Here is a 57,671-nt window from a genome sequence, read left to right as displayed (position 1 = left end):
CATTCGTGCCGATGCACCCATAATGACTCAATATTTTGCACGCCGCGGACTATCGGGTACCGAAGGGCAGGGGCCGTCCAGTACTCCTGGATGCCGAAGTTGATCTCGGCGTCGTTCAGTCGGGATAACGGGCATCTTGTGCAAGACGCAGATTGTCCCAGCCCTGGCGTCGAGCCGCCGATCTGGCGGTCGAGGTTCTCGAGTGGTTTGCACCTGCGAGCGGCATGGCGCCGTCGGGTGCAGGTCGGACCCGGTTTGCATCGCATGAAGTTGGTGAGGAAGCGAACGTGGATCTAGACGAAACGATACAAAGGTCCCGACAAACGATCGAGCAAATGGACCGCCTTCTAAGGAGGGCGGATGCTCGACTTGAGTGGCTGGCTCAACTATCGGACGCCGGGGCTGCCGGCCCGGATTCCCCTTCTGCGAGTAACGGCGATCGCGACGGGGGCTCTGACGCATCTTATTCATGCGAGCAGGCGGCCCCAGGCGATGTTTTGCCTTCACCCGAAACGACTTTGAATCTTTCATGGTTCGGACAAAGGGTGTGATATGGCGAGCGGGGTCGAGCAAGGCCTATTGAGCGATCTTGAGGCGGCCGATGCGATTGACGGCGGAGCCTCGTCGCACTTAACGCTCGACCTCATGGCGGGGCGCGCGACGTTAGGCGATGTCGTTGGCATTACAGACGAAGAAATTGAGGCGCTATATACGCTGGGTTACCGCTATTACTGCTGCGGCAAATATGAGCACGCGCTGAGTTTCTTTCGCTTTCTATGCTTGCATCGACACACTGACGCGCGATCCTGGCTCAGCCTGGCCGCTGCCAGTCAGATGCTTGAGGATACAGAAGGGGCGGTGCAGGCTTACAAGTTGGCTGCGCTCCTGAACAGCGAGGACCCGCAGATACCACTTCGCGCTGCAGAATGTTTGGTCAAACTGGGGCGCCCGGCAGCAGCCATAGTCGCGCTCGGTGATGTCCTGACGCTCAGCGCCGGAAATTCCGAGCTCAACACGTTCGCCTGGCGCGCGCGACGGATGCTCGACCGTCTGAAAACGGAAAGGAACTCAAGTGGTGCATAGCTTGAACGTAACCGGTTGGAACAGTGAAGCGCAGTACGAAGCAGGGACGCCCCTTGTACCCGGTCGCTCCTTGACTGCTCGTTCAGGCGTGCTCGATACGACAGCAATTGGCAATTTGCCGCCAGCAGTCTCCCGCAAAATCGTCGCATCGGGTTCGATTCCGAATCTGGCGCTGCCGCGCGGGCCCGACCCGGTAGAACTTGCTAACAATCTGCTGGCATTGAGGATCAAAATGGCTGACCGGCTAATTGCGAGCGGGATGGCGGATGTTCGACACGAAGGCGAACTGCTAAGGCGGCAGCACGAGACGATCGGCAACAAGATCATCGAAGCCGCTAACGCCATGGCGAAAGCGAAAAAGAGCGCACACATAAGGAAGTTCCTCGGGTGGCTCGCGGTCGGGCTCTCGGTCGCGGCCGCCGTGGTCACCGGTGGCACTCTTGCGACAGTTGCCGCAGCAGTGACAGTGGGCGTTGCGGTGCTCAACGAAACGGGTGTCGTCGACAAGATGACCCAGGCGATTGCCAAACGTCTCATGAAAGACGGCAACATGGATGCTGCCCAAGCGAACAAAGTGGCTGTCGGCATCACGATGGGCATCATATTGTCGGTTACCGTGCTGACGGCAGGCGCCGGGCTTATGGGTGGGGCTGCGAATGGAGCCCGCGCGGCCGCTATGTGGAGCCGCCTTGGTGAGGCCGGCGCGTCAGCTCTCCGTGGACTTGCCTCCCTCGCAAAGCAACCGGGCTCGTTGGCAACCGTCCTCTCAAGGGCCATGAATCAAGCCGCTTCCACGATCGCAGATACAACCTCGAACGCTACCAGGATTGCTCAGATCAGCCAGAAGGTTTCGACCGCCGCCCGCGTTGGCGAGGCAACTGCTTCGTTCGGCGAGGCCGCTGCGGGCATAGCGAATGGGGTTCAGCAGAAGGAGGCCGCGGACACTCAGGCGGACGCGTTGGACATAAGGAAGCGAATTACGTGGATGAAAGAGCTTCAAAACAACGAGATGGACTTCATCAAGCAGCTCGTCCTCGACCAAAAGGCGACCACACAGAGGATTGCCGAGGCTATCGAGAGCCGCAGTGCAAGCGATGCGTCTCTCATCCGTGCCTTCGCCTAATCACTTCTAACAGCCTTCTCTTGCGAGCGTAAGGAACGCATTCATGCTAGGTGCTATCGAGCGTGTAAATGTCGTCGGCGTTGATCCATTGGACAATGCCGCGCATCGTCAGCTTTCGCCGAGTTCGCCCTCTGACTCCCTCCGCTGCGCCCGCGCACCAGAGGCGACCACGACTCAGTCGCTTGCCCATAGTGTTAACGGCGCGTCAAATTTTGCATTGCTTGGAAACTCGGGGCTTCCTGAGCTTGTTACGCAGCAGACGCTTTCAGGTATCGCACCCAAGCTCAAGGACTTTGCGACGGGAAGTAACATTTCTGCAGTTGCGGCACTCATTGTTCGTCTCAATTCTTTGCTTCGCAAAGCGGCAAGAGAGGACATGTGGGCTGCGGTTGGTGCCGATATCGCTGCGCAGGACGCGGCTGCCAAGTCGATTCGCAACTCAGGGCTCTATCAGTTGTTTGGCTCAATCGTCGCATCGAGTGGCGCTATCGCCGGCGCCGGCATGAACCTCAAGGGTGCTCGCCAGAGTCAATTGCGATTCGAAGGCAATGCACCCAAGGCCTCATCTGGCGTTGACGCCCGCACTCCTGATGGCATTGACCATTTTGACTTTACGCGCATCGCTCACGCGCAAACCGCAGCCGCACAGGAGACCATGAAATGGGGGGGCATGGCTGCCATGACAACGGAAACCTCCAAGATCGCCGGTGCCGGCATGAACATGGCGTCCACTCAATACCAGGAAGAAAAAGCGAAGCATGACGCAGATAGCACCAAGGCGAAGGCCCACGCGGAGGACGAAAGGCAATTCATCGATTACTACCAGACGCAGATTCAGGACGTGCTGAGCAAGCTTGCGGAGATGCGTAGTGCAGATAGCGAGACGAGGAGCAAACTCGTCAACATGGCATGAGTGCAACGCATCGTTACAAACGATGTTTAGACCGGAAGGAAGGTAGAAAATGATCAATGGAACTGCCAGCGTGCCGTCCTACAGTGCGGACTATGCCCTCACAGATGGGCAGTCGCTATATTCGACCATGATGCTGCTCTTGTTGGAGCGACACGGCATCTACGAGACGGAGCTCCGGGCTGATTATGCCAGCATGCAGGCGCGTAACAATCTTTTGAAAGACATGAATAGCGCATTGGCGACGCTGCGGGCCGAAAGGCCAAATGACGAGAAGACTGTCAAAGCGTATGGCACCTTTATCGATTCGCAAGGCAGGAGCCGAAGCGTTTATGAGTTCATGCAGGCGAATGGCATCGCCATCGAGACCGTCAATAACGACGTCTACGGCATACAGGCGGAGTTCGACGCCGCGATCAACAATCTTAAAGCGGCGGTTGATAACGCCAACAGCGAAGGGCAAATGGCGGTGATTTCGTTGCAAGGGCTTCTGGATAAGCTCAATCAGGTCACTGAATTGTCATCTAACGTTCTGTCGAAAGACGAAAAGGCCAAGGAGGCCGTCATTGGCAATATTCGGTGATGGGCCAATATTGACCGCTGCGGGCAGGTAATCGCTGTTGCAATACAAAAACGTCACAGGACGGGTCAGCAGGATGCGGTCGATCAATTAGCTGATAGACCCATAGCGGCCTGTTCTGGGCTTGTGGTGGATCCTTACGAAGGAGCTCGTCTTTGGTCCATCCGCGGAAGCAATGATCGGGGCCCGTTGCCCTTGGCAACAGGAAACGCTGGCCGTCTTTCGAAAGGTACCGCGATCAGCGACGCTGACCAGCAGCAAGATCAGCGTCGCTGCGGTCCATCAGTCGCCTTGTCGTTCTTCAGGACCTCAAGTTCGAAACCGCTGCGTATGGAGGCGATTTCAGAAGCGTCGGGTTCGATCCACTGGTTGAACTATGGCGGGGGACTGAGTCGTTGCGTTGCGGTGGGGCGGACTCCCTGGGAGCGGGGCCCCAGCCCACATGCTGCCGGAGCGGCAGTTGCGCATCCTGCGCAGTCGGCTGGGCCGGATCATTCGCGATCATCCGCCGCAAGATCGAGGGCCAGCCCGCATTGGAGGACGCGTTCGCCCTCCGCTTGGCCGGGCCACGCAGATCCGCTCGCAGCAGCAGCGCCAGCGCGGCTTCAAGCTTTATTCGTTCCATGCCCCGGAGGTTGAGTGCATCGGCAAGGGCAAGGCCGCCGCGCCTTACGAATTCGGGTAAAGGCCTCTATCGTCACCAACAGTCGCCGGGCTCCTGGCGGCCTGTTCGTGCTGCACGCCAAGTCGTTGCCCGACAATTCATACGACGGTCACACGTTGCGGGACGTGATTGACCGCACTGAGACACTCGCCGGCTGTGCGATCGAGCGGGCCTATGTCGACAAGGGCTACCGCGGCCATGACGCGCAAAATCCCCGCCGCGTCTTCATCTCCGGCCAGAAGCGCGGCGTCTTCGGCGTCATCAAGCGCGAGCTGCGCCGCCGCTCCGCCATTGAGCCGATCATCGGACACCTCAAAGCCGAAGGACACCTTGGCCGCTGTTACCTTAAAGGCCGCGCCGGCGATGCCGCCAACGTCGTCCTCTCAGCCGTCGGCCACAACTTTCGCGGCATCCTCGCCTGGTTCAGACAATTTTTGCGTCTGTTACTGGTCTCGCTCTGGCGCGCGCTCATCTGTCCAGCTCAGCTCAATCCGGCTTCTTAATGGTCGACGACCTATCGTGTTGCGAACCGACGGCCGAAATGGACGTCTAGATGCGGCGCTTCTATCGACACCGTTTCTTTGTTGTTTGCGGAGCTTTGGCCGGCGGCCGCGCGTTAGATTGATGACGCAGACAGGGGCGTATCATCCGCGCTTCCGACCGGACACCATCTTTCCGGATTGGGGCCGCTCACGCAGAGGTCTTCGAACTCTATTGTTAGAGAGCTAAGCCGGAGTGCTTAATCGGCCGTGATTGCTCGGTAAGATTAAGGTACGCCACGACCTGCGAAGTGATCGGGGAAGCTGACCAGCCACATTGGGAATCGCCTGGATGTTGATGAGAGCTGCCTGACTATGTTCCTCAGGGTAGGTTCTCGAGCAGGGGCTGATAATGGCAATCACCTGAGTTCGGCGATGCCAAAAAGAGGATTCGAGGCACATCCAAATCCATATGCGGACAGCGATTTCGACAGCTTCTCGAAGGCTTGGACGAATACGAACCAACGTGGATAGGCTTAGAGATGAGGTTGGCGTGGGCTCGCATGGTTTCGACGCATCTGGTGCTGCACGGTGCCGGTGCAGAACGCCGATCTGGAAGAGCAGCGAGCTCGGGCCGAACAAGAGGCCTTTGAACGCAGCTGGATGCAGCGCGGATGGCCGATACCGGCCGCCTTCACCGGCGTCCCGGCCGTAAACCGCCGGCCAATGTGTCTGGTACGGATCGCGATTACATTTGGGCCATGATTGAGGCGGTCGGCAAGCGCCGAAAGCTGTCACACGCGACGGCCGAGAAATATATCCAGATGCTTTACAAGGTGGCAGCGTACCTGGGCGAGAGAGGCCAATCGCCCGAAGAAACTGATGACAAGATGTTAAATGAGCTTTTTGAGACGGTGTTCAAGAAGACCAAGCATGTGGGTTTGCATTGCAGGCTCTCCAGGAACAGCGTGGCGGGGTTAGAGGGCGTAAACGTGGCGCGACTGCTGGGTGTATACGTGGCGCGTCTCTAGCATCCGTCGGGCGTATACCTGTCGCCCCAACCGAAGCTGATGCTCCGCTTATCGAAAGCATTATAGAAGAAGGGTTCAATAGAAAGCATTGGGCGCCGCCTGGCCGATCACTCACCCACTCCGCCAGACGGGGTCTCTTTGCCGCTTACGGATCAGTTCTGGATGTGGCAGTTGGTCCATATGAAAAGAACATGAGCGCATGTGAGCAAATGTTGGTCCTTCGCCCGATCGAAAAGTCCATCAGCGAAGCATACAGTCGGCGCGAGCAGAGTTGAAGGCATCCCGCAGGCGCGAAGGCTCCGCCTTGGCACCATGAGTGTCGTTGGCGTGTCTTAGAGCATAGAAAAGCTGATCGTCGGGTTGACAACTGAAAATTCTGCACCGCACCGTCACATGTGGTTCAACATCTTCGGTCAAAGGAGCAGCCATGGCTACCGTGAAAGTCGATATCAATAACTTCCAGTCGGAAGTTCTGGAATCCGCAGCACCCGTCGTCGTCGATTTCTGGGCCGAATGGTGCGATCCCTGCAAGATGATTGCTTTGAGCCTCGAGGAAATCTCCGTCGAGATGGAAGGCAAGATCAAGGTCGCCAAGCTCAACATCGATGAAAACCCGGAACTCGCCGCCCAATTGGGCGTGCGCTCCATTCCGACGCTCGCGATCTTCAAGGGCGGCGAAGTGGCCGATTTCTCGGTCGGCGCCAAACCGAAAACAGCTCTTTTGAACTGGATTTCGAACGCTGCCTGATCGATATCGCTCAATTTGTCTTATTGGCGCGGGCCTGGCGTAGCTGCTTGATTTCCACTCGTACGGATCAGTGGCTCTTGGTTGGTTAGGCATTTGCCTGGACGGAGAAAGAGCCCGTGCTGCTGTCCAGACGACGGTGCGGGTCGAGTCTCAGGAACTGAAACGGGAAGAAGGTGGCCCTCAGTGTCCGGCAAATGGCGCGAGGCTGATGGTAGCTTAGCCGGACGCGTTACTTTCTGCGAAGGGGCCACCCAACCGAACTGGAGAAAGGATGCTGTGGCCTTGCTGCATCTGGAAATCTCGAGCTTCCAAGCTTTCTCACACTGAAATCCATCGTTGCTATTCGGCGAGCTTGGGGGGTCTTATGACGCGACACCCTGACGCGGGTATTCTCGTCGCGATCGTCAGCATCTCGTAAGTTGGACGCCGCAATATCCCGTGATCAGAAACCGGCGGCGGCGCTTCTAAAACGGGAGACTAGGCATGGATTTTGTCGAGCGAGCCTGGGCTGATCGTGCTTTGTATACCATCATGGAAGAAGATGAGGAGATCCAGCATTCGAGCACGGAAGCGTCTAGGTCAGCAACTGACCATCTGGAGCAGCCAGGCGCTGTGAGCTCGGTGGAATCATCCGATGGGGAAGACAATTCGCTGGGCAGTATGTCGCGGGAGTTGGGCACGGTGCTGGCCGAGATTGAACGTCAGCCGAATTCTCGCTTGAATCGCCCCGATCGTGAGTCCGCATTGCTTGATAGCCCTCGCCATTTGCGAAATCCGTCACAGGGGCGGCCTACTGACGGCTTTACGGGGGTCATCGATCGCAGCGCCATCTTGGATTCCTCGGGCGGTATCGCTTCGGAGATGGGCATTCGCAGTTATCGGCAGTGGCGCCTCGAGCGGTGGGCCAGTAGCGGGCAGGAAGCCAATCCATTGACCTTGTCCGCCGCTTCGACGGAGCGCGATGATGGTCGTGAACCGACCACCCCGGCTCAGCAAACCGCCTCGTCACGTTCCGTCGAGCCCGTGCGTCATCAAGACGCCCAGGCCCTGAGATGCGTTTTGCTGGATCGGAGAGGGAATATCGGCAGCACCGGAGAGTTGGTCGGACAAGCAGGGCGTCCTGATAGCGAACGAGGCCTGCACCGCATCTCCGACGCAATGTCGGACCAGCAGAAGACGCGCGAAGCGACGCTTGCCATCGCCGGCGCGGTGGTTGCCCGCGCCGGCAAGCTCGACGGATTTTCGGATTCAGAGTTGGCCGATTTGGTGGACAGCTTCAGAAGATGGCCGGACCAGCAGAAGACGCGTGAAGCGACGCTTGCCGTCGCCGGCGCGGTGGTTGCCCGCGACGGCAATCTCGATGGATTCTCGGATGAAGAATTGGGCAATCTGGTGAGCGGTTTCGGCAAGTGGCCGGAAGAAAAAGCACGCAAGGCGATCGTTGCCATCGCCGGCGAGCTCGGTTCCAAGGGCCGTCGCTTCAGCACTTTCAGCACGCCTGCGCTAGTCAGGATCGCCAAAGGTCTGTCGCGGGGTATCGAGGGGGGAGTGACCGCCGGCGAAGTCGCCGAACCCGCCTTGCTGAAGGACCGGCTGCATCAGCTGGCTCACTACCTCCAATATGCCGAGGATCGGCTGCAGCACGCCGATGTCCGTGCCATCGCGGGTATATTCAAGGCGTTGAGCAAGGCGCAGTTGTTGGACGATCTCGGTGCGCTGGCACAGCCGGGGCTGGACAAGCTCGAGGTGTTACGTACCGCTCCGGGGTTTAAGCTCGACAACGACCTCGAGACGATGGGCAATCTTTGCGCCTCCCTGCTGCCATTTGCTCGCAGCCAGAAGCCGGTGTTGCGCTGGCACCGCAGGCCGGCGCTGAACCTGCTCAACGCCATCCAGCCGGTGGTGGAACACAAGATCGATGCCCATCTCAAGTCAGGCCAGGCCGAGCGCACCAGCGGCGCCAATGCAAGCCGCTGCCCGGGGCTTTCGATCTATCAGGTCCTCGAGACCCGGGCGGTGCTGGAGACGCTCTACCGGCGGCCCTATGTCGACGGCGACGAGCTCGCCTTGCAGGCCAGGCAGGAAGAGCTGCGCGGCAAGACCAGGCAGATCCTGGACAGTGCCCGCGCCCTCATCTACGGCGACCTTTCCTACGTGAGCTGGAGCGTGATCGCCAAGATCGACGCGAAGGAGCCGCTCGAAGCGCTCGACACCTTCGTCGCGCAGAACGCATCGATGGTCCAGGCCCAGCATGCAGCCGCCAGCTTCGATGTCCATCGGATCCTTCAGACCATGGACCACGAGCCGAGACCGCCGCAAGGCGATGCCGGACTGATGCGGCTGCCGGTGGTCGACATGCAAGGCCGGCCGCTGGCCGGCGAAGCCGAGTTGCGCTACTCCATTTTCCACCGCTTAACCTCGGGCGCGGTGAAGGTGGTGGCGGTGCAGCTAGAGAAAACTCCGACTGCCTTCGAGCTGACAAGCACGTTCGCCGTGGAGGGCGTGCCCTACCGCATGGACCTGTTCGGCGGCAGCAAACTGAAGCTGCGGCAAAAGAGCCTGAACCAGCTTGCCTCTCAGCTGCCCTTCGCGGCCGAAGAGGCCCCAAGCAGCAAGCTTTTGGCGATCCCCTATGCCGAGACGGCTCCGGGTACGGCCTTTGAGCAGCTGTCGCGGGCCTGGGCGCCGTTCAAGGAAGCCTATTACTATACCCAGCGCCGCGGATTTGCCGCGCCGCCAAGCATCCCCGACGTTGGCCCGCATGATTATGCGCTGGAAGGGTGCTTCAAGCTGTCCCTTCTGCCCGACCGCCCCGCAGGCGCAGTGCATCCCTTCCGGTTCGAGGGGCGAGACGGCGAGATCGCCTTGCGGCCGCATGACGGCTGCGGCTTCATCAGGGCCTCACTGGCCGAGCGCATGCCGGCCGTTGCCCGGGCTCGCCACGACGCTCCCGAGCGGATGCCTGCCTATGCCGATAATAGGCAATCGGCGGTACCGCCCTCGGCGCTGCAACATTATCCGCGCAGTGTCGAGGTGGCACGGGAGACCCGCGAGAAGGCTCTGGCTTGGCTCGAAACCCATCAAAGCCTCACCGCCGAGGAGCTGTTCCGCACCGTCACGGGCGGGCATATCGAGGGTTCGGGCGCTATCGCCGTGCCGTCCAGCGACGAATGCCTGCATGTGCCGACGGGAAAGAGCAAGACCTTGACCCGTGACGCTGGCGTGCTTGTCGGACGCTCCCCCTATGACAAGCCTAACCTGCGTCCGTTCGCCGCCGACCGGGTCAGGTTGGCGCGCGATGGCGATCGGACCGCGGCGTTCCTGGATCGGTGCGTGGCCTTCCAATACAGCTTCAACGTCGCGCACAGGTCGGGGGCTGGGCTTGCCGTCGACGATCCGACCTTCTTTGCCAAAGGCATCTTGATCGTTGTGCCCGACGAAATGTGGCCGGCGGACTTCGCCGACCGCGGGGTGGTGATGTCTGCCGAGGACGTAAAGTGCCATTCGCGCTGGTTGGATGAAAAGGACCGGGTCAAGACCGACACCGCGCTCGAGTGCGTCGGCATCCTGCAGGCGACGGAGGTGTTCGCGCCCGGCTCTTTGGTTGCGGTTCCGAGCGCCGAACAAAAAAAGCTCGACGGCGATTTTGACGGCGACATGGTCGTCATCATCAGCGGCCGGCCTCGCCTTTACGAGCATGTGCGCCAGTTCGACGCGCAGCTGCAGGCGCGCGGCATCGCCTCGATGAAGCCGCCGAAGTCGCACACGCCGGCCATTGAGAAAGACGGCTACCAGTTCAGCCGGTCCAAGCAGATCCTGTCGGCCACCGGGCTGGTGCTGGAGACCTACAGCTGCCTGCAGCGCAACGTGCTGGCGCAGCCGCTGGAGGCGCAACGCTGGTTTGCTGAGCGTGCCATCTTCGGCACCTACGAGGGCATTCATCCTGAGCTCAAGGCCGACATCCGCGCACTGTTGCAGGAAGATCGGCCGGATGGCCAGACTCTCCAGGAGCTCATCGCCAGGGCGGGGGAAGACAGCAAGGCCGCCAGGCATCCGGTGGCCCGCGAACTGGCCGCCTTGCTAGTGGCCGAGCTCCAGGACTGGAACCTGCAGCTCAATAGCGAGCCGGCTCATGAGCAGTCGGACGTCAAGCAGCAGTTAGCGCGATCCGTGGCCTCAATCGGCGCGAAGCCTGCCGTTAGCGCCGACGCCGGCGCGCTCTTCCCCAAACTCAGCGAATCCTATCCGGCAACCGCTGACGCCAGGAATCGCATCGACTTCCTGCTCAAGCACTACAAGCCGCGCATCGATCCGCGGCCCGACGGCTACAACCCGGATGATCTGCATGAAAGCGCCATCAATCTATTGAGCATCGGCATCAAGGTCGGCACGGATGCCTACAAGTCCGATACCGGTGCGCAGGTGTTCATGCAAAAAACCGCGGAATTGCAGCGGCTCTTGGAGCAGAGGCCGGACTTCAAGCCGGCGCCCTATGTCAAGGCGCAGGTGGCAAAGCTCCACCAGGGCCGGTTCGACGTCGATGGCAGCCTGGCGGATCTGAAAGACAACCCCACGCTGGCGGCCTCGGTCATGGAGGCCTCGATCAGACTCGCCGTCGAACAGCGCATCCTGCCTAGCGCCTTAGCAATCTCGGCCGACGACGACCCTGCCAGCAGGATAACGCTGAGCAGCGAACAGGCCCTGGAGCGCGTCAGGCTCGAAGCCGTCCCCGCCGAAGCGCAAAGCGCGATTACCGAAACTGTGCATGCGGTTGCCGAGCTTTTGCGGCAAGACGGCATCGAGGTGAAGCTGCCGCATCTTGACCAACGGTCGCGCGGGCAGGTCTGGATAGCCGACGAGTTGACCGGCCACAGCGTGAGCGCGGCGCCGGAGGCCCAACTGGTCACCAATGCCGTGCGCCATGTCTTCGAGATCCCGGAGGAGGCTTTTACGTGCGGCTTCAGGAAGGCGGCACTGGCCTTCGAGGAGCGGGACTGCAGCGAGGTCGAGACCACCAACTGGTTCATCAGGATGGACACGCCGCGGTTACACGGCGTTCACACGGCGTTCAGAACCGCGCAGAATTATCGCTTCGAGGTCGAGTTCCATACGCCGGCCAGTTACCGGGCCGAGCTCGGGCAGCGCGCGCAGAGCGAATGCGAGCTGGTCCCCATTCCCCGTGGTGCCTGGGACATATTACACTGGGGCTCGTCAGGAGACAGCAGATCGAGGGCGGCAGGGACCTCCAGGTGGCGCACCGTCGGAAGACAACAGATTGCGGTCGCTCCTCGCTCGCCGCAAGCCGGCGAGATCCTGGCGGCCCTAGGTACGCGGCCGGTCGTGCTCGTCGGCATGCCGGCGAGCGGCAAGTCGAGCATCGGCGACCAGCTTGCCAAGGAGTTGGGGGTGGAGTTTGTCGACATCGATCAGCGTATCGTCTCCGAGCACGGCAATCTGATTGAGATGTTCGCCGACCCTGGCCGCGGCGAGGCGTACTTCAGGGACCTGGAGGCCAAAGAGCTCGCCAAGCAGCTGGAGAGAGGGCCCATCGTCATCGCAACCGGCGCCGGCTGCTTTGGCAAGGAGTCCAATCAAGCCCTGATCCTTAATAAGGCGAGGTCGATCTGGCTCGACACCGAGCTGAAAGAGCTCCGCAGGCGCCTCAAGTGGGACACCACCCGGCCGCTGCTGCAAGGCGTCGACATCGAGCAGAAGGTTGACCAGCTGTACGAAGAGCGCAGTCCGTTCTACCAAAAGGCCGATATCAGGTTGCCCCTCGTCCCGCCCTTTCAAAAAGCCAAGAAGCACGCCCGCATTTGCGTGAAGGAACTCTACGCTTTCCTGTGCAGCGACAGTGAAGCCGCTCTGCCCGCCGCCGAGATATCACACGTCTCTGGTGCTTCCGGCACCGCCATCAGCATGTCCCCAACAGCGCATGCACGATGATCATCACAATGGCTACGATTGCGGGGGCGGCGTCGTGGAAACTATCTAGGCGCCGCCGGCACAATTGAGTGAAGGGGAACGGTCGCCCTCCCTCGACACCCTCACCGCCGACCCGCAGCTTTTGCTGGCCGGCATTGACGCACGAGCGAATTTAGCGTCTTCCACGAGAAGCAGAGAACGCTCGAGTCGAGGACGATAAGCTTTAGGCGGCAACAATCAAGGGTTGTTTCGCAGGTCGGGTGCAGGGTGCGGGTTCGCGCTGAATGCTATAAAAGTCGGAATCGTATGCATAAAGTCGTGAGAAGCCTGATGGCCGAGTTGATCCGGCCTGGATGACACAGGGAGGATTCGCCGCACAAAGACGAACCGCCGGTGCCGGGTCCCGAGGCAAATCCTGGTGATAGACCGGTGAGGATCAGCTCCGAGTCTAAACGGCATCGTCAAGTTAATGAAGCGTGGATACTGATGTTGACCTGCCACTGAACTTTCATCCAGCAGCGGTTAGAGTCTCAGGGTTTTTGCAGCGAGGCCGAAGGCCTCCGGAGCGCGCCCGGACCTGCAGCTTGAATTCTGCAGGAGGTCGCGGTGTGGGCCTTGCAAGCTCACGGCTTCGCGCCGTGGTCGGACGGAACGGAATGGCGCTGTCGCAGTTCCGACGGGTGTCGATATTCGTTCGTCCAGAACACCGGGCTGGAGGGACGTATCTACCTATCTAAGCCTCTGTGGCAGCTAACAGATTCCAAAATCGGGTGCTGTGGTACAACACTTGCTGTTCTTTTCGCAGCTACCGCAACCTTTGGAGCAACTCAGTGCACATTGTCGTCTGCATTAAACAGGTTCCGGACTCTGCGCAGATCCGCGTGCACCCCGTGACCAATACGATCATGCGTCAGGGTGTGCCGACGATCATTAACCCATATGACCTCTTCGCGCTCGAGGCCGCGCTCGAGCTGCGCGACCGGTTCGGCGGCGAAATAACCGTGCTGACAATGGGGCCGCAATCGGCGGAAGATTCCTTGCGGAAAGCGCTGACCTTTGGCGCCGATCGCGCCGTACTGCTCACCGATCGCAGCTTTGCGGGCTCCGACACCCTGGCCACAACGTATGCGCTGGCAACCGCCATCCGAAAAATCGGCAAGGAATATGGCTCGCCAGACCTCATGTTTACCGGCAAGCAGACCATCGACGGCGATACCGCGCAGGTTGGGCCCGGCATCGCAAAACGGCTGGGTGTGCTGCAGCTGACCTACGTCGCCAAGGTCAAAACCCTCGATCTCGCTGCCCGTACAATTGAAGCGGAGCGACGCTCCGAAGGGGGGGTCCAGGTGCTGCACACGAGGCTGCCTTGTCTCATTACCATGCTGGAGGGGACCAGCCAGATTCGGCGCGGCGCGATGGCCGATGCCTTGCGTGCTGCGCGTGCACCAATCGTGAAATGGAGCGCGCACGATGCCGGCGTCGAGGACGTCTCCAAATGCGGCCTTAAGGGCTCGCCGACCGTCGTCAAGCGAGTCTTCGCTCCTTCTGCGCGGGCTGAGAAAGCGGCGCTGGTGGAGGCCGCCGAGCAACCAGCGCAGGCGTTGATTGATGCTATTTTTAAGCATCAACCGAAGCTCGAAACCGATCTTGCGGCGCTAGCCCGCGATGCTTGACCTGGAGAGTCTTGGCGACGATAAGCGTTACGGTCCTGAACGCGTCAAGGTTTGGCTCTCATCTGGTCACACCGACATGCACGGAGGCATGTAGAGCCTGGCGCTGACCGTTCAGCGGAGCTGAAGCGCAATCCTCCCGTCGGCGATGACCTCTATCCGGGCCGCCGACGACTTGGTGAAAACTGCTGCCACGTGGGTCGGGAATGTCTGCCGTTAAGCTCTGTTGTCAATCAGCTACAATCGATGCTTACTTGTCCGTTACGGACGGCTCGTCGCGATGCTTGAGGTGTCGCTTTCGTGCATTGTAACTAACCAGCCAGATCACCCCGACTGCGACCGGCACGCACGCCGCGGTTAGATAAGAGGGTTCTACATGGAGACCAACATCGTGCGCTCCCTTGGCAAGGTAGCCAAACAAACTGACCACGTAATATCCTATCGCCGCGACCGACAATCCCTCCACCGTGCACTGCAGCCGAAGCTGTTGTCCCGTGCGTTCATTGATAGCGTGCAATAGGTCGCGGTTCTGCTGTTCGATTTCAACGTCGACACGGGTTCGCAACAGATCGGCGGCGCGCGCCAACTTGACCGACAGAGTTACCTCACGATCCTTGGTCGTCTCACAAGTTCGCATCGCAGGCGCCATCCGGCGAGCCAGGAACGACGACCATGTCGGATAGTCCGTGATCTCACTGCCTTCGATGATGGACAGTCGGGATTGGACTAGCTCGTAATAAGCTCTGCCGGCGCCGAAGCGAAACAGGCTTCCGGTCGCGCCTCGCTCAAAAGAGGTGGCCAAAGCGGTCAGTTCGGCAAGGAGATGGTTGTTGAGCTTCAATCCCTCCGCGCCTTGCATTTCTTCGAGCACCTCACCGAGACGTCTATCAATGCGATCGACAAATGGACCAAGCTCAAGCGCGGCCGACAGACCAAGCAGCGCCAACGGACGATAGGTCTCAACTTCAAGCAGCCGCTGCACCAGTGCACCTAGATTGTGCGGCGTCAGCCCGAGGTCGCAGACAAGAATTTTGGTGAAACCGCTTTCGTCGACGCGAAAATCCGAGGCCATAACACTTGCTCCGCCCTTTATGCGGGCCATGGCGAGGCTGCTCTTGTCGAAAAGTTGTTCGGCGCGCCTCAATGGGGAGGCGTGCTGCTCGACATCCAGCTTGATTGCGACCAGCAACTGCCCTTCCTGCCGCAAGTCGCGCATCAAGGAGTGAACCGCACTTTGGGAGTCGTCGCTCTGTCGAGCGAACGGGCCATTCGCTATCCAGGTAAAGGTTGCGAACTCGGCATGCTGCTCCCAGCGAAGCACAACGGGGCCGATGTCGATTTGGTGATGTTTCGCTGAGAGCTGCGGAGCTGGAAGGTCACGCTCTCGACAAAACGTGACGAAGGCGCGGCGATCGCTTGCGGCCGCATCGCCCTGCGCAAGAAATGCGAAGTGCGTCACCTTAAATGGAGGGACAAGCTGCATAAACGGGCGCGCATGCACTTCATTGAGTACGGCATCGCGCTGCGCATGTAGCTTGAAACTCCGAAGATCCAGTTTATCGGGCACGTGCGAGCACCTCGCGTCAGAATGGGCGCGCATTCATCTGTGTCAGCGCGCGAGCGGCATTGGTGTCGACTCTAGGGATCTGTTCGCGCGGGTAGGGTGGTGGCGCGGGTTGATCCGAAGCCGCTCAAAGTTGCGAAACCAGCGCCAAACGTGTTTGTTTCCACCGGACGCGCACGAACATCGCTCGACATCGATGTGTTGGCGCACATACCACGCGACCCGCAGGCCAGAACGAAATCGAGAGCGGCGTGACCAACGCACGAAGAGTTACAAGCTTTCGTCTCCACGAGGTTGCTAATCGTCGTCGCCGGCTCGACACCGGCTGCTGCATCGTCGATTGACGGCAAAAGCGCAAACGTGACTTTCATCTTGGCTGCTCTCCTGTCTCACATTTGCACGCGATGCAGGATATGGGCCAGCACGGAAGTAGCGGAAAGGTCGTGTTTTTCGCGTAATGTGATTGTCGCAACAGCCAGCGGAGGATGTCCGGCAACGAAATCACTTACATTCGGACAACCATCCTCACAGGGAATTCTGGAACTGTATCGCCATCAGATGGAATCCCAGTCTCATTGCGACCGGGTAGCTTGCGCTCTTTGAGCCCGGCCTCTGTAACAACCGCGACACCAGAAGGCCTTGCTGATTTCGGAATGCTGACATGGCTGTCGTTCTTGATTGAGCAGCGTCATCGAAGACTGCCGATTAGCGGTTGCGGATCCGCCTTCAGTGCACAGACAATCCCCTGCGGTGACGATTATCGCATAGGGCGGAGCAGAATCGGGATCCGACACAAGGCGTACCCTGCAGGCCGGTCAACTCCAACCTAGAGAATTGATGGCGGTGAACGTCGAGCGTTCCATGCGTCCGATCACAAGACGCATTGCCTTGTTCACCGGCAGCGAAGGCGGCCGAGAACTGAGCGGCCCGACGTCGCGCCTGGAAATGGCAAAATCCAAGAGTCTACCTGCAGTCCGAACTGACTGATGTCCCGGAGCGCATCGTGTCCGAGCAAACCACGAGGCTGCGGCGGCACGAGCTACCCGCCTGAAAAGTGCGAGATGGTGCACCATCGGGCCGCACAGGTCGCTGCATATGGGCACGGGCGTCATAAGGCTGCATCTCGATGACATCAGCGGCGATGCCGCTTGACCCATCAAGCGATGGCGTCAGGCTCGCGTCAATCGGCATTCCGCCGCCATAAGCGCTCCATGCTCACCAGCTATTTTGCCGCGATACCAGCCCTCGCGCTGAGCCGCAACGATAACAGTAACACCCTTGAGAGTGCGCCCGATCGGTCCGAGCCGACGCACCGGCGCGGAGTTGAGGGCGATATCGATCCGAGTACACGGTGCCAGGGTTCTATACCGCGATACGGCTCGGACTGTCGGCGTGGGCACGGAGTCCGGATCCGACAACGTCCATCACGGCCTGCTGTGACCCAACCCGCTGCACATTCGATGGAACCGTCCGTTGTTCGGAGCGCAACAAGGCGGTCTCCAGACCAGGACTTTCCAACGCTCACAGCCGACATCCAGCGGCCGCCGGCCTGGTGTCTATGTCGGGTGGCGATTTGCCGCGTACGCGGATCACCGTGGACGTGGCACTCTTACGGCGTACTTGGCGTCGTGTCTGGTTTCCGACAATTTCGGACATGCGATGCGACTCCGAGCCCCGTGTCGATGCGCTGAGCGAACTCTGGCTCCACGCATCGATTGAGGCCGTAAGACACGTCAGCGGTTAGGATCACGTGCTAGCGTGATGCTGCTTGCGCGCCCAACGCGCTCTCGGGCGATTTCCGAAGAGAAGGCTTCGCAGCTCTCGATGGCTTGGGGGTGAGTGCCGCGACGATACCGAGAGCAGCTGCAAACATCAGCCAGAATCCAGGTGAAGCCTTGTCATTAGTCCGCTCAATGAGCCAAGTAGAGACGAGTGGCGTAAACGTACCAAACAGGGCCGCCGCGAACGCGAAGGCCAGGGAGAAGCACGTTGTGCGCACATGCGCAGGCACGATCTCGACGAGAGCACCCAGCATAATCCCGCCGTAGGTGCCAAATTAGAACGAGAACATCATCGCCACCGCAAGCAGCTTGCCGAAACTGGGGGCGCTTATCAACCAACTCAAAGCCGGATAGGCGGTCATCAACGCAAGGCCAGCAATGGACAGCAGAACTGGCTTACGGCCGATACGGTCGGAAACGATGCCGCCAATTGGATTCCAGATGAAGTTGGTTACCGCGACCAGGAGAGTCACCAAGAGCGCATCCTGCGTGGACAGCTTCAACACGGTCCTGCCGAACGTCGGGGTGTAGACGGTGACGAAATAGAAAGTCGTCGTGGTCAGGATCGCCATCATCATCCCGAGAACGACCGTGCCCCAATGGACTAGCGTCGAGGCAAAGACCTCGCGCGCCGTGGGATGCTTTTCATCGCCAAAACATCAATTGCCAGAAGCCCGCCTACTCGAGGCGAAATCAAGGCTTGAGGTTCCGCTCGGTCACCTATGAGGTAGCTTTTCGAGCAATCTTTGGCATTTCAACAGCTCTGTGTCCACCGCGGATGGTGTCGGCTGATTCGATGACGCGTCTTCATTGTTCGGCTTCTAACTGCGCGTAAATTCTCGCCAGATTCAAAATACCAGCATTGAATAGCCGTTTCGTACTCAGACATTTGCCCGCCTAGTACAAGGTTGGCATAGCAATTGCTACAAGCGTGCAGGAATACAGGATATTGGACGAGTGCACGCAGAACGGGCGAATGGCAGCGGCGATCCCTTTGCCTTGAGACAATCGCGCTCGGCCGGCAGCCGCAATGTCGCGTAGATTGCGGCTGCAGGCCTCGAAGAGCCCGCTGGATGTGGTTCGTCTCGGCAATGCCGAATCAAGTCCGCAGGGGATGCGCTGAGCAGGCAGTGAACAGCAACCGAGGAGGCTTGATCCGTCCACGACAGGTCGCAGATGAAAGCATCGAGGTGGCCCGATGTGCCGCCTGCGCATGTCAGGCGAGCCTCCCTTGGCCTGGCGGACGCCGATATCAGCAAATGATGGATGGCGCGTTTGGCCATTCGCGGATTTGATTGCTCGTGGATAGAAATCCAACGCGAGAGGGGCGTCGCTTCAATCTATGGGCATGTTCCTATCGACGCGCTCGAGAACAGGACTGTTCTCCTGATGGCCCGGTCTGGTACTGCGAAGATGGTCGTGGGGCAGTTCGCCTGTATGGCGAACGCGACCGCAAACCCGTCTGACCAAGTTGGCCGCCTTCAGAAGTTTTCCTCAAACATCAATTCTCTCCTCACGTTGGGGTTCAAATGAGGCCTTCTCAAGCGTCGCAAGTTCAACTGGATCGCCCTTCGCAGATATTCTGCGAGTACCTGACTGAGCAAGCGCGAAATCTGTCTGGCCTGCATCCGTTCGCTACGGAGATGTCTAAACACCAAGTTGCGAGTTTGCTGCCGGAATACTTGGCGATGTCACAGGCGTTCCCTTACCTGCAGGCAGGCTCGCAAAAGGATCTCATATTTGATGCGATGCGTCGCAACCGAGACCTTCCCTGGGATGTTGAACTAACCAGCGTGGTCGCAAATTTCATCTGTTGGGATGAGACGGGCGGTTATGGCCGAGTTCTCCGAGGCGGCAAGGCGGCGCTACCCGATATTCTGGCGACTGAAAATTTCCACTCAAACCTGCTTAGAAAGGATGCATCGCGACTACTCGGTAGAACAATACAGCCGAATTATAGCGCCACAACAAAGCGGTACCTGCATTCACTCTATGCTGGATTGTCATCGAAAGACCCGGTCGTGCGCTGCGCCTACATGGTCGCTTTTGAGCTGCATGCTGCGGAAATGATCCAGTCACTGTGGACCACCCTGGTCAAAACCTTTGATGTGCGGTCTGACGATCTGGAGTACTTCCGCAGTCATGTCGGCGGCGAGGATCCCGCCGAGAAGTATCACGGAGAAATGACGACCCGGCTCATTCGCGAACTTGTGCCTGCTGACGGCAATCGTCGTTTTTTGGATGAATTCGATCGAGCCTATCGGCTCAGCTTACAGTGGTGCCGCGATCTGCTGCAAACTGTCTCAATTGAGGAAGATGGCCTTGCGGAGATCGAACATCACGGCAGTTGTCATTGTGGTGCCGTCAAGTTCTACGTCCGAGCGCCGCGAGAGCTCTCCGCAGTTCGATGCAACTGCTCCATCTGCCGAATGTCCGGGTTTCTGCACCTACTTGTGCCCGGCGATAAGGTCAGGATTGAGTATGGCGAAGACTTTCTCAATACATATCAATTTAATAAGAATATTGCTCGTCACACGTTTTGCCGGATTTGCGGCGTAAAGCCGTTCTATCGGCCGCGATCGGACCCCGCGGGTTTCAGCGTAAACATTGGATGCTTGGATAAGCGAACGATCGAAGACATAAGAATAGAGGATTTCGATGGCGAGCATTGGGAGGAAGCGTTCCGCCTGACGCACGAGGCGTGGGAAGCCACCCGCTAAGATCAAACTTGGAGTGAAGCCGCATGGCGCGCGCAATGAACGATAGATCCCGTCTGCTGTCAGAGGAGGCTCTCACCAAATACCGTATAGAGTTATTGGTGAAGGGTACGGTCGTGATCGCCCCTCAGACGTTGTTCACCCGAGATGATTTGGCGAGGATCGATCAGCTCCAGATGGAAATTCCCGAAGAAGAGGTGCGGGTCGGAGATGCCGGCGACTCGCACAATGTCTTCGTGAGGCGGGTGAGGGTAGATCCGCCGGGCCGTCCTCCTAGCAATGTGCAGGGCAAAGCTCCAGGGCAGATCATCGAACTGCTTGAGAGGAAAGACCGCAGCTTCGCGCTGAAAAAGATCTTGGGGGCATCGTCAGATTACGTGATTCGCCGATGCCAGATGCATCGATTGCCTCCCGGTTCGTTCGTTGGCATTCACTTAGACGCTGAGAGCGACCCGGACTTCGAGTACTCCGTGATTGTGCAACTCGCGAGGGACTTTGAGGGGGGTGAGTTCGTGGTCTATCCGAACGCATACGAACAGCAGGTATTTCGACCGCCGTTTGGGGCCGTGCTTGTCACCACATGTAGGATTCGACATGAGGTGAAGCCTGTGCACGCTGGGGAGCGCCGATCGCTGGTGTACTTCTGTTCAAAACGCAGCGGCGCAAATCGCCGGATCATCGAAAGCACTGCTGACGGCCTATGAGGACCGTTAGCGGAAACGGCTTTCGGACGGGGTGAGGACGCGGAGCCAACTTCTGGCAGACGCTGCCTACTTCGCAAGAGCGTGCCTTGAATCTTGTGGTATATCCTGGGTTCACGATTGGTCTACTTCGAGCGAAAGAAGCAGATACTGACCTGACGTTCCCAACAGCGGGTGTCAAGCACACGTTCGGATACGGGGGATGGCTTCGAATGAATGGAGGAGTTTAAAAGATCTGTGATCTCAGTTGGCCATTGCCAAGAGTCGGTGCTGCAGATCGCGGGCCGTTGGCCTATCGGGCGCGATCACCAGGCACTCCACGGTGCCTGCATCTTGATCGACGGCAAGCGGGATCACGCCCTCCTTGCGTGTGCCATCGAATAGAAATCCATACCTGACGAACCGATCAAGCGCGGCCCGGAGAGAACATGATGGAACGTTTCTCACGGAAGAAATAACGTGACGACTGGAATAATCGATGCCCAGCAGCCGGACGGCAATACTATGTAACACTGACCCTCCGCCCCACCGGCCGTTCGCTTCGTTAAAGAAAAGCCGGCCGTCGCTCGCGAAAATGCCGTCAATGTTGATCATTCCGCGATATCCCAAGGTTCGCGCCAGCTCGACAAATCGGTAGGCGTGCGCCTGGGCAGCCAGCCATTGCTCATTCGTTAGGTCGCTTGGAAGCTCGAGCCCTGTCCAGATGAGCGCCCGTTCGGATCGGTCTTCGCTGCGACGTAGACGGATGCTTCCACTGTTGATGAAAACGATCGAACCATCTTCCTCTATCTCATACTCAAGATAGAACAGAGCGCGAGCCAAGTGGTACGATTCAATGACCAATGTCTTGCAGGATGCTGTAGTCATCTCAGACCAAATGGCCTGAGGATCAAACGATGGCCAAGCAACCGTTCGGGTATCTCGCGCCCCAGGAAGTGCTCCACTTTCGTTGCCGGTCAGGATGACATTGCCGACTCCGCCCGCTCCATTATCCAACTTGACGATCACGTTGCCGGTCTCTGACCTCAAGGAGGTGACCGCTCTGAAAAGTTCGTTTGGGTTCGTAATCGCGCATCCACTGGGCAGCGGGAGCGCGACACTTGTCGCCAATTGACGGAAGTGGCTCTTGCGGTTCAAGAGATCCGGCCCACGCTGCAAAGCGAATTCGTCCCCGCTCTGCGGGATGCCAAGCAGCGCCGCCAAGCGCGCTACGCCTTCACTAGAGTAGCAGGCAGACATTCTCCAAGTTGATTTCTGGCGAATATGGCTGTTGAGTCGCTCGACGAAAGCATTGGATAGCAGGGTGCAATCATTGAGAATCGGCGATTCACGGGCGTCGTCAGGCACGAGCGTCGAGAGACGCGAGGCATCGAAATTGAGCGTCGCGCCGATGAAGGATAGCAGGTCTGCCGGGATTGCTACCGGAGAGACTATTAGATCACCCTCCTGTGCGAACCAGGCAGACCGGCATGCGGAGTTGGCGGAAAGGGACAGTTGAGTTGCTGTTAGATCGCCACCCGACATTTGATCTGTCCCGGCATTCATGATTAAGATCCGAGGCAATGACAATCTCCCAGACGCCTGGCGTGATTAAGCACAGACCGCCATGCCAGCAACGATGAGTTCGCTGCGGCGCATCGTATGGAGGTACCAACCGAAAGGCGGTATTGCGCCGCCTCGATATCTCCTGTGGTGTAGTAGGGAACTACGGCTAACCAATCCGCCGTTCTCAATTGCTGTCTCCTTACGGGCTTGACTGCGTGTCGACCTTCAGCATGAAATGCTGGACCTTGCCCAACGCCGTTTTCGGCAGTTCGTGCGTGAATATGATTTCGCGCGGTACCTTAAAACGGGCGAGCTGCGATTGGACGTGCGCCAACAGCGCTTCGGCTCCGATCCGGGCCCCCGGTCGCCTGATCACGTAGGCGATCGGGACTTCTTCCCAGCGCGGGTCCGGTCGACCGACGACGGCGCATTCGGCGACATCTGGATGGCTCATGAGCACACGTTCCACTTCCGCCGGATAGATATTCTCTCCGCCGGAGATGATCAGGTTCTTCTTGCGGTCGCGGACCCAAAAATATCCATCGGCATCGCAGCGGCCGATGTCACCAGTGCGATACCAACCATCACTAAAGGCCTCGCGCGTTGCCCGCTGATCGCCCCAGTATCCGCAGAAGACGTTGGGTCCGCGTACTGCGATCTCGCCTGGGATCCCGGGCGGCAACTTGGTGCCGACGTCATCGATGATGGCTGCTTCGCAGCAAAGGCCAGGCAGGCCGCTTGCGCCGTCAGGTGCGAGATCTGCGCCGAGCTTAGTATAGACAGCGATAGGAGAGGTCTCCGTCGAACCATAAACTTGTAAGACCGGCACTCCGCGCCTGACAAAGCGCTCGACAAGGCGCTGAGGTACCATCGTCGATCCGGTACAGATTGCTTTGAGCGCGGATAGATCTGTGCTCGCCCATCGCGGATGGTCCGTTAGCGCTTGCATCATGGCAGGCACCAAGGCTGCGAGCGTGGGCCGGTCATGCTCGAATGCATCAAACGTTGCCTCTGGCGAAAAGCGGCTTTGGATAGTTACCGTCGCGCCGTGATGCAAACCGGGGGTCGTTTGGATATTGAGGCCGCCGACGTGGAAGAGCGGCAAAACGGTCAGGGCGTGATCAGTCGAGGTTAAGTCATGCATGTGCTGACTCATAACCCCGTTCCACAGCAAAGCGTCCTGACGCAGCACAGCGCCTTTAGGTCGTCCCGTCGTGCCCGAAGTATAGACGATCAGAAGCGGGCAGGACAGGTCCGCACGTGGATCGCACTCGTCCCCACAGCCTTCGTCCAGAAGGTCGTCCAACTTGCTTCCGCCGGGCGGCGCGAAGTCCAGGCCGACAAGGCAGATATCGGGAAGTTGCCGCGTCAGAGCCGGCAAGACGGCGTTAAATGCCTGCTCAAACACGAGCACGTGTGCCCCGGAGTCGGAAAGAATGAAAACCTGTTCGGCGGCCGCAAGGCGCCAGTTCAATGGAACGAGGATTGCGCCGAGCCGCGCGCAGGCATAGAGCAAGGTCAGATAGTCAGGCCGGTTGAGGCTGAGGATCGCGATCCGGTCACCCTTCTTGACGCCGAGTCGGCGCTTGAGGGCGTAAGAGACACGCCCGATCCGTCGATTGAAGGCCGAGTAGCTCAGAGTGTGTCCCTCGAAACGGATCGCGGCTTTGTCGGGGGCATATGCAGCGTTGCGCTCGATCAATGTGCAGAGATCCAAACTCATTCTCCGTGAGCTTCGCAAGACACTTTGGTTCCGGTGTAGTTCAGCCGGAGTTTGGAATTACTTCGCCAGACCTCGATTGAGTGCTTCGGGTACCCGTTGCGCGGGCTATGATCACGCGGCCCGAGCTGGACCAAGCGGTTCTTGATGGTTGTCATGGGGAGCGAACGATCGACACTGTTCGAGGTATCTCAGGCACACTTGATCCACTTGCTCTGCTTTGCTCGGAAGCAGTCGTGTGCATCTGCCCGTAGTGATAGCTGCACCATGACGACTGTTTCTTGCCTGGTCTTTGACATACAGGCTCGCCGCACATATATGCCGATCTTGGATCTCCATCTTTGAAGCCGACAATGGCCCGGCATTGGCCTTCAATGTGGTCGATCAGCAGGACCTTCTTGATGCCGTCCGGCTCTTTCAACTTGCTGCTCCGGGATATCGAACCATCTCTTCCGATGCCGCGCCAGTCACGTCGAGCGACATTTGCAGCTCAAGTTTCTTGAAAAGCTCCGCAGTCGCATGGGCCGTCGCACACTTGCGCGACAAAAAGCCCCCATCAGCGTCGGGAAAGTGGTGTGAATCGAACCACATGCTGGCTCTCCGAGCTGAGTTCGGTACAATCGTCTCGCCGTTCGGTTGCAAATGCAGGAAGCGGCGGTGCCCTGCACCGGCTCGGGATCGAGGTGTACGTTGATCTCTTCCGGCATCATCACCGTCTCGCTGGCGCCTCGCTTTGAGACAGCCGCATAGTATCGGTTCTGGAATGCCGGGCCGTTCACACCTAGCTGCGAGCCGCGGCGCTACGATCAAGACTCGCTGCACGAGCGTCTCGACCAATTTGCTGTCGGGAATGAGGATCATGACCAACACTCAGCGTATGTTCTGACGAGGTGAGACATTCGTAATCCTTCACGATTCCGACGGTAGACGAAGACTCGCGTCGATTTTGGGGATCGTACAACTTAACGTTACGTCCGATTCAAGCCCTCTTGTGCAACCCGCGGAACATGCCAAAGCTCTCAGGTTTGCCGGTAAGGCGATGCCAAGCGGTGTCGTGTCGACAGCAATTCTGCGCCACGGTCTGCGTCAGAAAGTCGCTTGAGACGAGGTTCGCAAGCGGCGAGGCTGTTGCCGAAACACCCACGCTTTCGCGATCGGGCATCCATCGTCTTCGCAGCCATAGCGGATGTAACGTCCGCTGTGCCGTTATTGAATGCTTCAATGCGCATCTATCGGGCGCTGACGTGGCAAGCCCACGGCGAGATCCGACGATTTTGTTCGACAAGTCGGCCTGATGGTAGCTGATCACTTTGCGCCGTTCGAACGAGCCGCGCGAATGTGCGAGCGTGCCGTCATTCAGTACACGTCGCGGTCGCGGGCTTCACTGGAGCGAAGATCATTGCAGCGTCTGATAGAGGCGATAGAGGAGCCGGGCGCGCGGCTCAATCGACGAAATGTAGAGTTGCTCATAATGCGTATGGGCGCCCTTGCCGTCGACGCCGAGACCGTCGAGGGTTGCGGTATGCGGCGCGGTGAAATTGGCGTCCGAGCCGCCGCCGCTGAATACATCGAGCAACTTGAAGCCGAGTCCGGTGGCAAGGCTCCTGGCGTGATCGTAAAGTGCGGCGCCGGCGTTGCTCTTTTCATACGGTGGACGGTTCAATCCGCCGATAACCTTCACGCTGACACCATGGGTGCGTGAGGTGATGCCGAGGATCTTAGGAACCAACTCGTTGGCGTCAGCCATGGTCGGCACCCGCATATCGACTTCCGCATAGGCTTCTTCGGCGATCACATTGGACTTGGTGCCGCCTCGGACGACGCCGACATTGACGGTGACGCCACGCTTGAGATCGTTCATCGCCTCCAGTGTCTGGATCACATTGCCAAGTTCCCGGATCGCGCTGCAGCCATCTTCGGGGCGCGCACCGGCGTGGGCCGGCGTGCCCTTGACGAAGACCTCAAAGCGCGCAACGCCTTTGCGTCCGGTGACGATCTTGCCGCCCTCGCGCGCGGGTTCGGTCACCAGCACATACTTGGCCTTGCGGCCCTCGGCCTCGATCAATGCCCGCGAGGTCGGGCTACCGATCTCTTCGTCCGATACGTAAAGCTGGGTGATGCCGAGCGGAGGGCGGGCATCATCGGCGCAAACCTGCCGGAACGCGTGATACGCGAGATAGGCACCGCCCTTCATGTCATAGATGCCTGGGCCGAATGCCCTATTGCCCTCGACTTTGAACGGCAGGCGCTCGATGAACCCCATTGGATGAACTGTGTCGAGATGGCTCAGCACGAGAATGCCCGGTACGCCTTGCCCCCAGGACGAGCGTGTGACCAAATGATCGCCGCAGCCGTCACGTGCCGCAACGCGGTCGACGCTGGCCGACAAGTCACGATAGCCCGACGCGACGAGATCAGCCAGTTTGTTGACCTGATCCGGCCGTTCCGTTGGAGACTCGATCTCGACCCAGCGGCGGATGCCGTCGAGAATCACCGCGGCTTCGAATGGGTTGCTGGACATAGATCTGACGCCCTTTGAATCGACTTTCAGCGTTCGCAGAAGATCGTGATAGAGTCCATTTGATCGCACCATGATCTAACGCGAAGACCTTCAGAGTCCCCAACGTTGTGGGTCAGGTGGGCCTCTGAAGTCTAAGTCTTGCCGCAGGCAATGATGCTACGCCGATTGAAATAAACAGCTACCAAACTTGGTAGGATCCAGCATGCAAGCTCGAGAGCCGGTGGCTGTTCTCGTGAACTGTAGCTGTTCTGCTCAATTCCTCCGCTAACTGCGCAGCTTACATTCCCCGCAATTCAGCGGCCTCGTGGCCGCTTGCTGCTATCTTGTCTTCACACGTGTCTGCGAGTCTTCGGGCGACCCGGCACCGGAACAGGCAGGAAATGAAAGACACTGCGGACGCGATCAAGACCCGGCCCGGGACGGCGGCGATGCCGATACGGATGCCGGCGAGACAAACGACCCAACGCTCAAGGCCAGCTACGAAGTGCAGGAACGCAAGCGCAAAGGCGGGCAAGGTTCGTCGCAGAAGGGCTAGATCGCGTCAAGGCGCTAGACTAGGCTCCGCTGTCGTGGCCTCGGGATGCGCCACAAGCTGCCGTTCACCCAATGCTCTTCCGTGAGGATGTCTGCGGGCACTGGCCTTGAACACGTTGATGCCAAGGCCGGCGAGAAGATCAGCGGCGTCTACCGGGCGGATGCCGGCGCTAAACAGCGGTTCGACATCGAGCAATCTTCGTGCTCGAGGTGGAACCCGGCGTCGAGCGTTTCTATACTCACTTCGCGAGATGAGTGTAATTCCGGTTAACCTCGGCTCCGGGGGCGAAGCAGCGTGCCCGATTCCAACCTCTTGTGTTCCATGTCTGCCTCGGACGCGCTCTTGTTCGCATCAAGAAGTCGTCCAGCTTGAGCGGGTCGCTCACCTCTTGTGCTGGCGCGGGATCGCAGCTCACGGGAAAATACGATAGGTACGTTCGTGACGCAGATCATGAAAATGCAGGTCATCGATCTTTAACGCGTCACAGGCTCGCGTGAACGCCGCACTCACCGAACGGTGCTTGTAAAGGAAATCGCACTCAATCAAGCGGCAAGGTTCGAAGCGCGCCCCGGAAGTTGATCAATGGATTGCCGAGGCCTACCTGGGTCGCGATGATTCGTCCGATAAAGATGGTGTGTGTGCCAATCACCTTGTGGTCGTAGAGGACGCATTCGAGCGCACAAAAAGCGTTCGGCAATAGCGGTACATCGAGGACGCCCTGTTTCCAGGGCGCGGTATCGAAGCGGTGAACACCTTTCGCACCCTCCTGACCGCCAAAACGTAGCGCAAGGTCAATCTGGTCATTGCGCAGAAGGCTGACTCCGAAGCTGCGACTGGCGAGTATCCCGTCATGCGTCTCGGAGCCGACTTTTATGCCAACGAGCAGGCACGGTGGCTCCATGCAAATGGAGGTCACCGAACTGACCGTCAGTCCACGTCGTTCTGCTGCCTTTCCGGTCGCCACGATGGCGACACCGCTCGCCAGATTTCGCATGGCCTGACGGAACTCGGTCGCTTGGACAGATGGGGTATCCCGAATCCTAGGAGGGGACTGGTGGCTCATGACCTGCCTCTGGAGCTTTACTCCAATTCTGGTGTCTCCGTTGCGCGCGGATGACCTTGATCCCTTTGTGCCTGCTATTGGGCGCACGGTGTCGCGTTGCGCAACCAATGGCTGCCCCTCTCGCCGGGCAACTCAGCGCGAGGAGGTTTCCTGCTTGGGAGTACCCTGTTGATGCACGTGGCAGCGGCGAGTCGCAATTCTGCCCGCGCCGTCGATCCCGACGACGAATCCATGAACAGTCCGGCCGGATGTTTTCCGCATGGAGCAGCATAGGTACGCTAATTGACTCTCAAGAGAACACGCTTTTTCGCATCGAGAAGATGTCCATCGAGTGTCGCGTGCAGCGCACCTCGTAGCTCCGGCGGGATCGATCCGTCCGTGTCGATCAATTCCCGAAACTTTCTAATGATGTGTTCTATCGTTGCAATGGATCCGAGTGTTTCCATATCCTGTGAGGACATTGCTGATGATCTCCTTTGGAGCGCAGCGCACGAGCGTGTCGTCGCGCTCCCCGACTTCAACTGTGTGCCGCAACAGGCTCTTGCCGATAAAGAAGGGGGCTCTCGCGCCGCGTGGTTAAGGCGAATTGTTTGATCAATGCGCGGACAGACGGCAACACCATCTTCGAAAGTGCGCAGAAGCAGCCGCGCGTTCGCGGCTGCAATCCCTTCGCGCTTGTGAGCATTGGCGTTGATCAAGACGTTAGAACATCGAGCAACCCCGCTGTCACGCATTGGAAACCGTGATCAGGCGCTTCAGACGAGTGGCCGCGGCGCCGCGATCAAGCGACGCTTTCCCAAGTGCAACGCCTTCCTGCAGCGTTGAGGCCCGGCCGGCTACAATCAAAGCGGCCGCCGCATTCAAAAGCGCGGCATCTCGAAATCGACTTGGTGCGCCATCAAGCATGCTTTGCAGCGCGGCGGCATCGGCATCGTCGCCTTCCAGCGCCTCCTTGCGGCAGCGGCGGAGACCGGCTTCTTCCGGCGTCACTTCGAAGGTACGGATTGTACCCGCCTCAAGCGATGCAACAAAGGTCTGGCCGGTAAGGGTAATTTCGTCGAGTCCGTCCGAGCCATGAACCACCCATACCGATTCCGCACCAAGGTTCTTCAATACATACGCCAAAGGCTGGACCCATTCGCGAGAGAATACTCCGATCATCTGCCGCTTGACTCTGGCCGGATTGGACAGAAGTCCGATTAGATTGAAAATCGTGTGGGTCCCAAGTGCGGTCCGAATCTGGCCAACGCGCTGCATCGCCGGATAATGGGGCGCCGCAAACATGAAGCCGATGCCAGCTTCGTGCACGCAACGCGCAACCGCCTCAGGCTCAAGATCGATCTTCACGCCGAGGCGCGCCAACACGTCTGCGGCACACAAACCGGAGGACGCAGCGCGGTTGGCGTTATTGACAACAGGAACGCCGGCCCCGGCAACAATAAAGGAGGCGCATGTCGACACGTTAGCCGACCACATGGAGCCTTCGCTCGCGCCAGTGATATCGATGGGATCGCAAGCCGCCTCGACCCGCGGCATTCTATCCCGAATCGCCGAGGCTGCACCGGTAACTTCTTCGACCGTTTCGCCGCGAACCCGCATTCCCATCAACAAGCCGCCGATCTGCGAAGGGGTCGCGTGTCCCGACATCATGCTGTCGAAGGCTAACGCGGTTTCCTCACGCGTCAGAGTGGCGCCGCTGGCAACTTTGCCAATGATCGATTTGAGCGCTTCCATCGAACTTTCCAGGATCCGTGTCCAAAGCTGAGGCTCGTCCGTTCAACGGTGTTTTCGTTGAAGAGACATGACATTGGTGCATCGAAGCAGCTGCCTGCCGCCCAACCTGAGCGGCTGATACTTCATTGACCCCTGCGTATCGGTTGGTTGGGTGCGGGGCCCTCGGGGAGGCTACAACCTGACGCTACGTGAGGGTCAAGCTCTCCATTTTATGGTGCTGTCAGGACAGCTCATCGGCCGATCAGAACAGTGCAGGCGCGTGGACGCCAGCGCCAACGTAAATGTCTCGCGCCGGTGGTTGCCGCGGCTGTCTCTTGAGCGCGGTGTTCCGATCCGGTCCACGGAAGCCTTCGGCCTGCGGGCGCCGCGTCGTCGAGCGTTGAAGCGAGCTCCATTACCTATTTCGGGTCGAAGCCCGACCTCATGGCTACCAGAAAGTAACCGGCCAGATTGCAGGTGAAGGTGCACAGAACGTCACGAACACCATGCTCTGCTGCTTTCACGGATTGGCTGTCATCGAACTCTACCTGCTGACGGTTGCGGAAGGTGGTATATCTCAAGCTGCATCTCGTGTTCGGTCCTGCTTTATAGCCGGAATACGCCATACTGCGGCGCGTCGATCGGCGCATTGAGCGAAGCGCTCAATGCAATTGCGAGGGCGGTTCTGGTGTCGACAGGATCCAGGATGCCGTCGTCCCAGATTTCGGAGGTCGCATAATAGGCGCTGGATCGTTCGTGATATTCTTCAAGAATTGGCTCTCGAATGGCTGCCAGTTCCTGCTCGGAGAGACGTCCGCCCGCGCGAGCCAACTGTCGCGCCTTGACGTGGGTGAGAACGCCGGCGGCCTGCTCGGCGCCCATCGCGGATATCTGGGAATTAGGCCAGCTGAACACAAATCGAGGATCAAACGCGCGTCCCGACATAGCGTAAGTGCCCGCGCCGTGCGAGCTATTGCAAACGACCGTAAACTTTGGCGCGGACGCTCCGGATACTGCCATGATCAGCTTAGCGCCGTCCTTGGTAATCCCACGCCGCTCATATTCGCGGCCAACCATGAAGCCCGTGACATTCTGCAGGAAGAGCAGGGGCGTCCGATTCTTGTCGCATAATTGGATGAAATGAGCGCCCTTCAGCGAGCTATCGCTGAACAGCACGCCATTATTGGCAAGGATCCCGACTTGATATCCATGAAGCCGCGCAAAGCCACACACAAGTGACGTGCCAAAACGCGGCTGGTACTCATGAAATCGGCTGCCATCGACCAGACGAGCGATGATCTCTCGCATGTCGAACTGCGCTCGGGCGTCCTTTGGAATGATACCGTAGAGTTCGGAAGCACTGTAGGCGGGGGGCTCAGGAGCCACTCGATCGATCCAAGTCTTCGCCGGTTGGCGGAACCGAGCGACGACGTCGCGGGCAATCGCAATTGCATGCATCTCGGAGCTTGCGACGTAATCACTGGTGCCCGACACGTTGGTATGCATGAGAGCGCCGCCCAGATCTTCGGCCGACACGTGTTCCCCGGTGGCAGCCTTTACGACCGGGGGGCCGCCGAGAAAAATCGCTCCCGTACCTTCGACCATGATGTTGTATTCACTAAGCGCGGGGACGTAGGCCCCTGCCGCGGTGCAGTGGCCCATGACGATGGCGACCTGCGGCACCCCCATCTTCGATAGAATGGATTGATTCCGGAGTATTCGACCGGCGTGGTAGCGATCCGCAAAGAATTCCGCCTGCAAAGGCAGAAACCCGCCGGCGCAGTCGCACAGATGAATCACCGGCAGACGGTTCTCGATGGCGATATCCAGGGCCCGCACAATCTTCTTGACCGAGAGCGGATACCATGCGCCGCTTTTCACGCTGGCATCGTCGGCATGAACAATCACCTCCCGACCCGCCACAATGCCGATGCCTACGACCTGCGCGGCGCTGGGCACCTCGCCATCATATGCCTTGTTGGCGGCCAGCGTGGAAAGCTCCAGGAACGGAGTTTCCGGATCGAGCAAGGCTGCGAGTCGCTCGCGAACAAACAGTTTGTTCTGTCGACGCAGTCGTTCGAAGTCCCGTTCAGGCCGGTGGAAGCGGGCAGCGCGTTGCCGTTCCTTCAATTCGGCCGCAAGCTGTCTGTTATGGAAATCATTGCGGCGAAACGCCTGCGAGTTAACGTCCGCTACGGAACCGATCCGCTGCATTTCAGCGCCCCTCTTCGGACAGCGTGACCAGCACAGCGTCATGCTCGAAGCTTTCGCCTTCCTTGACGTGAATCCGATCGACGATGCCGTCCTGTGGTGAGCGTATGATCGTCTCCAGCTTCATGCTCTCAATCATCATCAGCGCCATTCCCGCCGAGACTGATTGGCCAGGCGAAACGGTAGTCGCAATAACTACGCCAGGCATCGGCGCACGGGCGATTAGAGGACGTGTTTCGTCATTCGCGGTAGTGAGCGCTCGCAATGGGTCGTTGTAGCGCACAATGCGGGTTCTGCCGCGTATATGCAGGTGAATCAGGTCGCCATCGATGGCGAACCTGACCGGTTCGCGTTCCCCCGCAATGGTCAGGATGCCGCTACTCTCACTGTGCTGCGTGAACGCGACGGGGGCAATTACTTGGTCGCACAAATGGAGCCGGTAGCCCTGCTGGCTGGTTGAAAGCCATAGCCTATGGTCTACGCGGTCGACCTCGAATGAGTGATACACGTCAATTTCTCCAGCTGCCGAATGCTGCGTGAAGCTCGGGCACGGCGTCAGCGGAAGCACGCACCGGTCTCGTCAGCAGAGCGGCGGATGCCAGGAACGCAGACAATCCGGTAGCAAAATTGTCCGCTGCAAGATGCGGGTTTTCTTCAAGGTATCCCGTATGAAGCTGACCGCCGAGAAATGCCTCGTCGGCTAGGATCCGGGCGAGCAAGCTTGCATTGGTCTCACACCCAAGTAGAACAAGTTCTCGAACCGCACGATGGGCTTTCATAGCAGCCTCTATGCGGCTTGGTGCATGCACGATGATCTTTGCAAGCATCGGATCGAACGCCGCCGTGATGTGCTGACCTCGCATGATGCCGCTGTCGATCCGTACGCCGTCCGGATACTCGAGAAGAAGTACTTTGCCAGTGGTTGGAACGTATCCGCGTTCGGGAGCCTCCGCGTACAGCCTAAGCTCGATCGCATGCCCGTTCGAAGCAATATCGGATTGCGAAAGCGCAAGTTCGCGGCCCGCTGCGGCATAAACCTGTTCGGCGATCAGGTCGACGCCAGTGACCATCTCGGTCACTGGATGCTCGACTTGAAGGCGGGTATTCATTTCGAGAAAGTAGAAGTCGCCTTCGCTGAGAATGAACTCAACCGTTCCAGCATTGTGATATTGCGCCGCACGGGCGATGCCGACAGCGGCTTCGCAAATGCGCGCCCGCAATTCTGGTGATAACGCGGGCGAGGGCGTCTCCTCTATGATCTTCTGGAAGCGGCGCTGCACCGAACACTCACGCTCGAAGAGATGGACTAGGTTACCGAAGGCGTCACCCAACACCTGTACTTCGATGTGCCGCGGCATTTCGAGATATCGTTCGACATAAAGTCGGCCATCTCCGAAGCAGCGACGCGCTTCACTGCGGGCCTGCTCGATGGCTGCTTCCAATGCATCTGGGTCGCGGACAATCCGCATGCCCTTGCCCCCACCGCCCCCTGTCGGCTTCACCAGCAAAGGATATCCGACAGCTTGCGCTCTCGAAACGAATGTCGGCGGATCATCTTCTTCGATGGCGCAGGGAAGGACTGGAAAGCCGTTACGCTGAACGAAATTGCGGGCCCGGATCTTGTCCCCCATGAGCTCGATGGTTTCCGGAGCAGGCCCGATGAAGGTAATACCTGCCTTGATCACAGTCCTGGCGAACTCCGCACTCTCGGAAAGCAATCCATAACCCGGATGCAGTGCCCCGGCATTCGCCTTGCGAGCGGCAGCGATGATCTGCGCTATGTCCAGATAGCTCGCCACCGGCGTGCGGCCGCTAATCGGAATCGCCAAGTCGGCCATGGAGACGGCCGGGGTCAGGGCGTCTACCTCGTGGTAGGCAATCGCAGAACGGAGTCCAAGCTTCCGTGACGTTTTGATGATTCGTGCAGCTATCTCGCCCCTATTGGCGATTAGAACCGTGTCGAAGGGTAATTTGTGCATTCGCTTATCCGGACAAGCACTGTGGCCAGAGCGTCTGTCAGTTGTGACCGATTGGTACCGCTCTCGACGGCCCGCGCTTGATCACTTGCCTTGGTGGAAGATCAGGCTTGATCCATTTCAAAATGTGAGCTGGCACGGCTCACGCCGGCGATCCCTCATTTTGAGCCACTGTTCTTCTTGCCAGTATCTCGAACGGAGAACACGTAGCGACACTGCTGGCTGAGGCTCGCTTGCTTTGATCGAAGACAAGACGTAATGGCGACACGATCAGGTATGTGGCTGCTGCACAGGCGGATCACGTCCTCCATACAAGCTTCCTTCTCCTCCGCGGTCGGCGCTTGGTCGCGCGCATTCATCTGTTCGGGGATTGCGGCTGTCATTGCGACAGCAAGAGCGATAGCGCGGTAGTCGCCATTGAGAAGCGAAGCCAAACGCAGCCGTGGGTTTTGAGTCATGATATCCCTTCAAGCCGGTGGGGGCAGCGGTTGTGTTTTCACTTGGCCAAACGCAAAATGACCTGACGATTGGAAAATGGCCCGGGTAGGCAGTTCTCATTATCTGTCAGGAAGCGTCTAGATTGTCGAAGGTGGTCCCCACATGTCTAGGATCGTACAATCTGACGCAACGAGCGATTCAAGCCCCTTCGTGGGCCCAATCGTCTGAAGATCTGGGAATGTGCATGTTCCGTCTTAGGCGAACGCCTACGCGAGGGGCCTCGGATGGAACAGTGTACGCAGTATTGCTGCACGGCGCCTGCGCATGGCACGGCGGCGTAGCCAACGAGATAAGCATCGCTGTTACGTAATTGTACGTAGCGCGCTTGTCGCATTTCTTTGATCTGACAATTGCATGCTCACCGCCATGAATCCGAAAAGTAAACTCTACGAGCCCGATCACTGGCGAGGCCGTGCGGAAGCAACGCGAAAGAAGGCGGAAGCACTCGCTTACGGCAAATCCAGAGATAGGCTTCTTAAGATTGCCATCGAATACGACAAGCTGGCTCTGCGTGCCCAGGACTGGCAGGCGCGCATAAACGAGAACGACACGTTGTCCGATTATGAGTTGTAAGGGCTCGCTGCGCTTCAACCAACTCCCCGGGCATACCGGTTCGCAATTGCATTCGTGGAACAAAGGTCGCTCGGCGCGCTTGGCGCCGAGTCAATTGCAAGTCTGTACACCGGATGAGCCGAGACGTACGGCGGGGCGTCAGATCTCGGGGAGAGGGCACGAGGTGGCCGCGTGCAACATGTTGATATGACGGCCTGCTCCTGTCGCGATGGGATCGGGACGCTGGCGAGTCTGGCGACGCGATCCCTGTCGCCATTCTTGCGCGGGCTTCACAAAGCGCGTTTGCGGCCTTCTGCGCATCTGGGCGCGGGTAATAGCCGATGTCAGCCGGCATGCTGGCGGGTCATGTCCGTCCGCCGATTCGAGGCGTTGTCCTGTTATCTCCGCCCATTTCGTTTGCGTCGCGAGAGAGCCGCATGTCGTGTCTAGGTAATCCGTCAGGTGTTGACTTGAACCAAATCAAAGAAAGAGAGTTCCACTGCCAGACTGGCGGTGCGCCTGCTTCATCCTCCGCACGATTTGATCGGAACAGTCGCGGCATACGAGTGGTCGAGAAGCGCTCGTGTGCCGCACTATCTGTCAAGACATCGCCCTCGATTCTATTTCGCTCATAGGAGCGCTGCGACGCTCCAGCAGATACCGGCCCAGAGCAGCGCGTTTAGGAGCAAGCCGACCAGTGGCCACAGGTTCCATTTCGTTTGTGTCGGCCAAGATCCGCAATCAGCGCCATACTGCTTGATCATGGGGTGCTTTGGTGTGCGCCAGTGCATCATTCATCCCACGATGCGCTGGCCCACGGAAGCAGGCTCGCGTTTGGATGTCTCGTATCACTCATGAGTTTCGCGGTCTTCCTTCACGGGCTTGAGTGTCAAAATTCCGTTCGTATCGTCGCTCAGACGAAAAACCCTGCGAATCGCCGGCCTGCGTAGCGCTGCAGCGTTCCGGACAACACAAATAGCCCGTCGTGAATTGACGACCGGATATGGCGCGTCCTGTTCGCTTCGTTTTCTTGACCGCAGCAATCAGCATGCCACGAACGGAGATGTACCGGCGCCGCTTTGACAAAAGAAAAAATGCTATTTGTCGCGTTCAGCGCCATGGTCTAGCTGCCCTTAGTCGAATTCGCGACACCGATGTCTGAAAGCCAACGACAGTAGGTCCGTCGCAAGCGACATACGGCGACAATGTCGTCCGAAAGATCGCCGTTGATCGCGGTTCAGCCTGAGGCAGCAAGCCAAGTTAGTCGTCTTCGCTGACCGCTAGCTGACGAAGAGCCGCTTAGATGGAAGAAAAGCGTTGAGATGTTGGCAGTTCACTTAATGACATGTTGGCTCAGCCGTCTGCGGCTCCGATGCGAACTGGTTTGAGTTTGCGCTCTTACAGCCTGATCACGGTCACATAGATGACGCATTGGCACTGTTTCAGACCACGAGAAGCGCGTGCTGCGAGCTATGGAGGACCCACATGACGGCGCGGACCGAGGCGCCGTCCCTTTCGAATCATAGTGGCGGCAGAGCGTGCGCGGCTTTCGAGCCATAATGGAATCTACAAGCAGGTATCATATGCGATCAAATGGAGCCGCCGGGATGACGATCGGTCCATCGTCGATGAGTTGATGGGCCATGATCGGCCTCGACCCATTTCATATGGTCAAGCACATCACCAGCTGATCTGCACGGGCAGGGCAATGAATACTTGTTTGGACGTGCTAAGGCTCAAGAGCCGACCTGCCTGCAGGCCGGCGCTGTTCGGCGAAGAGAGCCCAAGCCTGCCAGCATAGATGAGCAAGATGGCCCACGCGAGGCTCGACGTGGTGACGAAGTCGTCCACCGGGTCTGCCCGTCGGGTCAACCATGGGTGTGTAACTGGCCGATTCGTATCGAGCGGATCGTGCGCGGCCTGGCAATCAAGGGGCAAATGAGCGTGTCCGTCGTGTCCTAAAACGCGATATGAGCGTTCGAAAACCAAGAATTAGGAGAGCAAGTGATGATGGACATCTGCGTATTTCTCGGCAGATGGTTCGCTGAAGAGTGGTTTTGGAACGCCGGGGTGAGGACCGAGCTGGCGCCGGTTGATCAGTTGCCAGACAACGTCATCTACGTCGACTTCAAAGCAATCCGCGAGGCAAAGGAGGGGACGTGCGAGCGCAGATCATAGAGAAGCTTGAGGCTGGCCGGGTAAAATACGGGCAGTTCGCCAGCGTTCCTGGATCAGGCCCTTGCGGCCTGTTTCTTGTGCAGGGGCCCTGCGGGTGTGAACTCAAGATCAGTGGATTTGTTCGTCCTACCTGGGAGCACGTCGCTGTCTCGACGGCGCGGCGTTGTCCAAACTGGGAAGAGATGTGCTTCGTAAAAGACCTGTTTTGGGATGAAGAGGAGTGCGTGATGCAATTGCATCCGCCTCTTTCGCAATATGTGAATAACAGTCGGTATTGCCTGCATCTATGGAGACCCACTGATCGAGACATCCCGATGCCACCGCCGAGCTTCGTAGGCATTGTTGGGCTAAGACCGTCCGACGCAGCAATGTTGTTTGCGCGGATGAGTGCGACAGCATGACGAGTTGCATCAACAATGTCCGCGCAGAAGCGGGCGCTTGGTTAGCGCAGAAACGTCGGTTCTGCGCCGCCGGAAGGCAGCACGATTGCCGGACATGTCGGGCTTGTCTGCCAGTTGCAACGTGCCGGGGGGCAGCCGGAAATCCGGCTGCCGCACAGGTGGTCATTAACGTGTACTGAATCGGCAAGAGTTGCCTCATATGCATCACCGCGGCTGCTTTCATCGTGGGCGTGTTGGGATTCGAGTTAGTTTTTGGTGGTGTTCAGCCAGTGCTTGTGGAAAGCCGCGTTGAACGTGGGGGTAGGAGCAACAACGGAAGTCGTATCGAGGGCGGGCACCACTTCAAGCGGAACCACGTGCTCTGCAGTCCCAGCCACTCGCCCGGAACAGGGCTGGCGATCAAAACGGTGTGCCTCCAATCGGGGAGATGAACGATAACGTTTCCAAGCTTGTCGGCTCGACAGCTTGTCGTCAGCTTGCGGCAATATCCTTCAGAGGCAGAGCATGAGCATCCCGCACTCGCTCTGAGGAAATCTGCGCTCAAGAGGCAGGCGAGCCATCATGTATAATCGAGTGAGCGGACTATCCATAGCTTCCAATCGGGCTGATCAATCGGGACAGTCGATGGACAGTGGCAGCTTTGCGCAAGCACTTACGGAATGCGCGCAACAGGAGAGTCTGTCAGATGGTGAGTCGTTCGACCAAATGGGGGGCTGCTGCAGCAGGCCAGACGCAAACGGTTACAGTCCAGAGCCCTCCGACTCCAGCGTATCTTCTCTGTCCTACGATTCCAATCCATCCTCTCTGTCCTCCGATTCCAATCCATCCTCTCCAGCAAGGCCGATCCGTGCCCTGTTCGATTACAGGACTGCTGAATTGCCTGAGGCCAATGTTAACGGTATCTGCCTTGGGTTGGCCGCGGAGTGGCTGCTCGATCTCAATAGTAGCCCCTCATCCCGAATGAGTGCGCTGCGGCCGGGCGCTCAAAACCATGCCTCGGCGGCAGCGCGGCAGAAGGAGTATGAAGATGCCAAGACTGACTTGCGAAACGCTGGGGCAGCAGGTTCTCATGGCCTTCAGGCAAGAAGCAAAATGTTGGGTGATGCGGGTTTGCATCCATCCAACGAACAGACGCGATATAGGTTCGGCTCATCTTCGCGCATTGACAAGATAGTGAAAGAAATCACGGCCGATCCATCGGTCTACGTGCTCAGCTTGCGTTTCGCAGCAGGTGGCAAACACTCAATCGCGACGTCGACATCGAATGGAATGACGACCCTCTTTGATCCTAATTATGGGGAGTTTACTGTTCGCTCAGATCAGATAGGTGAGGTGTTCAAAAGTCTTGCCGAGCGCTACAGGAACCCGAACCAACGTGATATATCGACGGTTGTCACGCAAAGGGTCGCCTGAGCGTTCGGAGCTTTCACCAACCCTGCCGAGATCTCCGTCTTTCCCGGCGCGGAAACGATGGAGACCTGAAAATCAGGACGTCGCGTTTAGGGGCAACCGGATGTGGGCTCCGAGACTGCCGCTTCAGCATACGGCAACGCGCTGAGATGAAGCCACGCTGACGGTGTGGAGATGTTAGAGGTTCGCTTGATGAAGGGCCGATCTCTTCGAGCGAGAACTTGTGCATTCTTTGCGTGCGGGCGTTGATAGCGGCAATGCGGGCGGAATGTGAGGAGCTTTGCGACAGCGTCATATGCTGGCGCGGGTGCGGTTGACCCGCGATCTGGATTGTCCATGATCGCTGCATGCCAGCATTTGTCTATCAGCGTGTTAAGCACCAGATTGCGAACCAACCCCGCCCTAGATCATCTGCAGCTTCATTACGTCCATGTGAAGGAGCTGGCGAGCGTCATCATCGAGAATTCGTGCTCCGGCACGCCGTGAAGCATTCGGATAGTTTTACGACCTGGAGTCGCGGGCGTCTTCGGCAGCAACCGGCGGGTCGCCGTGGCCTCTGATGTGAAGGCGCATTCCGTTTGAGAATCCATAGATTGCCTGGCATTTGCCAGAACGATGTCGCGAAGGATAGCGGCAAATCGAGCGGCGGTCGCTTTGCCCCGCAGTCCAATAGACAGACTGAGCGTCAGATCGGCGTCCCAGCCTCGTCAGAAGCCAAGTGTGCGGTGGAGGGAGAATCGATCTGCTTCAAGCTCGGCTGATTGGTCCAGAAATATCGTCGCCAAAGCTCCGTTCCGAGCATTCTCGGCGACGGAGTGGAAAACATCTCAGCGTCAGTAGCGGCTAGCGGCGCTGCGCTTGTTCGGAAAGGGAGGCCTCGCGAGATGCCGCTCAGAACCGGCCCGCGCCCTGAGCGTTTCGCGATGATGGCAACCCAGGCACGCATCAACATCTTTCGACGCGCCTACTCAATCCTACAACGGCCGGCTAAGCGGTGTATCCAGTGATCCTTTACAGACCAGACCAGCGCCTGGCACTCGTTCCGTTCGGAAGGTGTGAGCTGTGGCTCGTTTGCACTAGGCGCGGATCTGTAGGAACGTTAGAGACCTTCGTCAGCGAGGCGCGATGAGTGGCGTTGGATATCAGGTTTATTCGAAGAGTGGCAATGGTGCTATCCGGGTCGTCGTTTGCTCCGCAAAGCAAGCTCTCGCCAAGGCAAATGAACTCGCCGAATCTGGAAACGAGATCCTGATCAAGGACCTTGCCGGCAGGGTCCTCGACACGGCGACGATCGTTGAACTCGCCGCGTGCGAATAGATTGCTTATCCCGGCATCGGTGGTTCGGCGGCTATGAGACAAAGCTGTTCGTTCCATCTATTCGTGGGAACGCCTGTGGACCGGAAGGATCGGAACCTCTTCGCCAACGCTTCAATCTCGGGCCGATTGGTCAATGATGGCAGCTCGGCCTGGAAATCGAGAACCGCTCAATCCGCCGGCCAGGTGGAACCAGACTGTTGACAACATCCGGAAGCTTGCTCCGCCGTATCTCGCGAGCCGTCCGAAATTGGCGACGCCCCGGCGCACGGATTGAAGAGGTTCTTGAGCGATCGTTGAGCCATCGTTCACGACGAGACGACCGTTTGACGGGCCCCGGCCTTCCTGTCGTCGTGCGGCGACTCAGAACGTCCAATCACGACATGGCTTTCCTACGCAGCGGCAGAGTGAATTGAAGCGTCGCGGCCGTCTCCTACTTGCGGGCAAATGACAGCCTCCCTCCGTGAGCCTCCATGATTGAACGGCAGATCGAAAGTCCCATTCCAGACCGCTTGATTTAGTGGCGAAGAAGGGATCCAAGACGCGGGCCGTATCATCCTCAGCGATCCCGACGCCACAATCAGCCACACTAAGCTGCACGTATTCTGCACTGTGGCTGAATGAGCGAATGACGGGATAGATCAGATCGCGAAACGGAAGATGTGCAGCTAGCGTTGTTCGATGCTGCTGCGATTTCTGGGGTTCTGCCTCAACATCGCACGCAACGTCCCAACGAGCCAGGCCAATGAGCTCGGCGGCCCAGAGACCTGCAGCGCTCGCGTGTTCCGAAAGACGGGTGCATAGGTGATCCGGCCCGGTATCCCAGAGCCAGTCCGAGGCCGTTTCGGCATAGTAGCGAAATCGCTGCTCGCTTTCCTGCAGTGCTGCAAGCGTGTTTTCCAACCGCTGCCTGGGCGCGTATTGTCCGGTGACATCCACATCCGTTCCAATGATCTCGCTGACCTCTCCGTCGCTACCAACCACGACATACGCAACGGAATGTATGCGCCTCAGCGCTATCGATCCCAGATCAAGGCCTCCGCCTGAACCAGGGATTGCGCGGAATGTTTAGGATGGCACCTCGGCCTGTTGTGCAGGCGTACCCCAGGTTAATTTAATGGTGAGCGATTAGCTGTGACGCGTTGATCCGCGGAAGCAAGCTATGTCCGCACTGGTCGCCGCCCCAAGTCGTCGACATCACCAGCTGGCCGCAGCTGGGGTAACGGTCGCGAAAAAATAGAGATCCCTCTCCCTACGACCGCTCTCATCCGGCTTTACGGGGCCACTTGTGAGCTTTGTGACCAATGTCGGAAAGTTGACGAAACGCCGGCTCTGACAAGCCCCAGAAGCAAGCAATTTCAGTTGGCGCGCCGTTTGCTTCGTTCACGGCGTCAGAACTGATCGCTTCCAAGCAGCGGTTGGCCAGGAGATTACCGATGTTGCGAGTTGAGGTAGAGCGATACGTCGAGTATCCCGCGAAACAGCGTCGTCTGCTCTAAAATCTCAAACAGAACGCTACAGGTCTTCGACGTATGGAGCCCAGTTTGAGATACGCAGTCGGACTGCGTCCATAACCCCATAAGCCGCATGCGCCTTCGTGTCCCAGCGGCGATGTCTGGCACCTGTTTGGATGCTTCCCGATATGTGTTCATAGAAGTCATTGTGCAGCAATGAAAAGAAGTCCAACGATCCCGCGGATAAATGTAGCGAATACGCATCCCGTTGATGTGTATATATCTCCCGTCAACTTGACAGCCAATGGCAGAGCACATCTGGGGCATGCCGCTGGGCCATATCTCAGAATGGATGTTGTGCAGAAGCACCTGAAGAGGGCGGGGCATCATGTTCGTTCTGGACTGACGACTGACGGTTTCGAGAACCATGTCCTGGTCCGAGCGGCTCTTGAGAGCATTGACCCGTCCGCCTTGGCACATGGCTTCCATATCAGAATTGTTGAAGATCTCGCCTCTGTCGGTGTCGTCTTCGATCATTTCGATGATCCAGCGTATGGCCGCAATCTGCAGCGCTTTTCGAAGGTCGGCAACGCGCTGATGGGCGCCTTATCTGCAGCAGGCTCGCTTCGTTTCCTCGCGGGGCGCTTACCAGTGGACGATGCGGATTCTAGTGCCGCACCAGAAGAGCGATTCTGCATTGGAGGCTGGTTTGGTGCAACCTGCCCGGTTTGCCTGGCATCTGCCGGGAGCTTCTTCTGCGAACAGTGTGGACATCATTTTGAGCCAGAGGAAGCGCTGAATCCGGTATCTAGGCGCGGGCGGATCGTCGAATGGCTGGAAAACATTTCCGCGTTCCTTTCAATTTCGGGAAAGGACCTATTTCGACGGACGTGGGACGATACGGCCATCGAATCCAGCTTTCTGGAGATAGGGACACGGTACGTCGCGCGCAAAGGCCAGCAAATGCGCCTGACCGTACCAGGACTACACGGGCTGGCTTGGAATTCACGACATTTCAACAGCCAGCAGATACTGTTTAGCTACTCCTCGTTACTCTACGCTCATTCTATCTATTGCGGTTACAAGGACACGGAGGGCACCCGCAAGCCAAATCCTTTTGCGCGCGAGTCCAATGCGTTCCTCATTGGCGGTACCGGTATCGATAACACAATCCCGATGCTTGTCGGAGTTACTGGATGCGCATTGGGTCAGAACTCGTTCCGCCCATTTGATCGAATTTTTTTCAATCACTTCCTTCGGCTGAACGGTTCGAAGTTCTCTACGAGTCGCGGCCACGTGATCTGGGCAGGCGAAATCGCTCGAATTCCAAATATATCGGTCGACGTCCTCAGAGTGTACCTGTCGGAAATCTGCCCGGAAGAAACCGAGACCGACTTGGTACCAGAGCGCCTGGTCGATCGTTACAACGCGGTTCTCGACAAGATATCCGCGGCAATCGACCGCTGCACGGGGTCGCTAAACACGATGCCGTCTCTCGCTGGATGTCACGTTGATGGTGCGATGATGGTTACGTTGGATCGGCTCTACGAAAAGCAGTGCGCCGCGCTTTCGCTCGACCGTCTGCGGGTATCGCAATCGTCGCGGCCGCTTATCGAATGGGTTGATCATCTTGATGGTTCGCCGGACCATAAGACCGCTTACGCCTGGCTTATGGGATTCAGTATATTGGCCTGGCCGCTGATGCCCAAGATAACAGAAGCCTTATGGCGCTGGCTCGGTCATAGCGGCCATCCAGTTGCCGCACGCGCTTCGACGCCTTCACCTCACCGAAATGGAGGGGCACCGAAGATCGATGGACGCAGGTTGGCGGTCTCAGATATTGAACGATGCCTTCCGGGAAAGATTGCAGCATGACAGTCGCGAACATCGTTCCTGCCGAGAAACTGCCCAGTGCGATCCCGTTAGAAGTGTCCATTCCTTTCATGCTTGGTAGTATCAGTTTGGCGGCGTCCTATGGTTCGAGTTTCTTTCTCGTGGACGCTCTGCGGTCCATTCAACAAAGCGCCACGACCGCCGGAGCCGTTATCTCGACCGGTACGATCGCAACGATACTGTGTTCGCTAATGGTCGGCCGGATCGCGGATTCGCTTGGCTTAATGCGAACTATCACCGTAGCCGCAGTGATGATGGCGGGCGCGATGATGTGTTTCGCATTAGCGTCAACTTTAACGCTCTTCGCTTACGTCGGAGGACTTTTTCTCGGCATTGGGTGGTCCGGCTTCTATATGCTGGCGCCTCTTCAAGTCCTGGGCCACGTGCGGGCCGAAGCCCGCATCAAGTATCTTACCTTGCTATCCGGGTCGCAAATGCTGGGTATCGGACTTGCTTCTCCTCTCGCGCACACCGTCGCGGTGACTGCGGGATCCTACATTGCGGTGTACGCCCTATTTGCGGCTGCATGTCTCGTTGGCGCGACGTTCTTGGAATTCGCCGGTAGGGGGCTGGCGCAAGCTCCTCAGACCAAATTGCCAACCATACGTCTCACCCTGGAGGGCGTGCTAAAAGCGTTCGAATCGAACACGCGATATCCGATCATCATGATCGGCCTTGGGGGATGCGTTTTCGCCGGTCTTTTCACGTTCCAAACGCTCTACGCTGCATCGCGATCACAGTCTGCCGACACATTCTTTCTGGTTTTCACGCTGACAGCCGTCTTCATGCGGTTTGCTGTGGCGCCGGTAATTGGAAGATTTCGCCTTGAACGCGTAGCCGCGGTTCTCATCATATGCACTATCGCGGGGCTATTCATTCTTTTCGTGAATGTAGGCAGTACGGCGAACTACATCTTCGGAACGATGATGTTCGCGCTGGGATACGGTCTCAGCTATTCGACCCTGAACAGTATGGTCGTGTACATTGCTGAAACGGATGGGACATCGTTGGCAATTGCGTCTCAAGTCTTCACGCTCTCCTACTTCATTGGCCTATTCGGATTTCCATACATCGCAGGGCAAATCGTGAAGTTCGGCAGCGTCGATAATCTGCTGATAAGCATGATGATACTTATCGTCGGGAATGCAGTTCTTCTTGTAACTCAAGTTTTCTCGGGCAGCCGAGAACATTGACTGGCTCCTTGTGGGATCATGGGATGCTGAAACACGCCGACAGCTACAACGTCATCGCGATCGGTGCGGGGCCGGCTAATCTGAGTCTGGCAGCGCTCGCGGCTCCAATTCTGGACATTTCGTTGAACGTCCTTGAAAGCTTAGAGAAGGTAAAGTGGCATCCCGGTCTGCTTTTGGCAGGTGCCGTCATGCAAACCAGCCCGCTAAAGGACTTGGTCACACTGGCTGATCCGACAAGTGCATACAGTTTCCTCGCCTACTTGCATGATAAGAAGCGACTTTATCAAGCTATTGTTCGGGGACTGGCCTCTGTTACTCGTAGTGAGTTTGAGGACTATTTGCGCTGGGCTGCGGCGAAGCTGGCGAACATTCAATTCGGCGAGCACGTGAGCGCAGTCGAACTGCGCGGCGAAGCCTTCAATATCACAACGAATTGCCGCAGTTACCAAACCGGTACGATTGTGCTTGGTGTGGGCAGGGTACCGTCTGTTCCTGAGTGGGGCAGGAATGCGCCGCCAAACGAGGTGTTTCACGGGAGTACCCTTCTCCTGCGGCGACGTGAGCTTTCCGGCAAGCGTGTCGTGGTCGTAGGTGGCGGCCAAAGCGGGGCTGAAATCTTCCTTCATCTCCTCGGTGGTGCATGCGGTCCATTGGGAACCCTGACCTGGGTGACGCGCCGCGCAAGCATATTCGCGCTCGAAGACAGTCCTTTCGTCAATGAATGGTTCTTTCCGCAACATGGTGATTGGTTTTTTGACCAGAGTGAAGCCGCCCGGAAGCAAATTCTTGAGCGACAATCGTTGGCGAGCGATGGCGTGAACTGCTCGACGCTGCGCGCCATCTACAATGCGCTGTACGACCGCGAAGTTCATAGACGGTCCTACCCGGCCCACGTAAAGATATACGTGGATACCACGGCAGAGGACTTGCGCGGCATGTCCCCCTTTCGCTTGGATTTGCGTCAGCGGAAGACAGGAACTTGTTCACAACATGTCGCAGACATTGTCGTCTTGGCCACAGGCTACCGCACCGAAATCCCATCGTTCCTGAAACCGATCGCAGGCCGGCTCAAGGTCCTGAATGCCCCAGGTGGCTCTCAAGAGATCGTGGTCAACAAAGAGTTCTCGGCTCGTTTTGACGGTCCCGGAAAGTGCCGCTTGTACGTCCAGAATGGCGCACGCCTTCAACATGGCATCGCTGATACAAATCTAAGCCTGGTTCCTTGGCGCGCTTCGCTGATCCTCAATTCGATCATCGGCCGCGTAGCCTACGATTGCGGGCCGGGAACAGGCGTCATCGAGTGGAGTAGCATTAGCTACGAGGGCTCCTGCTGACCGAACACGGCGTAGTGGTTCGGAGTATACAATGAAGAATGCACAGTTGATGGCGCTGGGCGACAGGACGGTCTATAGCCCCGGTGTAGTCTTGCAGCACGTTGAAGAAATCGGCGAGTCCGGGACCCCTTGTCCCGTCGAGCTCATCGAATTTCGGCTGGATCCGTTCGCTGTGTCGACGCCTCATTCTCATTCTTCCTGCGAGATCTGGCGCATCACGAGCGGCCAAGGTCGGGTGATAACTGACGATGGAGAGTTGGCCATCAAGGCAGGCGATCTGGTGTTTCTGCAGCCACATCGAACCCATTATTTGGAAAATCGCGGCAGCGAAATTCTGTGCGCTTTGTCTATCGCTTGGGAGGGAGCTCGATGACCGACAGCATTTACGACCTGGCGGTCATTGGCGCCGGCGTCATGGGCCTGAGTGCCGCCTTCATTGCAGCGAACAGCCGGCCGCGGGATAGAATCGTCATCTTCGATCGAGAGACCGTGGGGGCAGGTGCCAGTGGGTTTGCCCCCGGAATCCAAATCAACATCGGTCGTAATGAAAAGGAAAGAAGCCTCCTCAATCGTGGTTCAAGGATTTGGCGAGAGATCTATCCCCATGGGCAATGGCCCGGCGGCCGAGACTGCGACGTATTTTGGTTGACGCGTGATCCGGAAGAACTCACGCGAACGAGCTGTGTGGTTGGTACCGCCCCATCGACTTCTTTCGCGCTCAGGGAGAGACTTTTATCACTGCCGCAATTTGTGGTTCCCGGCGATATGGTCGTGGCACTGGATCGGGGGTCTTACTGCCCAGTCAATTCCATTGTTCGGGACCTTTCCCTACGGCTCAAGGCCGTCGGGACTTCGATACGGGAGCGCACATCGATTGCACGGATACGGCAGAGGCCGAGCCATATTCGTCTTCGGACATCTGATGATAGCGAACTCTCGGCGAGGCGGGCCGTTCTGGCAATCGGTCCATGGCTGCCAGAGTCACCCTTGCGCGCGCATTTCGCGGAGGGGCCGCGATGGCGAGTCAAAAAGATCGTCGCGCTTCACTTGGCGGCGCGCCCTACAACGAACTGTCCAATGGTCGGCTTGTTCGATGACTATGCGTTCCTGGTTCCTATGATTGAGGAGGGGTATTGGTTGTTCAGTTTCACCTCGCAAGAATGGGATGTGAGACCTGACCCCGGCGGGCTGCACGTCAGTTCGGATGATCTCGCGCGCGCCACCGCAATCCTCGCAAAATGGTTTTCCCCTGACATCCCCACCGTGGTATCAGCGCGTGTGTTCTGCGACTGCTATTCTGACGATGGGGTCCCGTTCTCTCGTCCAGCTCAAGATGTCGCCGGACTGTATGTCATTGGCGGCGGTGCAGGTAACGGGTTTCGTTTTGGGCCCGCGTGCGCGGAAGAGGCAATTCGATCGCTGTATTCTCACCATTGATAGTCGTCGGCGTGCCGTGATGAGAAGACATGTGCCGATTGGTCTCGAAGACCATCCCTATCATAAACTTGTAGATGCCGTTCGCGAGACGTCGAGATCGACCATGATTGTTGATCTCAGCGCAATTGAAGCCAACTATCGGAAGTGCCAGGCGCTTGCGCCTCGCAGCGCTTGCGGCGCCGTCGTCAAGGCTGATGCCTACGGTCTTGGCGCGACACGTATAGCGCCCTTCCTGGCTTCCCTCGGCTGCGTGCATTTTTTCGTCGCTGATGTGGAGGAGGGCGTTGCCTTGCGCGAGGTGCTGCCATCATCCGCGAGGATCTATATGCTCTACGGCGCTATGCCGGGCATGGAGCTGGCGGCCGAGCAGCGCAATTTGCTGCCGATCCTCAACAGCAGGGAACAATTGGAGGCCTGGCTTCGGCATTGCCGACTTCGCAATCGTGCGCTGCCAGCAGGAATTCATGTCGACACTGGCCTTTCTCGATTGGGGTTTTCCATTGATGAATTACGCGCAATCGTCGAAAATAGAAACGGATTATCTGAATTGCCTGTCGTGCTGTTCATGAGTCAGCTCGCCTGTGCAGAGTGGCGAAACGAGATCTGTCTCCAACAACTGAATCGGTTTCGCAGACTTTCCCATTTGTTCCCGAATGCGATTCTTTCGCTATCGAATTCGGCCGGACTGTTCGCCGGACGTGAGTTTCATTTTGACCTCGTAAGATCGGGTGGAGGAATTTTCGGCTTCTCGGCGTCCGATGATCCCGATTTCAAGCCAATGCAAGTTGTTCATCTGCGAACGCAAATTATTCAATGCCGTAAAGTCGAGCATGGGGAAGCGATTGGATACTTCAGGTCCTACACAGTAAAGAAGCAAATGCGGGTCGCGACCGCCGCGATTGGTTATGCTGATGGATTTCCGCGTACTCTGGGTAATCGAGGGCATGTCTTCATATATGGTCGTCGTGCGCCTATCGTCGGCTTCGTTTCGATGGACCTTATCACCATTGACGTAACTGACCTGCCCGAGAGTTGGACGCCGCCCGGTACGGTGGTGGATCTCATCTGCCCCGAGCAGACCGTCGGGGATATGGCGTCGGCCGCGAAAATGCTGAGCGACGAATTGACCACGGCGATGGGACGACGATGCCGCAGGCTTTACGTCTCATCCGCGCGAGATGATATGAGGCACCAGTGAACTCCTCCGCGTTCCGATCCCAGCAAGTCAATCGAGCGATCTATCTAGGCAATGAAGGCGTACGTCTCATGCGTCCGAGCTATTTCACTGCCGAGGTGCGTCAGTTTCATCATCGCGAGAGACTGTTTTACCTCGATCTCCTGTGCGCGACCCAGTACCAGTTGATCATAGAAGTTGGTTGTAGCGGCTACCGCCTTATCGGCATAAAAAACGATGACAATGATTATCTTGGCATCGAAATAAATCCACCTCGTATGCGCCGGTTAAAGAGCAGGAGAGGAGCGGTTATCCGCTGCGAGGCCAGAAAATTCTTCAAAAGAATGCGGCTAATCGAAGAGATAATGCGCCGATATGATGGAAAGGTGCTTTGCATACTGCCGTTTAATTTTATTGGCACGATGGACGCGCCGATGGAATTTCTGTCGCTGGTCTGCAAAGCGCCTTTTGATCTAGCTTTGTCGCTCTTTTCGACGAGCGATACGGCAACGGTGGCTCGCCACGAATACTATGACCTTTGTGGTATTACCATTCAGGAGGTGGTGCGCACGGATGACTATGTTCGATTAGATTGCTCCAACGGTTTTCAGGCATTCGCTTTCGATCCGGTCTTTCTGGTGAACCGCATATCCTCGTATGGCTTCCGCTTGAACGAGATAGAATATCATGATGTCTGTAACTTCCTTCATTTCAAAAAGGGGCATCCTGAAATGAGGGCGGCAGGATAATGAGGGAGCAGGACTAATGCCAACCGAGCTCAGAGACAGATATTAGGTATCGACGCCAGCCGGATCACTAGAAAGCAAGCAGCACGGAAAGCCACGGCTAGTTGCATAGGCCGACACCATTAGGCAACGAAAGGCTTACAACAAGCCAAGCCGACACCTGCGACACGCGCCGGGCGGGGAGCTCCAATCCGCAGTTTCTTTCGGCTTCGTCGCTGTTGCCTAGATGAAGCGGAAATCGTCCCTCCGAGCCTTGGCATTCGGAGAGCAAAGCACCCTGTTCGGCTTTCTTGGGACTGTGTCGTCCAAGTCACCAAAGGGCTGGGGCTTCGGCCTATGTTGACCCGGAGCGAGGACTTCCATGTACGATGTCTACTTGAACGAACGGAACGACCTTCTCGTCGTTCCTCGAGGCAATTCCATTCCGATCGATCTCAACAGGAACTGGCGGAAGAAACGTGTCGTGCGCTCGGTTAGCGAGCAAATCCGCGAAGATGTCCGGATCTACGGCTACCATCGGCGAAAGTTGCCGCTAGGTCGTTCGATGAAAACCTTAGCTAACAAGCTAGCTTGATCCACAAACAACAAGCGATCGGCAAACAAATTGCCAGCGTTTTATTTCCGGACCGATTGGCGCGCCGAGAGCACCGAGCCTCTTTCTGGGCCGGCAAGCGATCGCCTACCACACGCGGGACTTGACTTCAATCCGAGCGACTTCTGCGCCGCAGTGGTTCGCACGGTATATCCGTGTTTGAAACCATGCCGCGACGGGAGCCAATTTGGGAACAGCGGGTGTGGAGTCCCGTTCAGCAGCCTCCGTTAAAATCCAGCCGAAGCAGTTCCCGAAATCAGATAAGGCATCTGCGTCGAAAACTTAAGCGATCGCGGCTCGAGGGCGACAATGACCAGCAGCTTTGCGGGCTATTTGGCTTCGTTCCGCTCTCGCAAACCAAAGTAATAGGATGGTGAGGCCGAAAATCCAGTTCGGAGTCTCTAAAACGGAACCAGTGGGCAACTGAGGAGTTCGAGATTATGATACCTGGGCGGCCGGGCCCGGTGGCGATTTCTTCGCTGAGATTCACACGCGTTATTATTCGAAATTCGATTCTAATGATGCGGGCATAGGGCGGGTAATTTTCATCTCGTATTGTTCAGCCATATTTCGGCTGCTGATTTCGGCGACGAGCGGCCGCGACCTCAGCTCGGCCCCAGCTTGAACCTCTCGCCGGGGCCGCTTCTGCATGAAACCTAATTGATGCGTTGTGGCTGACCGGGCACTGCTCGAGAGTCTTGTTGGCTCCGACGGCGGATAGATCGCCCGTGCCGGAAGAACATTCTAGTAACGACCGTTGCCGTGACGCATCGTTTCTTGGCGATCGAGAATTCTAGATCAGCGATGTACTCTGCGTATCCATTCGGCGTAGGCCGCAGGTCACCGCTTCAGCAGTCCAGGGTTTTCCTTGTAGAACTTGATAAGCTCGATCAGGTTCTCGATTCCGAAGTCGGTGAACGCCTGGACGCCGTCTTCTCCGACGCCATGGACCCAGATTACGCCATCCTCGATCTCCATTTCGATGGCGATGTCCCACAGCCAATCTTCGTCTTCGCCGAGGTCCTTGGCGACCTGGGCAATGGTGGTGACGTGATGGACCTTGTTGACGTGGGTGGTCATGCCGCTGCTCGAGCAGAGAGCGCTGATGCCGGCGTCCAATTCCAGGGCAGCAGTTCGTCCAGCCGGTGAGCCGGGTGGGCAGCGATGCGAGCGAGAACATCCGCCAGCCAGGCTTGCGGGTCGATGCCGTTCATCTTGGCGGTGACGATCAGGCTGTACATGGCCGCCGCACGCCGTCCGCCGCGATCAGAGCCGCAGAACAACCAGGACTTTCGCCCCAGAGCGATACCTCTTAGGCCTCGTTCGGCGGCATTGTTGGACAGACATACCCGTCCATCATCGAGGAACAGGGTGAAGCTCGCCCAGCGCTTCAGGATGTAGTTGAACGCCTTGGTCAGGTCGTGCCCACGGGAGAGTTTGGCGAGCTGTTCTCTCATGTAGACTTGAAGATCGTCGACCAGGGGCCGGCTCAGCGCCTGCCGTACCTGAAGGCGATCCTCGGGACTCCTGCCATTAATGGAGCGCTCGATCTCGAACAGCGCATCGATCCGCCTCACGACCTCGATCGCGATCGGCGAGAGCGGGATCTCCTTCTTGCCGGCGGCCTTGCGCCGGGCATTCTCTTCGATGTCGGCCATGGCAAAGAACGGGCGCCGTCCGTGTGACCAGCAGGCAGCCTCCCGGATTGGGCCTGGCTGGCGTCCCGCTAGATAGAGCTGGTTGTACCCATCATAGGCATCGGCCTGCAGGATGCCGGCATATCGGGCCAGATGCCCCCGGGGATGCTCGCCCTTGCGGTCGCGGGAGTAATAGAACATCGCCGCCGGCGGCCCCGCGCCGCCAAACGGCCGGTCGTTCCGGACGTAGATCCAGCATCGCGCCGTATCGGTCTTGCCCTTGGCCAGTACGGGCACGGTCGTATCATCGGCATGCAGGCGCTCGGCCGCCATGACATGGGCTTCGACCAGGCGCAGGAGGGGATCCAGCGACGCACAGACCGATCCCACGGCGTCCGCCATGGTCGACAGCGCGATCGGCACGCCTTCCAGGACGTAGCGCTCCGCCTGGCGGTTTAAGGGCTGATGTTGGCCGAACTTCTCGAACATGATCATGGCCAACAGACTCGGGCCGGCCCATCCGCGGGCGACGGCATGGAACGGCGCCGCCGTCTGGCTGATCTTCTCGCAGTCGCGGCAGGAGAACTTCTCCCGGACCGTCTCGATCACCTTCCACTGGCGCGGTACCACTTCCAGTGTCCGAGTTACGTCCTCGCCGAGCTTGCGCAGGCGAGTGCCCCCGCAACACTCGCAAGCCGTTGGCCCATCGATCACCACCCGCTCCCGGGGAAGATTTTCGGGGAAGGTCTGGCGCTCGGCGCGCTTGCGCGTAAATCCGCGCACCGCCGTCGCCTTGGCCACGGCCCGTTCCGCCGCAAGCTCGTCCTCGGTGGCGTCGGCTTCCAGCTCTTCGAACGTCAGCGCCAGCTGTTCGATCAGCCGCGCCGAACGCTCCGATCGTTGCCCATAGATCTGATGCTTCAGCTTAGCGATCTGCAGCTTCTGCTGGGCAATCAGCGCCTCGTCTTCCGACGCTTTCGCGCGGGCGACCGCGAGCTCGGCGGCGATCTCAAAACCCTTCATGCGCTCGGCCGCCAACGCCTCTTTCAGGGCGGCAACGTCATCCGGAGCAGCGTCGCGATCAGCATTCATGCGACACAGTGAATCACAAGTTGGACGCGATGGGACTCCTTAAAAAGCTGAAGGCCGCAGATATTTGCTCAACCCGCGCTCCGCGGCCGCCAGCTCAGTTGCGGATTCCGCCAGTCGATGCCTTCGAGCATGTAGGCCATCTGGGCCGCCGAGATCGATACCGCACCGTCCGACGCCGAAGGCCAGATAAACTTGCCGCGGTCCAAACGCTTGGCATAGAGCGACATGCCCAACCCATCATGCCAAAGGATCTTGACCAGATCGCCGCTCCGCCCCCGGAAGATATAGAGATCGCCCGCATGGGGTTATGTTGCACGCAACATAACCGTTCTTATGTGTCGGATGAGATTATGTGGCGGAGGCGCCCTAACGCCAGCCAGGGCCGACTACGCCCGGATTCCTCCGCCACATAATAATCAGATGCTGTCCAGCAGTTGCAGGACAGCGTCGTTCGGCCGGAAGCGCGTGCCGCGGTCGCCTGCAACGCCCGCCTTCTCGAGTCCCCGGCGCATCATCTCGACATCCGCAGCGGCGTAGCGGTGGGTTGTGGCGACCTGGGCATGGCCAAGCCAAGCCTGGATCGTCAGGAGGTCCACGCCGGACCGGAGAAGCTTCATGGCGAGGGAATGCCGGAAGATGTGCGGCGATATCGGCTTGCCCTCCAAGCTTGGCCTGGTGGACCCGGCCTGGGAGGCGGCACGCCGCACGATGTGTGTCGCGCCGAAACGCGTCAGGCGCTCGTTGTGGACCCCGACGAAGATCGGCCGCGGTTCATGATTGGCGAGGCCGCGTTCGCTCAATAGGTCCGTCAGCGATCGCACCAGATCCTTAGGAATGGGAACGACGCGATCTCGGCGTCCCTTGCCGTGAAGCAGCACCTGCGGGCGTCCTCGCTCCAACTGAAGGTCGTTCGCGTTGACGCCGGTCGCTTCGGACACGCGAGCGCCGGTTCTCGCCAAGAAGAGCAGAAAGGCCCGGTCGCGCCGGCCGCGAGGCGTCGTCTGATCAGGAGCTGCGATGATGGCCTCTACCTCGGCGTTGGTGAGGTGGTGCGTCACCTCGATGTGGGCCCGTTTGGTGGGGATCGTCAGAACCCGTTGGGCGACGCCGAACGAGGCGGGATCGGCGGCGGCGACGTGATGGAAGAAGGATCGGATCGCGGCTAGTCGGGCGTTGCGCGTTGCGACGGAGTTGTTCCGCTTCTCCTCAAGCTCGTCAAGAAAGGCGAGAACAAGGTCCCGATCGAGATCCTCAAGGGCCAGCGCCGCCGGCTTCTTCCCCAAACGGGCGGCGGCAAAGAGGATCAGCATGCGCAAGGCATCGCGATAGCTGGCTAAGGTCGCGGTGGTCGCGTTGCGCTGTTTGGTCAACCGGCGACGAAAGTACGACTCCAGGAGCGGCGCCAGCAGGAGGTGCTCGTTCATGCCGCGCCTCCGTCGAGGAAGGCGCGCTCAGCCGCGATGGCGAGGAGATCCGACGAGCCGGTGAGGTAGTAGGCTGTGTCGCTATAGTTGGCGTGGCCGAGGTAGGTGGCGAGTAAGGGCAGCAGCGCTTGGACGTCTGCGCGCTGTTGGTGCCACAGCCTGAGCCTGGTCACCGCGAACCGGTGCCGGAGATCGTGCGGTCGCAGAGGCTTGCCCTTGTCAAGACCCGCGAGCTTGCGGGCCTTAGCGAAGTTGCTTTGCAGGCCGGTCGCCGACAGACGGCAGCCTCGCGAGCTGAGGAAGAAGGCCTCGCCTTTGGGCCTGGGAAACACGGTGTCGCGCTCACAGGCGTATCGACGAAGGGCTGCCTGGGTCGTTGGGTGAACAGGAATCAGGCGGTCTTTACGGAACTTGGTTTTACGGACGAGGACGACCCCGTTGGTCAGATCGACGTCGCCGCGATCAAGGCTGACCACTTCGCCCGATCGTAGCCCCGTGCTGGCCAACAATCCGATCAGCGTCGCCATCGTGTGGCCCCTGAGAGGGCTCCCTGGCGAAATGAAGCTGCATGCGTCGATAAGCGACGCCAGCTCAGCCTCACTTAGGATGCGCGGCGGCGGAATCGCCCTGGACCGCGGGAAAGCTTTGCGCTCCAAGACCTCGGTCTGGGGGGCGTAGACGACCAGGTACTCGTAGAATCGGCGGAGCACGCCGTGACGGACCGCGCGGCTGTCGGCGGCGCCACCGAACGACAGGACGAAGTCCAGCGCCATCGTCCGGGTGGCGGGCGCACCCAGCTGAGATCGCTCGACGTAGCGAACGAAAGCCCGCAGTGTGCCGGCTTGCTTGTTGAAGGCGTAGCCGAGGGAGCGGCGCAACTCGATGTAGCGCTCGACCTTGTCGCCGAGGAATGCGGCGAAGGCGGTCATGCGGCGCCTCCCGGAAAGGGGAGCGCGACCTCAGCGAGCTGCGAGGCCGCGACCTTCACGTACAGCGCCGTCGTGTTGATGCTTTGGTGCCCAAGAAGATCAGCGACCTCGTTAATCGGCCTTCGTCGCCCGACGAGCTGCGTGGCTAGACTGTGGCGCAGGAGATGCGCGCCTGCGACGCGACCGAGCTCGATCCCACCATGCTGCAACCGCTTCCGCACGATCCTCGAAACAGACGACGCGTATTTGAACGGTCCCACGGGCGGCGTGAAGGACAGGAACAGATGCGGACTATCGACCTTCGGTCGAGCCCGCAGGATGTAGTCGGCGAGCGCGACGCCGGTCTCCTCGAGGAGCGGGGCCACTCGGTCACGCTTGCCCTTGGTGCGCCGGACAAAAACCTCGCCAGCTCGCCAGTCGATATCCCGGAGCTGAAGAGCGCGCAGCTCGCCGTTGCGAATGCCTGTGGTGGCGAGCAACAACAGGACGGCTCGATCGCGAAGGTCGATCGGCGTCGCCTTGCCGATCGCATCGATGGCGCGGCGAACATCATCCCACGAAAGCCGGGGCGGTAAATGCGCCAGTCGCCAATATGGCGTTCTTGGAACGACGGGAGCCAGATCCTGCTCGTGGTGGCCATCCCAATGCAGAAAGCGGAGAAACGTTCGGATGTGAGAGATCGCCGCCGTGCGAGTGCCGGAGGTCGCTGAGAGCGACAGCCGATACTCAACAGCGGCAAGGACATGCTCTGCCGTCAACGCCTCGAGGTCTTGGCCAGGATGGCGATGGCGGAGCCAATCCAGAAAGCGCCGTGCGCCCAAGAGAACGCCATCGCGGGACCTTGGCTCAAGGCCTCGTACCCTGCTCAGATAGTCAGAAAAGGAGCGCAAAAGCGGAGCGTCCGGATCATCGACTACGATGGGCGTCGAAGCAATGAATCGTTCGGGCGCCACCCGTCGCGCGTGTTGGATCGCAGACACTGCCGCAATCCGCGGTGAGTCCGTGGTGAATGTGCATAGATAGCTATCGACGATAGCTTCGCCGATCGGCCGTGAACCGCAATGTGCCGCAGCAAAACGGCCGAACCGCGCGATCCGGCTCAGATAAAGCTTAGCGGATGCTTGCTTGTAACCGAGCGAGAAAAAGTGCCCCGCGATGCGATCCATCTCGGCGCCGAGCGCCCCGTCACGAAGGCGTTTAAGCACCCCGCGGTACGAAAAATAGAACTCGAGCATTGTGCCCCTCCGGCGTTACGGCGCAGGGGGATCCCGCGTCCGCACGAGGGGCACGAAATATTATGTGGCGGAGGAATCCAGCCGTGGCCGGCCCTGGCTGGCGTTAGGGCGCCTCCGCCACATAATCTCATCCGACACATAAGAACGGTTATGTTGCACGCAACATAACCGTTCGACGGTGCGCTTTATGTGTTCCGTATCCCTCCGGGGGAGACCGCCTTGCCGAGTGAGGTGGCAACGTGAAGACATAGGCGCATGACTGACTATATGCCTATGCCGAAGGTTTCCCAACTTGAAGTCGTCTCGACGGGCGCACGGCGCCGTTGGACTTTGGAGGAGAAGCAGCGGATCGTTGCCGAGAGCTACAGCGGGCCACGATTGGTGTCGGTAACGGCACGTCGCAACGGATTGTCGACGAGCCAATTGTTCACGTGGCGCCGGCTGGCGCGCGACGGCCGGCTGGCGGAGGACGCGGTGCCTGCGCTTGTACCCGTGGAGATCACCTCTACGCCAGCTTCGGCATCGACGTGCGCGCCGCAGGTGCCGTCTTCACCGCCTGCGCAGCGCGCGAGGGTCGGAATCATCGAGATCGAGCTTGGTGGTTGCCGCGTGCGGGTAGATCGTGACGTGGACACTGAGGCGCTACAGCGGGTTCTCGAGCTCCTGCGACGCCGATGATCCCGATCCCGAGCGGCGTCAGGGTCTGGATCGCCACTGGCCACACCGATATGCGTCGCGGCATGCGAAGCTTGGCTCTCACAGTGCAGGAAAGCCTGAAGCGGGATCCTCATTTATGTGTCGGATGAGATTATGTGGCGGAGGCGCCCTAACGCCAGCCAGGGCCGGCCACGGCTGGATTCCTCCGCCACATAATATTTCGTGCCCCTCGTGCGGACGCGGGATCCCCCTGCGCCGTAA

General features: G+C 58.5%; 44 protein-coding genes and 4 pseudogenes. 27 read left to right on the top strand and 21 right to left on the bottom strand.

Translation table 11 applies throughout. From position 1 onward, the window contains the following. Positions 1-579 precede the first annotated feature (579 nt). The 9 genes and pseudogenes from AC1VNY_RS26310 (at position 580) to AC1VNY_RS26270 (ending at position 14,216) form a co-directional block, all read left to right on the top strand. Positions 580-1,083, top strand: a complete 504-nt coding sequence (locus AC1VNY_RS26310) for a SycD/LcrH family type III secretion system chaperone (protein WP_482407381.1) — start codon at positions 580-582, stop codon at positions 1,081-1,083. A 1-nt stretch (position 1,084) separates the two neighbouring features. Continuing rightward, the gene (gene sctE, locus AC1VNY_RS26305) at positions 1,085-2,206 is read left to right on the top strand and encodes a type III secretion system translocon subunit SseC family protein (RefSeq protein WP_482407380.1); all 1,122 of its coding nucleotides are present in this window, start codon (positions 1,085-1,087) and stop codon (positions 2,204-2,206) included. A 43-nt stretch (positions 2,207-2,249) separates the two neighbouring features. Further along, positions 2,250-3,119 (top strand): hypothetical protein, encoded by an 870-nt coding sequence (locus AC1VNY_RS26300; RefSeq protein WP_482407379.1) that lies wholly within the window; start codon positions 2,250-2,252, stop codon positions 3,117-3,119. Between the two features lie 49 nt (positions 3,120-3,168). Next, a complete protein-coding gene (locus AC1VNY_RS26295) occupies positions 3,169-3,699 on the top strand; it encodes a hypothetical protein (protein ID WP_482407378.1) in 531 nt (176 codons plus the stop codon). A gap of 448 nt (positions 3,700-4,147) precedes the next feature. Further along, a pseudogene (locus tag AC1VNY_RS26290) lies at positions 4,148-4,863 on the top strand (transposase family protein); the annotation flags it as partial. 650 nt (positions 4,864-5,513) lie between these two features. Beyond that, positions 5,514-5,870, top strand: a complete 357-nt coding sequence (locus AC1VNY_RS26285; protein ID WP_482407377.1) for a hypothetical protein — start codon at positions 5,514-5,516, stop codon at positions 5,868-5,870. Between the two features lie 427 nt (positions 5,871-6,297). Then, the gene (gene trxA, locus AC1VNY_RS26280) at positions 6,298-6,618 is read left to right on the top strand and encodes a thioredoxin (RefSeq protein ID WP_194461565.1); all 321 of its coding nucleotides are present in this window, start codon (positions 6,298-6,300) and stop codon (positions 6,616-6,618) included. 483 nt (positions 6,619-7,101) lie between these two features. Further along, positions 7,102-12,564, top strand: a complete 5,463-nt coding sequence (locus tag AC1VNY_RS26275; protein ID WP_482407376.1) for a shikimate kinase — start codon at positions 7,102-7,104, stop codon at positions 12,562-12,564. An 809-nt stretch (positions 12,565-13,373) separates the two neighbouring features. Beyond that, positions 13,374-14,216 (top strand): electron transfer flavoprotein subunit beta/FixA family protein, encoded by an 843-nt coding sequence (locus AC1VNY_RS26270; protein ID WP_194456192.1) that lies wholly within the window; start codon positions 13,374-13,376, stop codon positions 14,214-14,216. A gap of 247 nt (positions 14,217-14,463) precedes the next feature. On the opposite strand, the gene AC1VNY_RS26265 is transcribed toward AC1VNY_RS26270, so the two are convergent. Both AC1VNY_RS26265 and AC1VNY_RS26260 read right to left on the bottom strand, forming a co-directional pair. Beyond that, positions 14,464-15,780 carry a DUF3422 family protein gene (locus tag AC1VNY_RS26265; RefSeq protein WP_482407375.1) on the bottom strand — a complete coding sequence of 439 codons (1,317 nt, stop codon included), beginning with the start codon at positions 15,778-15,780 and terminating at the stop codon, positions 14,464-14,466. A gap of 71 nt (positions 15,781-15,851) precedes the next feature. Then, complete coding sequence (locus AC1VNY_RS26260; RefSeq protein ID WP_482407374.1) at positions 15,852-16,148, bottom strand: hypothetical protein; 297 nt, start codon at positions 16,146-16,148, stop codon at positions 15,852-15,854. Positions 16,149-16,614: 466 nt separating this feature from the next. Between AC1VNY_RS26260 and AC1VNY_RS26255 the strand changes: the two genes are divergently transcribed. After that, entirely contained in the window at positions 16,615-16,764 is a 150-nt protein-coding gene (locus AC1VNY_RS26255) for a hypothetical protein (protein ID WP_482407373.1), read from the top strand. Between the two features lie 766 nt (positions 16,765-17,530). Here the strand turns inward: AC1VNY_RS26255 and AC1VNY_RS26250 are convergent. Further along, a pseudogene (locus tag AC1VNY_RS26250) lies at positions 17,531-18,205 on the bottom strand (MFS transporter); the annotation flags it as partial. Positions 18,206-19,246: 1,041 nt separating this feature from the next. Here AC1VNY_RS26250 and AC1VNY_RS26245 point away from each other — a divergent pair. Both AC1VNY_RS26245 and AC1VNY_RS26240 read left to right on the top strand, forming a co-directional pair. Further along, a complete protein-coding gene (locus AC1VNY_RS26245) occupies positions 19,247-20,278 on the top strand; it encodes a GFA family protein (protein WP_482407372.1) in 1,032 nt (343 codons plus the stop codon). Positions 20,279-20,301: 23 nt separating this feature from the next. Continuing rightward, positions 20,302-20,979, top strand: a complete 678-nt coding sequence (locus AC1VNY_RS26240) for a 2OG-Fe(II) oxygenase (RefSeq protein WP_194456189.1) — start codon at positions 20,302-20,304, stop codon at positions 20,977-20,979. A gap of 240 nt (positions 20,980-21,219) precedes the next feature. On the opposite strand, the gene AC1VNY_RS26235 is transcribed toward AC1VNY_RS26240, so the two are convergent. The 12 genes and pseudogenes from AC1VNY_RS26235 to AC1VNY_RS26180 form a co-directional block, all read right to left on the bottom strand. Next, positions 21,220-22,521, bottom strand: a complete 1,302-nt coding sequence (locus tag AC1VNY_RS26235) for a preATP grasp domain-containing protein (RefSeq protein ID WP_482407371.1) — start codon at positions 22,519-22,521, stop codon at positions 21,220-21,222. Positions 22,522-22,720: 199 nt separating this feature from the next. Next, positions 22,721-24,238 (bottom strand): class I adenylate-forming enzyme family protein, encoded by a 1,518-nt coding sequence (locus tag AC1VNY_RS26230; RefSeq protein ID WP_482407400.1) that lies wholly within the window; start codon positions 24,236-24,238, stop codon positions 22,721-22,723. A gap of 420 nt (positions 24,239-24,658) precedes the next feature. Beyond that, entirely contained in the window at positions 24,659-24,832 is a 174-nt protein-coding gene (locus tag AC1VNY_RS26225) for a hypothetical protein (RefSeq protein ID WP_482407370.1), read from the bottom strand. A gap of 805 nt (positions 24,833-25,637) precedes the next feature. Next, positions 25,638-26,762, bottom strand: coding sequence for a M20 family metallopeptidase (locus AC1VNY_RS26220; RefSeq protein WP_482407369.1), 1,125 nt, complete (start codon positions 26,760-26,762; stop codon positions 25,638-25,640). 952 nt (positions 26,763-27,714) lie between these two features. Continuing rightward, positions 27,715-27,828 (bottom strand): annotated as a pseudogene (locus AC1VNY_RS26215) (site-specific integrase); the annotation flags it as partial. 7 nt (positions 27,829-27,835) lie between these two features. Then, complete coding sequence (locus tag AC1VNY_RS26210) at positions 27,836-28,360, bottom strand: flavin reductase family protein (protein WP_482407368.1); 525 nt, start codon at positions 28,358-28,360, stop codon at positions 27,836-27,838. A gap of 726 nt (positions 28,361-29,086) precedes the next feature. Next, positions 29,087-30,094 (bottom strand): anthranilate phosphoribosyltransferase, encoded by a 1,008-nt coding sequence (gene trpD / locus AC1VNY_RS26205; RefSeq protein WP_482407367.1) that lies wholly within the window; start codon positions 30,092-30,094, stop codon positions 29,087-29,089. A 398-nt stretch (positions 30,095-30,492) separates the two neighbouring features. Further along, positions 30,493-30,654, bottom strand: a complete 162-nt coding sequence (locus AC1VNY_RS26200; protein WP_482407366.1) for a hypothetical protein — start codon at positions 30,652-30,654, stop codon at positions 30,493-30,495. 25 nt (positions 30,655-30,679) lie between these two features. Then, positions 30,680-32,287: an acyl-CoA carboxylase subunit beta gene (locus AC1VNY_RS26195; RefSeq protein WP_482407365.1), complete on the bottom strand. Its 1,608-nt coding sequence runs from the start codon at positions 32,285-32,287 to the stop codon at positions 30,680-30,682. A 1-nt stretch (position 32,288) separates the two neighbouring features. Continuing rightward, positions 32,289-32,792 (bottom strand): acyl-CoA carboxylase biotin carboxyl carrier protein subunit, encoded by a 504-nt coding sequence (locus tag AC1VNY_RS26190; protein WP_482407364.1) that lies wholly within the window; start codon positions 32,790-32,792, stop codon positions 32,289-32,291. 1 nt (position 32,793) lies between these two features. Then, the gene (locus AC1VNY_RS26185) at positions 32,794-34,263 is read right to left on the bottom strand and encodes an acetyl-CoA carboxylase biotin carboxylase subunit (RefSeq protein WP_482407363.1); all 1,470 of its coding nucleotides are present in this window, start codon (positions 34,261-34,263) and stop codon (positions 32,794-32,796) included. Positions 34,264-34,418: 155 nt separating this feature from the next. Beyond that, the gene (locus AC1VNY_RS26180; RefSeq protein WP_482407362.1) at positions 34,419-34,718 is read right to left on the bottom strand and encodes a hypothetical protein; all 300 of its coding nucleotides are present in this window, start codon (positions 34,716-34,718) and stop codon (positions 34,419-34,421) included. A gap of 394 nt (positions 34,719-35,112) precedes the next feature. Here AC1VNY_RS26180 and AC1VNY_RS26175 point away from each other — a divergent pair, with 394 nt between their 5' ends. The 13 genes from AC1VNY_RS26175 (at position 35,113) to AC1VNY_RS26115 (ending at position 50,418) form a co-directional block, all read left to right on the top strand. Beyond that, complete coding sequence (locus AC1VNY_RS26175; protein WP_482407361.1) at positions 35,113-35,331, top strand: hypothetical protein; 219 nt, start codon at positions 35,113-35,115, stop codon at positions 35,329-35,331. A 1,986-nt stretch (positions 35,332-37,317) separates the two neighbouring features. Continuing rightward, positions 37,318-37,488: a hypothetical protein gene (locus AC1VNY_RS26170; RefSeq protein ID WP_194456179.1), complete on the top strand. Its 171-nt coding sequence runs from the start codon at positions 37,318-37,320 to the stop codon at positions 37,486-37,488. Beyond that, positions 37,470-37,889 carry a DUF7694 domain-containing protein gene (locus AC1VNY_RS26165; protein ID WP_482407360.1) on the top strand — a complete coding sequence of 140 codons (420 nt, stop codon included), beginning with the start codon at positions 37,470-37,472 and terminating at the stop codon, positions 37,887-37,889. Before AC1VNY_RS26170 ends, AC1VNY_RS26165 begins: the two co-directional genes overlap by 19 nt. A 624-nt stretch (positions 37,890-38,513) precedes the next feature. Continuing rightward, a complete protein-coding gene (locus AC1VNY_RS26160; RefSeq protein ID WP_482407359.1) occupies positions 38,514-39,302 on the top strand; it encodes a YopT-type cysteine protease domain-containing protein in 789 nt (262 codons plus the stop codon). Positions 39,303-40,424: 1,122 nt separating this feature from the next. Beyond that, positions 40,425-40,616 carry a hypothetical protein gene (locus tag AC1VNY_RS26155; RefSeq protein WP_482407358.1) on the top strand — a complete coding sequence of 64 codons (192 nt, stop codon included), beginning with the start codon at positions 40,425-40,427 and terminating at the stop codon, positions 40,614-40,616. Between the two features lie 1,667 nt (positions 40,617-42,283). Next, positions 42,284-43,942 carry a class I tRNA ligase family protein gene (locus AC1VNY_RS26150; protein WP_482407357.1) on the top strand — a complete coding sequence of 553 codons (1,659 nt, stop codon included), beginning with the start codon at positions 42,284-42,286 and terminating at the stop codon, positions 43,940-43,942. Beyond that, positions 43,939-45,153, top strand: coding sequence for an MFS transporter (locus AC1VNY_RS26145; RefSeq protein ID WP_482407356.1), 1,215 nt, complete (start codon positions 43,939-43,941; stop codon positions 45,151-45,153). The genes AC1VNY_RS26150 and AC1VNY_RS26145 overlap by 4 nt, the downstream gene beginning before the upstream one ends. 23 nt (positions 45,154-45,176) lie before the next feature. After that, entirely contained in the window at positions 45,177-46,487 is a 1,311-nt protein-coding gene (locus tag AC1VNY_RS26140) for a lysine N(6)-hydroxylase/L-ornithine N(5)-oxygenase family protein (RefSeq protein ID WP_482407355.1), read from the top strand. Positions 46,488-46,518: 31 nt separating this feature from the next. Next, positions 46,519-46,860, top strand: coding sequence for a cupin domain-containing protein (locus AC1VNY_RS26135; RefSeq protein WP_194456170.1), 342 nt, complete (start codon positions 46,519-46,521; stop codon positions 46,858-46,860). Further along, positions 46,857-47,924, top strand: coding sequence for an NAD(P)/FAD-dependent oxidoreductase (locus AC1VNY_RS26130; RefSeq protein WP_482407354.1), 1,068 nt, complete (start codon positions 46,857-46,859; stop codon positions 47,922-47,924). The genes AC1VNY_RS26135 and AC1VNY_RS26130 overlap by 4 nt, the downstream gene beginning before the upstream one ends. A gap of 103 nt (positions 47,925-48,027) precedes the next feature. Further along, positions 48,028-49,122 carry an alanine racemase gene (alr, locus tag AC1VNY_RS26125; RefSeq protein WP_482407353.1) on the top strand — a complete coding sequence of 365 codons (1,095 nt, stop codon included), beginning with the start codon at positions 48,028-48,030 and terminating at the stop codon, positions 49,120-49,122. Beyond that, positions 49,119-49,847: a hypothetical protein gene (locus AC1VNY_RS26120; protein WP_482407352.1), complete on the top strand. Its 729-nt coding sequence runs from the start codon at positions 49,119-49,121 to the stop codon at positions 49,845-49,847. Before alr ends, AC1VNY_RS26120 begins: the two co-directional genes overlap by 4 nt. A gap of 358 nt (positions 49,848-50,205) precedes the next feature. After that, positions 50,206-50,418 carry a hypothetical protein gene (locus AC1VNY_RS26115; protein ID WP_482407351.1) on the top strand — a complete coding sequence of 71 codons (213 nt, stop codon included), beginning with the start codon at positions 50,206-50,208 and terminating at the stop codon, positions 50,416-50,418. An 858-nt stretch (positions 50,419-51,276) separates the two neighbouring features. Here AC1VNY_RS26115 and AC1VNY_RS26110 read toward each other — a convergent pair. From AC1VNY_RS26110 to AC1VNY_RS26085, 6 genes and pseudogenes are all read right to left on the bottom strand, one after another. After that, positions 51,277-51,516 (bottom strand): hypothetical protein, encoded by a 240-nt coding sequence (locus AC1VNY_RS26110; RefSeq protein WP_482407350.1) that lies wholly within the window; start codon positions 51,514-51,516, stop codon positions 51,277-51,279. Continuing rightward, entirely contained in the window at positions 51,513-53,165 is a 1,653-nt protein-coding gene (gene tnpC / locus AC1VNY_RS26105; RefSeq protein ID WP_482407349.1) for an IS66 family transposase, read from the bottom strand. Before tnpC ends, AC1VNY_RS26110 begins: the two co-directional genes overlap by 4 nt. A gap of 68 nt (positions 53,166-53,233) precedes the next feature. Further along, positions 53,234-53,458, bottom strand: a pseudogene (gene tnpB / locus AC1VNY_RS26100) (IS66 family insertion sequence element accessory protein TnpB); the annotation flags it as partial. 123 nt (positions 53,459-53,581) lie between these two features. Continuing rightward, positions 53,582-54,589 (bottom strand): tyrosine-type recombinase/integrase, encoded by a 1,008-nt coding sequence (locus tag AC1VNY_RS26095; RefSeq protein ID WP_482407348.1) that lies wholly within the window; start codon positions 54,587-54,589, stop codon positions 53,582-53,584. Beyond that, on the bottom strand, positions 54,586-55,518 hold the full coding sequence (locus AC1VNY_RS26090) for a tyrosine-type recombinase/integrase (protein ID WP_482407347.1): 933 nt from the start codon (positions 55,516-55,518) through the stop codon (positions 54,586-54,588). Before AC1VNY_RS26090 ends, AC1VNY_RS26095 begins: the two co-directional genes overlap by 4 nt. Further along, a complete protein-coding gene (locus AC1VNY_RS26085) occupies positions 55,515-56,753 on the bottom strand; it encodes a tyrosine-type recombinase/integrase (protein ID WP_482407346.1) in 1,239 nt (412 codons plus the stop codon). The genes AC1VNY_RS26090 and AC1VNY_RS26085 overlap by 4 nt, the downstream gene beginning before the upstream one ends. A 255-nt stretch (positions 56,754-57,008) precedes the next feature. Between AC1VNY_RS26085 and tnpA the strand changes: the two genes are divergently transcribed. Continuing rightward, the gene (gene tnpA / locus AC1VNY_RS26080) at positions 57,009-57,431 is read left to right on the top strand and encodes an IS66-like element accessory protein TnpA (protein ID WP_482407345.1); all 423 of its coding nucleotides are present in this window, start codon (positions 57,009-57,011) and stop codon (positions 57,429-57,431) included. Beyond that, positions 57,428-57,559, top strand: coding sequence for an IS66 family insertion sequence element accessory protein TnpB (gene tnpB / locus AC1VNY_RS26075; RefSeq protein WP_482407344.1), 132 nt, complete (start codon positions 57,428-57,430; stop codon positions 57,557-57,559). Before tnpA ends, tnpB (AC1VNY_RS26075) begins: the two co-directional genes overlap by 4 nt. Positions 57,560-57,671: the final 112 nt, after the last annotated feature.

It is taken from the genome of Bradyrhizobium ferriligni, from assembly GCF_056837965.1.
The sequence above is the reverse complement of the archived record's forward strand: the minus strand, read 5'-3'. Positions and strand labels throughout refer to the sequence as shown.

What these genes read in the sequence shown, in the direction of transcription:
- AC1VNY_RS26300 (WP_482407379.1), top strand. Translation starts at nt 2,250, where the DNA reads ATGCTAGGTGCTATCGAGCGTGTAAATGTCGTCGGCGTTGATCCATTG.
- AC1VNY_RS26295 (WP_482407378.1), top strand. Translation starts at nt 3,169, where the DNA reads ATGATCAATGGAACTGCCAGCGTGCCGTCCTACAGTGCGGACTATGCC.
- AC1VNY_RS26285 (WP_482407377.1), top strand. Translation starts at nt 5,514, where the DNA reads ATGGCCGATACCGGCCGCCTTCACCGGCGTCCCGGCCGTAAACCGCCG.
- trxA (WP_194461565.1), top strand. Translation starts at nt 6,298, where the DNA reads ATGGCTACCGTGAAAGTCGATATCAATAACTTCCAGTCGGAAGTTCTG.
- AC1VNY_RS26275 (WP_482407376.1), top strand. Translation starts at nt 7,102, where the DNA reads ATGGATTTTGTCGAGCGAGCCTGGGCTGATCGTGCTTTGTATACCATC.
- AC1VNY_RS26260 (WP_482407374.1), bottom strand. Translation starts at nt 16,148, where the DNA reads ATGAAAGTCACGTTTGCGCTTTTGCCGTCAATCGACGATGCAGCAGCC.
- AC1VNY_RS26255 (WP_482407373.1), top strand. Translation starts at nt 16,615, where the DNA reads ATGGCGGTGAACGTCGAGCGTTCCATGCGTCCGATCACAAGACGCATT.
- AC1VNY_RS26245 (WP_482407372.1), top strand. Translation starts at nt 19,247, where the DNA reads ATGTCACAGGCGTTCCCTTACCTGCAGGCAGGCTCGCAAAAGGATCTC.
- AC1VNY_RS26240 (WP_194456189.1), top strand. Translation starts at nt 20,302, where the DNA reads ATGGCGCGCGCAATGAACGATAGATCCCGTCTGCTGTCAGAGGAGGCT.
- AC1VNY_RS26235 (WP_482407371.1), bottom strand. Translation starts at nt 22,521, where the DNA reads ATGAATGCCGGGACAGATCAAATGTCGGGTGGCGATCTAACAGCAACT.
- AC1VNY_RS26225 (WP_482407370.1), bottom strand. Translation starts at nt 24,832, where the DNA reads ATGTGGTTCGATTCACACCACTTTCCCGACGCTGATGGGGGCTTTTTG.
- AC1VNY_RS26220 (WP_482407369.1), bottom strand. Translation starts at nt 26,762, where the DNA reads ATGTCCAGCAACCCATTCGAAGCCGCGGTGATTCTCGACGGCATCCGC.
- AC1VNY_RS26210 (WP_482407368.1), bottom strand. Translation starts at nt 28,360, where the DNA reads ATGAGCCACCAGTCCCCTCCTAGGATTCGGGATACCCCATCTGTCCAA.
- trpD (WP_482407367.1), bottom strand. Translation starts at nt 30,094, where the DNA reads ATGGAAGCGCTCAAATCGATCATTGGCAAAGTTGCCAGCGGCGCCACT.
- AC1VNY_RS26195 (WP_482407365.1), bottom strand. Translation starts at nt 32,287, where the DNA reads ATGCAGCGGATCGGTTCCGTAGCGGACGTTAACTCGCAGGCGTTTCGC.
- AC1VNY_RS26185 (WP_482407363.1), bottom strand. Translation starts at nt 34,263, where the DNA reads ATGCACAAATTACCCTTCGACACGGTTCTAATCGCCAATAGGGGCGAG.
- AC1VNY_RS26180 (WP_482407362.1), bottom strand. Translation starts at nt 34,718, where the DNA reads ATGACTCAAAACCCACGGCTGCGTTTGGCTTCGCTTCTCAATGGCGAC.
- AC1VNY_RS26175 (WP_482407361.1), top strand. Translation starts at nt 35,113, where the DNA reads ATGCTCACCGCCATGAATCCGAAAAGTAAACTCTACGAGCCCGATCAC.
- AC1VNY_RS26170 (WP_194456179.1), top strand. Translation starts at nt 37,318, where the DNA reads ATGATGGACATCTGCGTATTTCTCGGCAGATGGTTCGCTGAAGAGTGG.
- AC1VNY_RS26160 (WP_482407359.1), top strand. Translation starts at nt 38,514, where the DNA reads ATGGACAGTGGCAGCTTTGCGCAAGCACTTACGGAATGCGCGCAACAG.
- AC1VNY_RS26155 (WP_482407358.1), top strand. Translation starts at nt 40,425, where the DNA reads ATGAGTGGCGTTGGATATCAGGTTTATTCGAAGAGTGGCAATGGTGCT.
- AC1VNY_RS26150 (WP_482407357.1), top strand. Translation starts at nt 42,284, where the DNA reads ATGAAAAGAAGTCCAACGATCCCGCGGATAAATGTAGCGAATACGCAT.
- AC1VNY_RS26145 (WP_482407356.1), top strand. Translation starts at nt 43,939, where the DNA reads ATGACAGTCGCGAACATCGTTCCTGCCGAGAAACTGCCCAGTGCGATC.
- AC1VNY_RS26140 (WP_482407355.1), top strand. Translation starts at nt 45,177, where the DNA reads ATGCTGAAACACGCCGACAGCTACAACGTCATCGCGATCGGTGCGGGG.
- AC1VNY_RS26135 (WP_194456170.1), top strand. Translation starts at nt 46,519, where the DNA reads ATGAAGAATGCACAGTTGATGGCGCTGGGCGACAGGACGGTCTATAGC.
- AC1VNY_RS26130 (WP_482407354.1), top strand. Translation starts at nt 46,857, where the DNA reads ATGACCGACAGCATTTACGACCTGGCGGTCATTGGCGCCGGCGTCATG.
- alr (WP_482407353.1), top strand. Translation starts at nt 48,028, where the DNA reads ATGATTGTTGATCTCAGCGCAATTGAAGCCAACTATCGGAAGTGCCAG.
- AC1VNY_RS26115 (WP_482407351.1), top strand. Translation starts at nt 50,206, where the DNA reads ATGTACGATGTCTACTTGAACGAACGGAACGACCTTCTCGTCGTTCCT.
- AC1VNY_RS26110 (WP_482407350.1), bottom strand. Translation starts at nt 51,516, where the DNA reads ATGACCACCCACGTCAACAAGGTCCATCACGTCACCACCATTGCCCAG.
- tnpC (WP_482407349.1), bottom strand. Translation starts at nt 53,165, where the DNA reads ATGAATGCTGATCGCGACGCTGCTCCGGATGACGTTGCCGCCCTGAAA.
- AC1VNY_RS26095 (WP_482407348.1), bottom strand. Translation starts at nt 54,589, where the DNA reads ATGAACGAGCACCTCCTGCTGGCGCCGCTCCTGGAGTCGTACTTTCGT.
- AC1VNY_RS26090 (WP_482407347.1), bottom strand. Translation starts at nt 55,518, where the DNA reads ATGACCGCCTTCGCCGCATTCCTCGGCGACAAGGTCGAGCGCTACATC.
- AC1VNY_RS26085 (WP_482407346.1), bottom strand. Translation starts at nt 56,753, where the DNA reads ATGCTCGAGTTCTATTTTTCGTACCGCGGGGTGCTTAAACGCCTTCGT.
- tnpA (WP_482407345.1), top strand. Translation starts at nt 57,009, where the DNA reads ATGACTGACTATATGCCTATGCCGAAGGTTTCCCAACTTGAAGTCGTC.
- tnpB (WP_482407344.1), top strand. Translation starts at nt 57,428, where the DNA reads ATGATCCCGATCCCGAGCGGCGTCAGGGTCTGGATCGCCACTGGCCAC.